The organism is Leucobacter chinensis (assembly GCF_019049105.1).
GTDB lineage: Bacteria > Actinomycetota > Actinomycetes > Actinomycetales > Microbacteriaceae > Leucobacter_A > Leucobacter_A chinensis.
This window is the reverse complement of record NZ_JAHQZR010000006.1, coordinates 1-57,671: the sequence shown is the minus strand read 5'-3', so window position 1 is coordinate 57,671 and position 57,671 is coordinate 1. Positions and strand designations below refer to the sequence as shown.

The 57,671-nt window shown below is 61.1% G+C and carries 48 protein-coding genes (1 of these 48 running past the window's edge); 22 read left to right on the top strand and 26 right to left on the bottom strand.

The annotated features are described in order from the left end of the window. The 8 genes from KTJ78_RS07430 to KTJ78_RS07395 form a co-directional block, all read right to left on the bottom strand. A protein-coding gene (locus KTJ78_RS07430; protein ID WP_217134141.1) for a hypothetical protein crosses the window boundary here: on the bottom strand, positions 1 to 503 show its 5' portion. Its footprint begins 337 nt before the window's first position; the window shows 503 of its 840 coding nt (coding positions 1–503); its start codon is at positions 501 to 503; its stop codon lies off the left edge, out of view. Positions 504 to 749: 246 nt separating this feature from the next. After that, positions 750 to 1,199: a hypothetical protein gene (locus KTJ78_RS07425; RefSeq protein WP_217134140.1), complete on the bottom strand. Its 450-nt coding sequence runs from the start codon at positions 1,197 to 1,199 to the stop codon at positions 750 to 752. Continuing rightward, positions 1,192 to 1,953, bottom strand: a complete 762-nt coding sequence (locus KTJ78_RS07420; protein WP_369808023.1) for a DUF2637 domain-containing protein — start codon at positions 1,951 to 1,953, stop codon at positions 1,192 to 1,194. Before KTJ78_RS07420 ends, KTJ78_RS07425 begins: the two co-directional genes overlap by 8 nt. A 2-nt stretch (positions 1,954 to 1,955) precedes the next feature. Then, a complete protein-coding gene (locus KTJ78_RS07415; protein ID WP_217134139.1) occupies positions 1,956 to 2,837 on the bottom strand; it encodes a bifunctional DNA primase/polymerase in 882 nt (293 codons plus the stop codon). 267 nt (positions 2,838 to 3,104) lie between these two features. Next, on the bottom strand, positions 3,105 to 4,295 hold the full coding sequence (locus tag KTJ78_RS07410) for a hypothetical protein (RefSeq protein ID WP_217134138.1): 1,191 nt from the start codon (positions 4,293 to 4,295) through the stop codon (positions 3,105 to 3,107). A 183-nt stretch (positions 4,296 to 4,478) separates the two neighbouring features. Next, positions 4,479 to 4,778, bottom strand: coding sequence for a hypothetical protein (locus KTJ78_RS07405; RefSeq protein WP_217134137.1), 300 nt, complete (start codon positions 4,776 to 4,778; stop codon positions 4,479 to 4,481). A gap of 231 nt (positions 4,779 to 5,009) precedes the next feature. After that, positions 5,010 to 6,086: a DNA-methyltransferase gene (locus KTJ78_RS07400; RefSeq protein WP_217134136.1), complete on the bottom strand. Its 1,077-nt coding sequence runs from the start codon at positions 6,084 to 6,086 to the stop codon at positions 5,010 to 5,012. A gap of 531 nt (positions 6,087 to 6,617) precedes the next feature. Next, positions 6,618 to 7,247 (bottom strand): TetR/AcrR family transcriptional regulator C-terminal domain-containing protein, encoded by a 630-nt coding sequence (locus KTJ78_RS07395; RefSeq protein ID WP_217134134.1) that lies wholly within the window; start codon positions 7,245 to 7,247, stop codon positions 6,618 to 6,620. Between the two features lie 120 nt (positions 7,248 to 7,367). Here KTJ78_RS07395 and KTJ78_RS07390 point away from each other — a divergent pair, with 120 nt between their 5' ends. The 7 genes from KTJ78_RS07390 to KTJ78_RS07360 all read left to right on the top strand — a co-directional run bounded on the left by KTJ78_RS07390 (position 7,368) and on the right by KTJ78_RS07360 (position 19,079). Further along, positions 7,368 to 8,189, top strand: coding sequence for a siderophore-interacting protein (locus KTJ78_RS07390; protein ID WP_217134133.1), 822 nt, complete (start codon positions 7,368 to 7,370; stop codon positions 8,187 to 8,189). A gap of 136 nt (positions 8,190 to 8,325) precedes the next feature. Continuing rightward, complete coding sequence (locus KTJ78_RS07385; RefSeq protein ID WP_217134125.1) at positions 8,326 to 9,594, top strand: MFS transporter; 1,269 nt, start codon at positions 8,326 to 8,328, stop codon at positions 9,592 to 9,594. 40 nt (positions 9,595 to 9,634) lie between these two features. Then, positions 9,635 to 10,588, top strand: a complete 954-nt coding sequence (locus KTJ78_RS07380) for a helix-turn-helix domain-containing protein (protein WP_217134123.1) — start codon at positions 9,635 to 9,637, stop codon at positions 10,586 to 10,588. A 45-nt stretch (positions 10,589 to 10,633) separates the two neighbouring features. Then, positions 10,634 to 14,146, top strand: coding sequence for a MobF family relaxase (gene mobF, locus KTJ78_RS07375; protein WP_217134121.1), 3,513 nt, complete (start codon positions 10,634 to 10,636; stop codon positions 14,144 to 14,146). Positions 14,147 to 14,346: 200 nt separating this feature from the next. Further along, positions 14,347 to 14,682 carry a hypothetical protein gene (locus KTJ78_RS07370; RefSeq protein ID WP_217134119.1) on the top strand — a complete coding sequence of 112 codons (336 nt, stop codon included), beginning with the start codon at positions 14,347 to 14,349 and terminating at the stop codon, positions 14,680 to 14,682. 194 nt (positions 14,683 to 14,876) lie between these two features. Beyond that, positions 14,877 to 17,222: an AAA family ATPase gene (locus tag KTJ78_RS07365; protein WP_217134117.1), complete on the top strand. Its 2,346-nt coding sequence runs from the start codon at positions 14,877 to 14,879 to the stop codon at positions 17,220 to 17,222. Positions 17,223 to 17,306: 84 nt separating this feature from the next. Beyond that, positions 17,307 to 19,079, top strand: coding sequence for an SIR2 family protein (locus KTJ78_RS07360; protein WP_217134115.1), 1,773 nt, complete (start codon positions 17,307 to 17,309; stop codon positions 19,077 to 19,079). Positions 19,080 to 19,156: 77 nt separating this feature from the next. Here the strand turns inward: KTJ78_RS07360 and KTJ78_RS13920 are convergent, their stop codons facing one another. The 9 genes from KTJ78_RS13920 to KTJ78_RS07315 all read right to left on the bottom strand — a co-directional run bounded on the left by KTJ78_RS13920 (position 19,157) and on the right by KTJ78_RS07315 (position 29,318). Next, positions 19,157 to 19,462 (bottom strand): helix-turn-helix domain-containing protein, encoded by a 306-nt coding sequence (locus KTJ78_RS13920; protein WP_369808050.1) that lies wholly within the window; start codon positions 19,460 to 19,462, stop codon positions 19,157 to 19,159. 354 nt (positions 19,463 to 19,816) lie between these two features. Next, the gene (locus KTJ78_RS07350) at positions 19,817 to 21,913 is read right to left on the bottom strand and encodes an FAD/NAD(P)-binding protein (RefSeq protein ID WP_217134112.1); all 2,097 of its coding nucleotides are present in this window, start codon (positions 21,911 to 21,913) and stop codon (positions 19,817 to 19,819) included. Beyond that, complete coding sequence (locus KTJ78_RS07345; protein WP_217134109.1) at positions 21,910 to 22,893, bottom strand: transporter substrate-binding domain-containing protein; 984 nt, start codon at positions 22,891 to 22,893, stop codon at positions 21,910 to 21,912. Before KTJ78_RS07345 ends, KTJ78_RS07350 begins: the two co-directional genes overlap by 4 nt. Positions 22,894 to 23,048: 155 nt before the next feature. Then, positions 23,049 to 24,068, bottom strand: coding sequence for an ABC transporter substrate-binding protein (locus KTJ78_RS07340; protein WP_217134108.1), 1,020 nt, complete (start codon positions 24,066 to 24,068; stop codon positions 23,049 to 23,051). 73 nt (positions 24,069 to 24,141) lie between these two features. Beyond that, the gene (locus KTJ78_RS07335) at positions 24,142 to 25,002 is read right to left on the bottom strand and encodes an amino acid ABC transporter ATP-binding protein (RefSeq protein WP_217134106.1); all 861 of its coding nucleotides are present in this window, start codon (positions 25,000 to 25,002) and stop codon (positions 24,142 to 24,144) included. A gap of 23 nt (positions 25,003 to 25,025) precedes the next feature. After that, the gene (locus KTJ78_RS07330; protein WP_217134104.1) at positions 25,026 to 26,000 is read right to left on the bottom strand and encodes an amino acid ABC transporter permease; all 975 of its coding nucleotides are present in this window, start codon (positions 25,998 to 26,000) and stop codon (positions 25,026 to 25,028) included. Continuing rightward, the gene (locus tag KTJ78_RS07325; protein WP_217134101.1) at positions 25,997 to 26,584 is read right to left on the bottom strand and encodes a GNAT family N-acetyltransferase; all 588 of its coding nucleotides are present in this window, start codon (positions 26,582 to 26,584) and stop codon (positions 25,997 to 25,999) included. The genes KTJ78_RS07330 and KTJ78_RS07325 overlap by 4 nt, the downstream gene beginning before the upstream one ends. Then, the gene (locus KTJ78_RS07320) at positions 26,581 to 28,008 is read right to left on the bottom strand and encodes an NtaA/DmoA family FMN-dependent monooxygenase (protein WP_217134099.1); all 1,428 of its coding nucleotides are present in this window, start codon (positions 28,006 to 28,008) and stop codon (positions 26,581 to 26,583) included. The genes KTJ78_RS07325 and KTJ78_RS07320 overlap by 4 nt, the downstream gene beginning before the upstream one ends. Further along, entirely contained in the window at positions 28,005 to 29,318 is a 1,314-nt protein-coding gene (locus tag KTJ78_RS07315; protein WP_217134097.1) for an LLM class flavin-dependent oxidoreductase, read from the bottom strand. The genes KTJ78_RS07320 and KTJ78_RS07315 overlap by 4 nt, the downstream gene beginning before the upstream one ends. A gap of 254 nt (positions 29,319 to 29,572) precedes the next feature. On the opposite strand from KTJ78_RS07315, the gene KTJ78_RS07310 reads away from it, so the two are divergent. Both KTJ78_RS07310 and KTJ78_RS07305 read left to right on the top strand, forming a co-directional pair. After that, positions 29,573 to 30,115 (top strand): NADPH-dependent FMN reductase, encoded by a 543-nt coding sequence (locus tag KTJ78_RS07310; RefSeq protein ID WP_217134089.1) that lies wholly within the window; start codon positions 29,573 to 29,575, stop codon positions 30,113 to 30,115. Continuing rightward, positions 30,112 to 30,612: a flavin reductase family protein gene (locus KTJ78_RS07305; protein WP_217134084.1), complete on the top strand. Its 501-nt coding sequence runs from the start codon at positions 30,112 to 30,114 to the stop codon at positions 30,610 to 30,612. The genes KTJ78_RS07310 and KTJ78_RS07305 overlap by 4 nt, the downstream gene beginning before the upstream one ends. Positions 30,613 to 30,623: 11 nt before the next feature. Here the strand turns inward: KTJ78_RS07305 and KTJ78_RS07300 are convergent, their stop codons facing one another. Continuing rightward, positions 30,624 to 32,252 carry a PucR family transcriptional regulator gene (locus KTJ78_RS07300; RefSeq protein WP_217134083.1) on the bottom strand — a complete coding sequence of 543 codons (1,629 nt, stop codon included), beginning with the start codon at positions 32,250 to 32,252 and terminating at the stop codon, positions 30,624 to 30,626. Between the two features lie 125 nt (positions 32,253 to 32,377). Here KTJ78_RS07300 and lysA point away from each other — a divergent pair, with 125 nt between their 5' ends. The 5 genes from lysA (at position 32,378) to KTJ78_RS07275 (ending at position 40,980) form a co-directional block, all read left to right on the top strand. Then, entirely contained in the window at positions 32,378 to 33,718 is a 1,341-nt protein-coding gene (gene lysA / locus KTJ78_RS07295) for a diaminopimelate decarboxylase (RefSeq protein WP_217134082.1), read from the top strand. A 119-nt stretch (positions 33,719 to 33,837) separates the two neighbouring features. After that, entirely contained in the window at positions 33,838 to 34,812 is a 975-nt protein-coding gene (locus KTJ78_RS07290) for an ABC transporter substrate-binding protein (protein ID WP_217134081.1), read from the top strand. An 11-nt stretch (positions 34,813 to 34,823) separates the two neighbouring features. Beyond that, positions 34,824 to 35,789: an amino acid ABC transporter permease gene (locus KTJ78_RS07285; RefSeq protein ID WP_217134080.1), complete on the top strand. Its 966-nt coding sequence runs from the start codon at positions 34,824 to 34,826 to the stop codon at positions 35,787 to 35,789. Beyond that, a complete protein-coding gene (locus KTJ78_RS07280; RefSeq protein ID WP_217134079.1) occupies positions 35,782 to 36,564 on the top strand; it encodes an amino acid ABC transporter ATP-binding protein in 783 nt (260 codons plus the stop codon). Before KTJ78_RS07285 ends, KTJ78_RS07280 begins: the two co-directional genes overlap by 8 nt. Positions 36,565 to 37,275: 711 nt before the next feature. Further along, positions 37,276 to 40,980 (top strand): Calx-beta domain-containing protein, encoded by a 3,705-nt coding sequence (locus KTJ78_RS07275; protein WP_217134078.1) that lies wholly within the window; start codon positions 37,276 to 37,278, stop codon positions 40,978 to 40,980. Positions 40,981 to 41,043: 63 nt separating this feature from the next. Here KTJ78_RS07275 and KTJ78_RS07270 read toward each other — a convergent pair whose 3' ends face one another. Genes KTJ78_RS07270 through KTJ78_RS13915 form a run of 5 tightly spaced genes read right to left on the bottom strand, consistent with a single transcriptional unit; the run spans position 41,044 to position 46,536 of the window. Continuing rightward, positions 41,044 to 42,507: an MFS transporter gene (locus KTJ78_RS07270; RefSeq protein WP_217134076.1), complete on the bottom strand. Its 1,464-nt coding sequence runs from the start codon at positions 42,505 to 42,507 to the stop codon at positions 41,044 to 41,046. A 29-nt stretch (positions 42,508 to 42,536) separates the two neighbouring features. Next, a complete protein-coding gene (locus tag KTJ78_RS07265; protein ID WP_217134074.1) occupies positions 42,537 to 43,391 on the bottom strand; it encodes a cytochrome c biogenesis CcdA family protein in 855 nt (284 codons plus the stop codon). 3 nt (positions 43,392 to 43,394) lie between these two features. Then, on the bottom strand, positions 43,395 to 44,165 hold the full coding sequence (locus KTJ78_RS07260; protein WP_217134072.1) for a DsbA family protein: 771 nt from the start codon (positions 44,163 to 44,165) through the stop codon (positions 43,395 to 43,397). Between the two features lie 55 nt (positions 44,166 to 44,220). Then, a complete protein-coding gene (locus KTJ78_RS07255; protein ID WP_217134071.1) occupies positions 44,221 to 45,549 on the bottom strand; it encodes a M50 family metallopeptidase in 1,329 nt (442 codons plus the stop codon). 9 nt (positions 45,550 to 45,558) lie between these two features. Further along, a complete protein-coding gene (locus KTJ78_RS13915) occupies positions 45,559 to 46,536 on the bottom strand; it encodes an FKBP-type peptidyl-prolyl cis-trans isomerase (RefSeq protein ID WP_217134069.1) in 978 nt (325 codons plus the stop codon). Between the two features lie 115 nt (positions 46,537 to 46,651). Here KTJ78_RS13915 and KTJ78_RS07245 point away from each other — a divergent pair, with 115 nt between their 5' ends. After that, positions 46,652 to 47,323 carry a lysophospholipid acyltransferase family protein gene (locus KTJ78_RS07245; protein ID WP_217134067.1) on the top strand — a complete coding sequence of 224 codons (672 nt, stop codon included), beginning with the start codon at positions 46,652 to 46,654 and terminating at the stop codon, positions 47,321 to 47,323. On the opposite strand, the gene KTJ78_RS07240 is transcribed toward KTJ78_RS07245, so the two are convergent. After that, positions 47,320 to 47,829 carry a hypothetical protein gene (locus KTJ78_RS07240; RefSeq protein WP_217134065.1) on the bottom strand — a complete coding sequence of 170 codons (510 nt, stop codon included), beginning with the start codon at positions 47,827 to 47,829 and terminating at the stop codon, positions 47,320 to 47,322. The genes KTJ78_RS07245 and KTJ78_RS07240 overlap by 4 nt on opposite strands. Before the next feature lie 2 nt (positions 47,830 to 47,831). Further along, the gene (gene rsmI, locus KTJ78_RS07235; RefSeq protein ID WP_217134062.1) at positions 47,832 to 48,650 is read right to left on the bottom strand and encodes a 16S rRNA (cytidine(1402)-2'-O)-methyltransferase; all 819 of its coding nucleotides are present in this window, start codon (positions 48,648 to 48,650) and stop codon (positions 47,832 to 47,834) included. 102 nt (positions 48,651 to 48,752) lie between these two features. Between rsmI and KTJ78_RS07230 the strand changes: the two genes are divergently transcribed. The 6 genes from KTJ78_RS07230 (at position 48,753) to purQ (ending at position 53,732) form a co-directional block, all read left to right on the top strand. Next, the gene (locus tag KTJ78_RS07230; RefSeq protein WP_217134060.1) at positions 48,753 to 50,006 is read left to right on the top strand and encodes an MFS transporter; all 1,254 of its coding nucleotides are present in this window, start codon (positions 48,753 to 48,755) and stop codon (positions 50,004 to 50,006) included. A 17-nt stretch (positions 50,007 to 50,023) separates the two neighbouring features. Then, positions 50,024 to 51,325: an aminotransferase class V-fold PLP-dependent enzyme gene (locus KTJ78_RS07225; RefSeq protein WP_217134055.1), complete on the top strand. Its 1,302-nt coding sequence runs from the start codon at positions 50,024 to 50,026 to the stop codon at positions 51,323 to 51,325. Positions 51,326 to 51,331: 6 nt separating this feature from the next. After that, on the top strand, positions 51,332 to 51,814 hold the full coding sequence (gene sufU, locus KTJ78_RS07220; protein WP_217134053.1) for a Fe-S cluster assembly sulfur transfer protein SufU: 483 nt from the start codon (positions 51,332 to 51,334) through the stop codon (positions 51,812 to 51,814). A 4-nt stretch (positions 51,815 to 51,818) separates the two neighbouring features. Continuing rightward, the gene (locus tag KTJ78_RS07215) at positions 51,819 to 52,709 is read left to right on the top strand and encodes a phosphoribosylaminoimidazolesuccinocarboxamide synthase (RefSeq protein ID WP_217134051.1); all 891 of its coding nucleotides are present in this window, start codon (positions 51,819 to 51,821) and stop codon (positions 52,707 to 52,709) included. Positions 52,710 to 52,785: 76 nt separating this feature from the next. After that, the gene (locus KTJ78_RS07210; protein ID WP_217134049.1) at positions 52,786 to 53,040 is read left to right on the top strand and encodes a phosphoribosylformylglycinamidine synthase subunit PurS; all 255 of its coding nucleotides are present in this window, start codon (positions 52,786 to 52,788) and stop codon (positions 53,038 to 53,040) included. After that, positions 53,040 to 53,732, top strand: coding sequence for a phosphoribosylformylglycinamidine synthase subunit PurQ (gene purQ, locus KTJ78_RS07205; protein ID WP_217134048.1), 693 nt, complete (start codon positions 53,040 to 53,042; stop codon positions 53,730 to 53,732). Before KTJ78_RS07210 ends, purQ begins: the two co-directional genes overlap by 1 nt. An 87-nt stretch (positions 53,733 to 53,819) precedes the next feature. Here purQ and KTJ78_RS07200 read toward each other — a convergent pair whose 3' ends face one another. After that, on the bottom strand, positions 53,820 to 54,773 hold the full coding sequence (locus tag KTJ78_RS07200; RefSeq protein ID WP_217134045.1) for a CorA family divalent cation transporter: 954 nt from the start codon (positions 54,771 to 54,773) through the stop codon (positions 53,820 to 53,822). 135 nt (positions 54,774 to 54,908) lie between these two features. Here KTJ78_RS07200 and purL point away from each other — a divergent pair, with 135 nt between their 5' ends. After that, positions 54,909 to 57,224 carry a phosphoribosylformylglycinamidine synthase subunit PurL gene (gene purL / locus KTJ78_RS07195; RefSeq protein ID WP_217134043.1) on the top strand — a complete coding sequence of 772 codons (2,316 nt, stop codon included), beginning with the start codon at positions 54,909 to 54,911 and terminating at the stop codon, positions 57,222 to 57,224. Positions 57,225 to 57,671: the final 447 nt, after the last annotated feature.

Sequence of the window (57,671 nt, the reverse complement as noted above, 5' to 3'; positions counted from 1 at the left end):
AGGACGAGGAACACGCTCGTGGCGCGGATCACCCGATCCACCGAATGATCCTCACCCTCATGGCTTCGCGCGTAGAGGGAGTGCGCGTGGGGATGCACGTCGTAGAAGAACTCCTCGTAGTGACCCGCCCGCATCGGTTCCTCAGCGGGGCGTTTTGAGGGGCGGCGTGCCTTGTCTTGGCTGGTCATGTTCCGGTCCGCGTGCACTTCGGCGGCGATGCCGAGCGCGACGGCACGGGTGATCACCGCCCAGGGGTCGTCGGCGCGGAGCGTGGTGGGTTGCCGCATCGCAAGGAACGCCTCGTATGCGGCATCTTCTGGCGCACGCCGCCACGCTTTCGCGATCGGCGTGTACTTCTGGGTGACGTAGACCATGAGCTCGGCTGCGACTGGGCTCGACGCCCACGCATTGTGCTCATTGAGGTCCGTGATGAGCGCCCGCAGCCCTTCACCGGTGGTGAAGTCCGGGGCAGGATGCTGGTGTTGCGAGAGTTGGGGTGTCATGGTGACTCCTGACATGAGAGAAGATCCGTCGGTAGATAGGTGTGACACCCACCCGACACACGCCCTCATCCCGCCAGCGCCGCGGAGAACACCGCCTGCAACAGGCAAAGGAGTACCGTCAGGCCTACTCGAAGCGGGCAGCCTGTCAGGTGTTCATCCGACGTCAGTTGGACGTCGGCGAGGAGTGTGAGAGTTCGTGGTGGTGGGTGGTGTCCGGTGCTCGGGTAGCGCCGGAGCCGGAATCGCTCATCGGCTCACCCCCGTCCTCCCAAGCCGCAGCTCTTGCGTCTGCGCCGGGACCGTGGTGTCTGGATCGATCTGCTGCTGCCTGCGCGCCAAGCGTTCGGCGATCTGAGCTCGCCCCTCACGGATGCCCTCGAGCGTGGCGTCACGCAGCCGCGTGTTCAGCTCGGCACCTTTACCGACGATCGCGCCACCCGCACGCGCAGCAACATCCGTGGGACGCACCCACTCCACCCCGGCACGCCCGCGCACGGAGGTCTGCCTGATGAGTGTGGGGTCGCCGTGCGTGGCGAACTCCGACGCCCGCTCCGCCTCCCGCGTCACCGTACCGGGCGACGCGTTGGGTGCCTCGGGCAGGTCGTTTGCTGGGAAATGAGGGTCTGGCAGTTCGGCTCGAAGCTGAGCAGCGTTCTCAGCCGCTTCGTGTGGGTTCATGGGTGTCGGGTCAGTCATGGGGTGCTCCGTTCTCTCGACGGTCAGGTGCGTTCAGCCACCGGCCCACCGTTGTCGGATGCACCCCGAGTTCCGTGGCGATCTGCCGCTTCGAGGCGCCTTCAGATGCCAACGCGACCGCCCGCTCACGCCCAGCGGCACCTTTCGTCTTCGCTCGTGTAGGCACCGGGCTAGAAGACCCTGCAGCGGTGTTGCTCGCGATTCTTGGTGTCGGGAGCGCCGGTATCGAGACCGCAGTGGACTTATCCAGAGTCGAAGGTGATCTTCGCTCGATGAGCGCCTGAGGAGGCTCAGGAGTCCGGCCTGGGTCTTGGTTGCGAGTGAGTTTGACAGTCAGGTGCGTCATCGCGAGCAGCACCAAGGGTGGAACTGATGCGACAAGGGCTGCGATTGTCGTGGGCACTCGGGTGTCTGAGGCTACGACGGCGTGGGTGATGTTTGCCGCGACACTCATCCCAGCACCGGAAGCGAGCAGTAGCCAGGCGAAGCGTCGCGCGGCGGGTGCGGAGTTGCGGAGCGCGACGACGGAGATCGTCGCTTCCAAGATCACCCCGTCAACGATCAGCGGCCACACCCACGCCTGCCCTACAGGAATCCCCGACAGTGCTGCGAGGTCCCGCAGGGTGGTGAAGGAGAGCCAGAACGCGCCGAGCGCGAGGAGGATCGTGCCCGTGATCGCGAGGATGATCACGCCGCGTGACACCCCAGACCGCCCCACCTCTGCGGCGCGTACGTGCAGGTCCGGGGCGTTCACCGTTACCGCCTCATCCCGGCAAATGAGCGTCCCAATATCGGATCAGATGCGGCAGCATCCGGGTTCAGCGCGGTGGTGCGATGGGCTGACTGGATGGTTGATGCGATCTCCCGCGCCTCAAGTCCGGTGCGGGTAGCGGCAGCTTCGAGCAGCGCATACGAGTCGCTATGACTGAGCCCTGTCTCGGCGAGACGGCACGCAGCCCAGAACAGGCCCGCATTCCGATTCCCCTCCATGAGCGTCCCCACCCACGCCACGAGCCCCTCCACTGAACCATCACGGCCCGGCCTATCATCGCTCGGCATGGTTCGTGGTGCCGGGGTCGGGGTGAGGAGATCCCGGATCGCTGCCGAGTCGACGGGACGCGGACTCCTGCCGTGAGCGATCACCTCGTAACGCCGCTGCCCGTGTTCAGCGTTGACGATGGAGGGAGGGGCGATGATGTAGCCGCCAGCGCCCCGGAAGTCGACGTGTGCTCGGCCACGCGACCACGACCTCGCCTCACTGTCGGGGCTGCTCGGATAGTAGAGGTGCAGGCCGCCCGAGGGGGAACGAACCGCCAGGCCCCACCCGGCGATGAGGTCCTCCTGCTGCAGTGCTCGAAGGACAGGGAAGCCGGTGCCGGTGGCGTGCACGTCGACATCGATCACGTCGACGCCGTGACCGGTGGCGATACCAATATTCGTCTCCGGATGCTTCCGCCACCACGCACCGACCTGGTCAAGGTCTGTGGTGGCGTCGTGGAACCCGTGCTCGGTGAGGGGGCGTTTGCCGACCGGCACGCACGGGAACACCGCTATCCCGGCTGCGGCATACGCGGCTGCCGCGTCCGGCAGATGCTGTGAAAGCCGGGCGGGAAGGAGCGTGGGCGTGGGGTCGGTCATCGGTCGGGCACCTCCTTTGGTGACACAGCGCGAGCAGTTCTCGATGCTCAGCGTGCGGTGTCATGCGGAAGGTGCGGCGGCACCTGTGCCGCTCACACCTGGGGTGCAGAGTCCACTCTCGAGCATTCCCTAGTCCCATCAACCACTACCCTGCAGAGACCGTGCCGGTCGAGTGTTTTCTGGCAGGATGCGCCGAATCGTCAAGAAAACGCGCCAAATCGTCAAACACGCCCACCCTCACCTCCACCACACAAACAGCAGATGGTGCTACAAATCCCGCCCGACACCCCGTCCGGGATCCGCTTGCTCCGGCCTCTCACGGTTACTGTCCAGCTGCTGTTCACGCTCCGCGAGGAGGTCGCTGAGCAGCACCCCGCGTTCCAGCCGCGACGCGGGCTCCACCCCTCCCACATCGGATGGCAGTGCGCCCGTGCGACCGGTAGCGATGACGTGCGCGTTCACCCGGTGAAGCACCCCGGCGGGAGGTTCGTGTTCGTTGTGGTGTTCGAGGATCCAGGCGATCTGATTCATCGCCGCACTATCGTGCTCTGCTGCAGGGAACGCCGCAGACGCCGTCGCCCCATCCACACCGGGTACACGGCCGACGACGAGCCGGAACTCGCTTTCTCCGTCGATACCGGTCGCCTCGTACACACCCGCGGGCATCCAATCGTGCGCCTCCGACGCGCGACCAGCGAACAACTCACCGCCTAAAGGATCATCGGGATCCAGCACTCGAACATCCGGGTCAGCCGCGTCGACCATCGCCTCCAACTGTTCGCGTTCCTGCCGGCCCAGTGGCACCACCCGCAGCCCGGAGCCGCCGCTATCGACCAGCCCACGGAGGGCATGGATGACGGCGAGATCGGCCGGTGCCCACGTGCGAGAGAACTGCTCCGGCAGATACGAGGTACGCGGCCCGCCCTCCCTGAGCGCGTCGCGGAGAGTGTGGTCACGGCGCAAGGCCGTCGCGATGAAGTCGCTGCGCCACTGCGAGTGATCCCACCGGTACTGCATATCGTTGTACTCGCCCTCATACGCCGGGGCGACCGTAACGAGATAGTCATCCTTGACCGGCTCCACCGGCAGCGGATCCCGCTCCAAAAGATCGATCACCGCATCCCGCACCCGCTCCGCATCCACGACCTGCGCGCGCTGCTGAGGGACTTGTTCGAGTTCTTCCAGCCGCTCCAACAGCTCGGGCAGACGAGCTGCCGCATACGCCAAGTTCAGGCAAGTCTCGCGCCACTGCTCATGCGCATCCTCGAACCCGTAGGCGTCCGGTCCGCCATCAGGCAGCGCGAACGCGTCCTGGCGGGGTTCGGGTGGGAACATGCGCGCGACGATCTCCGGAACCCCGGACCCCTCGAACGCCTCCCACCCGGCACCCGGAACGTGTTCTGGATGCTCGCCCGGTCGCTCGGGTCCGGTTGACGGGAATGATTGATCTTCGGACATGACAGCAGACTCCTTCACGAATGAGTAGACAAGTAGCGAAATGAATATGAACAGCGGCAGTGCCGCGTTCTAGCAGTGCCGCGTTCTATTGGTAGGCATACGAACCGGTGAAGAGCCCCCGGTTATGGCAGGCATGCGTGGTGAGGTCAAGAACACGCGCGAAAACGACAACCCGACACCGAGTCACCGCTCGAGCGGCATCATGGCTGGCCCTTCACTGGTTCGAGTGGAGGGTCCTTCTGCGAGTGCCTGCTCGCGTTCACGGAGCGCCTGCTCGAGGTAGCGGTTCACGAAGCCATGGTTCGTTCCATCCGCCCCACCAGCAATGGGGACCCGGTAGAACGAGAACGATGGGTGCGGCGTCGCCTCACGCAGCGCCTCCAACCAGTCGTCCACATCACGGGGCTCCACCCAGTCCTGAGGCGGTGGGTTCGACTGCAAGAACTCCGTCGCCCCCGCATACGCGTCGGAGTCCTCAAGCATCTCCTGGATCGTCACCGCCATCGTCCGCGCCAACGTCACGGGACTCCGATCCGCGATCACAGTCGGCTCCACATCCGGGTCGCCTGACCATACGGTCACCCCCAGCCACAAGAAACGCGGAGCAAGGGATTGGTTTCTCCCAGCGGGTTCGATAGCCATGATCGAGTCCTTCCGTGCAATGTCTCACGCCTCATACGAGAGGCTTGCCGAATAGGTATGCAGAGTCTTGGCCTACTTCTCTAGCCGCGAGCGAATGAGCGGAATGAAGCTCGGATCCTTCTCAACACCGACCACCCTGCAATGGGTTTCGATGGCCGCCTGCAGCGTTGTCCCAGAGCCCGAGAACGGCTCTAGCACCAGGCCCTGCCGTGGGGTCACGAGCGTGACGAGCCAGCGCATCAGTCCCAGCGGCTTCACCGTCGAGTGCGACACCCCGAACGCGCGAGGCCGTTCTGCAGCACCGGGTTTGTGGTCGAAACGGAAGATGGGGAACTTCCGTGACAGCGACTCGCCCTGCCAGGTGCCCGTGAGCATGTCGAGCGCGTCGGCCTGTCGCTGATCGAAGGCGATGTTGGTCGGCCACCGGTCATCTGCGAACCTTGCTCCGTCGATGTTGATCCCGCCGACACCGTGCTCGAGGACGTTACGGACGACGGTTCCTTCGAGCGGTTTCCGGGCGATGATGATCGGTTCGAATGCGGGCCGCAACGCGGTACCCCATCCGTCCCATCGCTGCGCGTCATCGGTGACGGGCGTGCCTCTGGAAAGGACGGTGCGGGTTGCACCGAGCACCCCGTCATGGTCGGCGGTCTGCACGATCCGATCGGCGCGGTGCGCGCCGTGGTGCTTGTCGATAGCGTGCGCGAGATCCATGCTCTTGGGCATCCCGGTGGTGTGCAGCCACGCAATCTGGTCGCGGATCTCAAAGCCTGCATTCTCGATCCCGCGCACCATGCGATGCCACGTGCGTGCACCACCGAACGCTGCAACATACGCACCCGGCTTCAGCGCGTGCAATGCTCCCGCAGCCCACGCCGTGCACCACGTTTCGAACACTTCTGGTGCACTCATTGCAGACGTGTCGATGTGCGGGAGAGATTCACGGAACCCCGATGCGTCGTCCCAGGAATGGCCGTTGAAGCTCAACCCGTAGGGCGGGTCGGTCACCAGAGCGTCGATGCTCGACTCTGGGAGAAGCAGGAGGAGTTCGACGGCATCGCCGAGGTACACGGTGGCCCGCTCCTCCGAGATGACGGGAGCGGGCAGTTCGGTGAGCCGCGTCGGGCTCGGCGGAGTGGGGTCTGGCATGGCGGGTGGCTCCCTGCTGTTCGGGCCTGTCCGCCTTCGTGTGCGACGAACAGGATCACCCAGCAGGTACGGGCCACGCCGACGGTTCCACCGCGACACAGATTCAAACCACCCGCGCTCGCCTCACTCGAACCAGCCACCAGGAGTCGGTCTGGCTTCGTCGATTCCCAGTGCTCTCATTCCTCCACACACGATCGGCAATCAACGAAGGAAGGCCCCCTATAGATGGAAAAGCGACAGTCTGCGCTGTTGCCGAGGAGTCTTTTCGCGGATAGCCGTCGTCGGATACCAGTAGTGAAGTCCATGCCGCAGTTTCCAGCCTGGGAGTGCGTTGCTTCTCCTCGGCAGCTCAACTGCATGGGTTCCATTAGCGATCCTGGCTCTAAACGAAAAGTGCCTGCGATAGGCGTGTGAGGCATAGCTGACGTCATGCCTTCGAACGATCCGTCCTGATCAGGCGACATCGACTCATCGCTGGAAAGGAACTGCTGCATGTGGCGAGCTCGGATTCGTGTGATCGTGCTGAGACGTTCAGTTGTCCATTGGTTGTTCTCGCGCCATGGCGCTTTGGCGGAGCCGGGCGAGGATGGCTCCAACTCCGAAGTCGTAGCGTGCGTCGAAGTCTTCGGCGAACAGTTGTGGGTGGAGGCGGTGCAGAGTCGGGTGGGTGTCAGCGGGCGGGGCTTCTTCTGAAGTGGCAGCTGCTTGCGAGGCCTGTTGCTCTTGGGTGATGCCGAGCAGGAAGTAGAACAGCGCCCACATGCCGTGCGCGCTTTCGTTGTCGGGGACGCCCGCGCTGATAAGGGCGGTCACAAGCTTCTCGGTGAAGTCCCGTGTGTGCTCCTCGATCGGTGCGTTGCCTGCGGTGAGGCGTGCGCCGTCACGGTGCGTCAGCAGGGTGTGTCGGTACCGGCGGACGATCTCCTCCGCCCGCTGGAATCCGTCCTCAGGCAAGTCATCCAGGGAGAGGTGTGCCAGTACCGCGTCTGACATCAGTCCGAGCAGGCGGGCTTTGGTCCCAACTTGGAAAGACACGGTGTTCACGTTGACCCGCATACGTCTGGCGACTTCACGGATGGTGACAGCTTCTAGGCCGCGTTCGTTCAGCAGATCTAGCGCGGCGTCGACTACGTCCTGCCGGGTGTGTCTTCGCGGCGGCATCCTGGCTCTCCTTCGCTCGGCGTGCACTCGTGTTCTTATATAGGGTACCCTAATCAAGTAGTAGTTAGGGTGTCCTAATCAAGTGGCGACATGTGTCACTAGTCGAGAAAGGTGAAATCTATGTCTTCACTCCGTGGCGGCGAGGGCCGTCACTCTGCGCCAGGGGATACGCGCCTCCTCATCAGCCGCAAGTGCGAGTTGACGCTCGTAGAGCGTCGTCTTGTCAGGGAAAGGGTGATCCGTGTGACATTGGCCGGGTTCGGCCTTGAGGGATTTCGCTACCAGGGTGGGGATCAGCGCTGCACACTGCTGATCCCTTGGCCTGAGGAAGAGGCGTGGCGCTACATGGTGCCGATGATCACGGATCCATGGAGCGCAGCGTCGCAGTGGGGGTTCGCCGCAGCGCTTACCCGTCCGCTCCGTCGGCGTCTCACGGTCAGCGGTTTCCGTGCGGACGCGCTCGAGATCGATTTCGACATCTTGCTGCATGGTGAGAGTCCGCTTAGTGCCTGGGCGGAGGGCGCAGCGCTCGGGACGACAGTCGATGTCATCGATAACGGGCGCCGCTACCATGTCGCAGCCGATACCCGGTGGCAGTTGCTCATCGCCGATGAGGCAGGTGCTCCCGCAGCTCTCGCCGTCGCCGCAGAGACCCCGTCAGCGGTACCGACAACGCTGTACGTTCCCAGCACGGTGTCAGCGGCCGGAGCGAATGGATTTGCCGACCACGTCACGGTCGTCTCTGTGCCAACCCGTGGCGAACAAAGCGCCTCAGGGACGGCATTCGCGGCAAGGGTGCTCGCAGACAGACTCCCGCGGATTCCCGACCTGGTCGGCATCGCGGGGGAGCGATCTTTCACTCACACGCTCGTCCGACGCCTGCGACAAGCCGGCGTGTCCCGCAATGCCATCCACGCGGGGAACTACTGGAAACGGCAGTGACGGAGCGGACTCCCTCCTCCACTTTGGATCTACGCCACCTGACCTGAGGTCACGAACCTCATCATCGCTGCAAGCCCCTGCACAACTGCCGACGAAGGTCGAATGATCTGCGGATCCCGCTTTCAAGAAAGACAGCATGCTTCACACTGACACCCTGCCCGTATCAGCCCGATCGCGACGGGTACGTACCCACCCGTCGGCACTACTGGTTCTTATCGGAATACTTCTTGTCGCGGGCAACCTGCGTGCAGCTATCACCACGGTGGGCCCGGTGCTGCCTGAAATCGCACGCTCCACGCAAATCAGCGCGTTGCTCTCGTCAGCGCTCATCAGCCTGCCGCTCGTGGCGTTCGCGCTTGTGTCACCCATTGCCCCGCGCATCGCTCACCGCCTCGGGCTTGAACGCACGATCGGGATCAGCCTGCTCCTCCTCATCGTAGGTCTCGTGACCCGCTCCACTCCGCCACTGGCCTTGCTATGGGTCGGGACCGCGCTCATTGGCGTATCTATCGCGATCCTCAACGTCGTCCTCCCGGCACTCATCAAACGCGACTTCCCGAACAAGATCGCGCAAGTCACCGGCGGGTACTCCGCCTTGCAGTCGACATTCGCGGCGGTGGCAGCGGGAATTGCCGCCCCGCTCGCCGGGGCGACCGCGCTCGGATGGCGACTCCCACTGGGGATGTGGGCCGGGCTTGCGCTCATCAGCCTCGGTGTCTTTGCGCCGCAGCTGCGCAGGCGAACCGTGCTCACCGCTTCCGAGGAAGACATCGCACTTGAGCTCCCGAAGGCGCATCATGCGACGTGGCGCTCGCCATGGGCGAGCCTGCTCGGCTGGCAGGTGACTCTCTTCATGGGACTGCAATCCCTGGTCTTCTATAGTCTGATCACCTGGCTGCCCTCCATCGAGGTCGCTGCCGGGATCCGCGCCTCCGAGATCAACATTCACCAGTTTGTCCTCAACGCGCTCGGGGTGCTCGCGAGTCTCGTCTGCGCCGTCATGATCCCCCGAATGCGGGATCAGCGATTCCTCGCGGTCACGGGTCCGCTCCTCATCGCCGCCGGGCTCGCGGGAATCTACTTCGCACCGCAATTCGCACTGGCCTGGATCTGCGTACTGGGGTTCGCTGCTGGAATAAACGTCGTTCTCGCTTTGTCGTTCTTCGGTCTGCGCACGACGCACCACAGTCAAGCCGCGAGCTTGTCGGGCATGGCCCAGACCCTCGGTTATCTCGTCGCTGCCGCAGGCCCGCTCGTTTTCGGCGCTCTCCACGACGCCACAGGAGACTGGACACTGATACTGGCCGGATTGGTCGTCATAAGCATCATCCTCGCTGCCCTCGGATACTTCAGCGGAAGGAACCGGGTCATCGGGGACACACGCATTCGGAAGCTCGGTCTTTGAACTAGCTTCAACTGACACGGTCTGCCTGTGGTTCTCTGGCATGCTTGGTCACGAAGCAAAGCGTCGGCTGCAGGAACACGAGAAGCTGCTGACGGGTGGCATGTGTCGCTTGCCTTCGAGCGCCATCGTTCTGCGGTTGGGCCACCTCGAATCGCGTGCTATCGCGGAAACGCCCGAGCGCCGTGAACGAGATGCCCAGACCTGTTCCGAGCCCGATCACGTAAGAGGGATGGTTCAGCTCGTCGGCGACATTCTTTACAGTCTCAGAGCACGATGCCGGACCGGTACGAACCTGCTAGAAATCGACAAGTGGACGCGAGCTATGACCTTCGAGGCGGGGGTGGCGGTTTGCGATACCGACCACGCATGCCCGTCCGGGCGTTGCATCGGCATGGCAGCCGCCGGTGAGGCTCTGCGCAGCGCGCCGTTGAACTATCGACTCGCGGAAGGTGACCATTTGACGCTCTTTCTCGCCATGGAGCAAGACGGCATCGTGGCAGACTCTGCGATCAGCTTCATCGTTGGCGACGAGCTCACCAAGTTCTCAATGACCGTAGAGGTGTTCCGCGCTAGGGGCGGAGCTGTGAGGAATACTTCGGGATCAGGAATCTCTACCACAGCAGCCAGGTCGACACCGCTAAGCCGTCAGGTCGCTCGCGCCGTGGCCCTTCTTGATAGCGAGATTTCCCGTACCTGGCGCGTAGAACAACTCGCTGCCGCAGTCGCCCTATCCTCTTCTCAGCTTGCTCGGCGGTTCCGCGCCGAACTTGGGACCTCGCCCGCAGCGTACCTCCGCCAACTACGGGCCGATCGGATGGCTGAACTCCTCGCGTCGACCCACATACCTGTGAATGAGGCTGCGCGCGCCGTCGGATGGTCCAGCGCTACGATCGCGGCCCGTGCGTTCAAGGTGCGGTACGGGACCACTCCCCGTGGCTTCACCGCCCACGCGCGGCAGATCCCGGGCAAAGGCATCCCCCAACCGAAACGGTAGCCAAAGAATACGAGCTCGGCAACGAGTGTGCCGCACCTGCCCTGCATGACGGTATCGATCAGGGTGATGACAGCCGATGCGGGGTATCGATACTTACTCAACTCGGTAGTAGTCGGTGACGGAGACCGTGACGCAGCGTCTGCGTTGACTCGCTATTACCTGGAATCTGGGACCCCTCCCGGCAGATGGATGGGGTCGGGCTTTTCCGGGCTCTCCGGCGATCTCATTAACGGGATTTCGGTGTCTGAGGAGCAGTTGCGGAGACTCATGGGTTACGGGCAGGATCCGAACACCGGCGAACAGTTAGGTCGCCCATACCGGAACTTCGCCACCACCTCGGAGCGGGTGCAGCGTCGCGTCGAGAAGCTCCCTGAGACTCTCTCCGTTGGCGAGCGTGCGACCCAGGTCGGGTTGATTGAGGCTGAGGAAGCGGCGAAGCCGACTGGTGCGCCAGTGGCGGGGTTCGATCTCACCTTCTCCGTCCCGAAGTCCGTCTCAACCCTGTGGGCGGTCGCCGACGGAGGGATTCAGGCACTGATCGTACAGGCGCACCATGCCGCGATCCAGGACGTGATCGAGTTGCTGGAGCGGGATGTTGCTGCAACGAGGGTGGGTGCGAAAGGTCCGCGGGGCGCGGTCGCGCAAGTACCGGTGAGGGGTGTGATCGCGGCGGCGTATGACCATTATGATTCGCGGGCGTCTGATCCGCAGTTGCATACGCATGTGGTGGTCGCGAACCGGGTGCAGGCGGTGCGGGATGGGATGTGGCGCACCCTTGATTCCCGTGCACTCCACGCAGCAGTGACGGGGCTGTCGGAGCATTACAACGCGGTCCTCGCCGACAGGATCACCCAGGTGCTCGGTGTCGGTTGGGAGGCGCGAGAGCGCGGTGTGGGCCGGTCGACGGCGTGGGAGATCACCGAGGTCTCGCAGGGCTTGATGGATGAGTTCTCGTCGCGTACCCGCGATATCGAGCAGGTTAAAGACCGCCTCGTCACCGAGTACACCGCCAAGCATGGGAGACAGCCGTCCCCGAAACTGCTGTGGCAGTTCCGGCAACAGGCGACCCTCGAGACCCGGCCACCGAAGCAACAGCACTCCCTGAGTGACCTCACCGCACAGTGGCGTGAACGAGCCACCCAGGTACTCGGAGAGGACGCACCGACCTGGGCTGCAGCACTCCTCGCAAATAGCGCAGCCGATCCCTTGCTGCGAGCTGACGATATCCCGCTCGATGATCTCGACGCGGTGGCCGCGGTCGTGGTGGAGCGGGTGGGTGATCGGCGGGCGACGTGGAAGCGATGGAACCTCCATGCCGAAGCTGTCCGTCAAACGATGGGGCTGCGGTTCGCCACCGCCCAGGACCGCGACGCCATCACACGCCAGATCGTAGATGCCGCTGAACACGCCTCACTCCGGCTGACGCCGCCCGAGCTGGCGTCAAGCCCACCCCTGTTCCAGCAGGCTGATGGCACGAGTGTGTTCCGTCCGAAAGCCTCCACCGTGTACTCCTCCGAACGGGTCCTCGCAGCCGAAGACCGACTCCTTGCCGCGGCACAGAATCGGACTGCACCAACGGTGCCGTTTGCATGGATTGAGCAGGCCGCCCTTACAGAGAATAAGGACGGGTACACGTTGTCGCCCGATCAGGAGCAGGCGATCGCGAAGATCGGTATCTCCGGCCGCACCCTGGATGTGCTCGTCGGCCCCGCAGGGACCGGGAAAACCACCACCATGCAAGCCCTCCACACAGCATGGGAACGACGCCACGGCAAAGGCTCAGTCATCGGACTCGCACCGTCGGCTGCGGCAGCCGAAGTCCTGGCGGGTGATTTGGGGGTGGCGACGGAGAACACGGCGAAGTGGCTCCACGAACACCGCCACGGCAACTGGAACCTCACCGCCGGTCAGCTCGTCATCATCGACGAAGCATCCCTCGCAGGAACCCTCGCCCTCGACACCATCACCGCCCATGCGAAGGCAGCGGGTGCGAAGGTGCTGCTGGTCGGTGACTGGGCGCAACTCGCCGCCGTCGATGCGGGTGGGGCGTTTGGGATGCTGGTGCGTGAACGGGACGATGCGCCGGAGCTGTTGGATGTGCGCAGGTTCCGAAACAACTGGGAAAAACACGCCTCCCTCGGAGTCCGGATCGGCGACACCGACGTCATCGACACGTACCTCGCCCACGACCGCGTCACCCCCGGCGGGTACGAGGAGATCCTCGAGCAGGCCTACCAAGCCTGGCAACACGATCAAGCCTCAGGGAAGACATCGGTGTTGATCGCTGAGACCCTTGACACTGTCTCTCAGCTCAACACCCGCGCCCGTACCGATCGCATCCTCGCAGGCGAAGTCGCCCTCGATGGAGCCCGGCTCCATGACGGCAACGAGGCATCCCGCGGTGACCTGGTCATCACGCGTAAGAACGACCGGCGGTTGTCGCTCGGACGGGGGTGGGTGAAGAACGGCGACCGCTGGACCGTGACCCGAGCACACGATGACGGAGCCCTCACGGTCCGCCGAGCACACTCGAAATGGCGCACCACGATCACCCTGCCCGCCGCATATGTCGCCGAGAACGTGGAACTCGGGTACGCGATCACCGCACACCGTGCGCAAGGCTCGACCGTAACGACCGCGCACGCGATCGTCTCATCACCGGAAATGACGCGCGAATCGTTCTACGTCGCCATGACCCGTGGTAGGGAATCCAACCGCGCCTACATCGCCACCGACCAACACCACCTCGAAGAACACCAGCACCGCGACGACCTGCACATGACCGCCCGGAGCATCCTCTACGGGATCCTGCAACACGTCGGAGCTGAATCATCCGCGCGCGACACCATTACCGCTGAGCAAGAAACGTGGGGATCGCTGGCGCAGCTTGCGGCGGAGTACGAGACCATCGCCCAAGAAGCCCAGCAGCACCGCTGGACCACGCTCCTCGAACAAGGCGGGCTCACCTCCGAGGCGGTTGATGAACTCGTTGAGTCAGAGTCGTTTGGGATCCTCACCACCGAGCTGCGTCGCCTGGAATCGGCAGGCCATGACATCGAGCAGTTGCTCCCGCGGGTCGTGCAGGCAGGGAACCTCGACGGAGTCGATGATCTCGGGTCGCTGCTGCGGTACCGGATCCAGAAGATCACCAGCACCTACCCGCCCAGTCCGCGACGTGCGGCCAGGCTTATCGCAGGCCTCGTGCCCCGAGCCACGGGAGTCACCGACCCCGCCATGCGCATAGCGCTCGACGAGCGGGAGAAACTCATGGGCGAACGTCTCGATGCGCTCACCCAGGCCGCGATCGAGCAGCCTGCACCGTGGCTGGCCATGCTCGGAGACCTCGACCACGAGGCCCGGAAGCAGATGGTTCGCGCGGTTGCCGCGTACCGTGATCGGTGGGGCATCACCTCAACAAGCGCTCTCGGGCCGGTGCCCGCCGATGACGCGCAATGCCTCGACTACGAACGCACCCGCGACACACTCACACGCTTGAACCAAGTTCCAGACGACCAGATACGAGAGGTCGCGCCGCGACGGGATGAGCGCAGGCTGTAGACACCGCGACGTAGAAGCGCCTCGGTCTCGTGGTCTTCCTTCTTGCTGGAGCGGTGGGTATCCTGATGGTGGCAGGAGCAACCACGCGCCGATCCCCGCACGCGGGGTGAGGCAGACCGTTCGAGAAGTATCTCGGGCACTCAACCACTCAGGACCAGCCACACCGCGATAGTCCTGCGTGCGAAAGTGAGGCCCACATCATGCTCCTGAACCGACTCTGGAACGCCAGCATCCACGCCCGCATGTTCCTGCGCCGCTGGATGCCCACCAACATCCTCCTCGACAAGCTGCGCACCCGACGCGGCCTCAAATGGGGAATCCCCGCGATGCTCCTCGGCGTCATCTACCTGCTGATTGCAGCCACCTGCACCGGGCTCATCGAGCACGGTTGGAGCAAATGGCTCTACCTGGCCTTCTTCTGGGCACTGTGGAACGGGCTGAAGTTCCTCGTCTTCGGTCCTTGGAGCCTCGTGCTCTTGGTCAGGATCAAGCTCTTTGAAGCGAGAAACGCGGCTCGACTCAACAAGATCGAGTGAGTACGCCGGGACATCCAGCGTGTCGCCTGGTGACTCTTCAACGCTTCGGGCACTGTGGAGTCATCATGTTGATTCATTGAATGTGGACGGCCAACCATAGGTTCCCGTCAGATAGGAACCTCGATGCCCCCAATCCGCTCATACCGCAGTCCAGTTAACTCCTATACGCCCCTGTTGAAGGTGATGGAGTTCTGATGCGGAAAATCACAAAAGTTCAGGGCTCTCAGCACGCGGGCATCCTTCAGGGATGGTCGATGCCTAACGGCGTCGAGGATCTCGCGCGGGTCAACGTAATCTATGGCGGAAACGGCAGCGGCAAGAGCACACTGGCCCGCGTCTTTTCTGAGATGACGACCACCGAACCAAGCGATACCGTCCTGCATGTCGATGTGCACGATGCTGCCGCAACAAGACGACAGGTCACAGATCGCTCGGATCCCTTCTGGTCGCGTCTTAGGGTCTTCGACAAGCAGTTCGTACGCAAAAACCTACTCTTCGACGTCAACAATCGTAGTGACGCACTCCCTCTTCTCGTACTCGGGGAACCAAACGTTCAACGCGATCAACAAATCACTGAGATCGACGCCCGACTTGAAGAACTATCTTCCGATCTTCCTAAGGCACGTAACGCTGCGGATGTCGCCAATAAAGCAGCGAGAAAACTGGCTACCGACACTGCGCGGACCATCGGTCAAGAACTTCAAGCAGCAGGTGGCCGCTACTCCTCACGAGGCTATGATGCCCGCCGGGTCGCCGAAGCGTTATTGAGCATTGATGAGGCCACCCATCAGCGCTCTGATGAGGAGATGACAGCAGACCTTAGCATCGTGCAAGGTCAAAGGCTAGAACCGGTCTCGTTGGTTCAAAATACTGAGCAGAACTTCCGCGCGTTGGAGGACGACGTCGCTACGGCACTCGGCCAGACAATCACAAATGCTGCTCTCGAGTCGCTAGCCGGAAACCCGGTCAACGAGTCTTGGGTGCAGCAAGGGCTTCGTCTCCATGAGCATCGCGATGAGTGCTTGTTCTGCGCAAACCCGATTACCAATGATCGTCGAAGCAAATTGGAAAGCCATTTCGACGAGAGCTTCCGGAATCTCCAGGACCAGCTCCAGAGCCTTGACCAGAGACTTCAGCAAGAGGAAGGATCGCTCCAATCGACGCTCTCAGCTGCCCGGGAGCCTGGGTACCTCTACAACGACCTGCAAGAACAACACCATTCGCGCATGCAGAATTTGAGCACAGTAGCTGAACAGTACAATGAGCGAATCGTAGCCTTACGTGCAAAGGTCGCACAGAAGCTCGCATCACCATTTAGCAGCATCGACATTGGTCAACTTCCTGGTGTGAACGCCATCAGCTTTGAATCAGTCAATGAGGTCCTCGAGCAGCACAACGCCAGATCTTCCTCCTACCAAGAGGAGGTCAATGCTGCCGCGCGCAGAGTGGAGCAGTCTCGTCTCGCGTCGATCGTCACCGTACATCGTGAGCACACCCAGACTGCCAAAGAGCAATCCGAGCTCGCAGACGAACTCCAGAGGGAGCAAGAAACGATCAAGGCTGAACGCGGTCGCCTCAATGTGGCTGATCTCGATGCCTCACCCCTGGCAGAAGAACTGACCCGAGATGTAGCGAGCCTCCTTGGACGCGATGAACTCGTGTTCTCTAGGCAAGATGATCGATACTCCATTCAACGCAACGGGAAGCCCGCGACGGCTCTGAGCGAAGGAGAACAAACCGCTATCTCGCTGCTCTACTTCCTATGTAGCCTGCGCGATGAAAAAACTCGCGGCGTCATCGCAACTGTGGTCATTGATGACCCTGTCTCAAGCCTCGATCAGGAAATCCTTGTGGGTGCTTCCAGTCATCTCTGGAGTGCACTCGTGGGAAATGGGTCCAAGCATCAGGTCATCCTACTCACGCATAGCTTTGAACTCTTCCGTATGTGGAGTAACCAGCTAGATCGCATTCGAGGCATCATGAAGAAACAAGGGGGCTACTCGATCTACGAGCTCAGGGCCCGCTACGAGACGCTCCCGGACGGAAGCGCGCACCGTCGCCCAGCAATGATCTCATGGACCGATGAGAATCTCAGAAAGAAGCTGCGATCTCAGTACCACTACCACTTCTGGCGTGTCGCGGATGTTCTCCAAGTTAACGCGGTAGAAGGAAACATCCCCACTGAGCTAGAGGCCAGCGTGATCATTCCGAACGCAGCCCGGCAAATGCTCGAGGCCTTCCTTGCTTTCAAGTACCCAAGCAAGATCGGCGACTTCGAAGGTTCGATGCGTAGAGCCTTCGAAGTTAAGGCTGTCGACGACCCTTTGCGGCAACGCGTCACACGATTCGTCCACCGCCAGTCACACAACGAAGAAGCAGACATCAGCAAGCCTGTGAGGATCGGGGAAGCAATCATAGTCCTACGAGCCGCATTTGAATTCATCAACGCAGTTGACCCTGAACACTTCACTGAAATGTGCTCAGCCCTGGATATAGATTCCCAGAAGATCCTCAATAATTCCGCTTCTCTCGGAGGTTGATATGTCCCCGGATGCAACGAAAGAAGTCTGCATCACTTTTGATCCCTCGGTTGTCTCACCAGCTTTGTGTAAGGAAATAAAGGCATGACTTCTCTATCACCTTTAACCACGTTAACGACGGGGATGCACGCCCAGCCAGGCGTTTATGCGGTTCTGCTCGGTTCCGGAGTCTCGACCGCAGCAGGCATCCCCACAGGTTGGGGTGTTGTGCGCGACCTTGTTCGACGAGTTGCTGCTACGGCAAACAAGAGTGACGATGACGCCGCGCAATCTGCTTGGGATGATCCGGAAGGCTGGTGGAAAGAGCACGGGGAGGGTCCGCTCGGCTATGCGACACTCCTTCAGGCGCTAGCTCCGACACCAGCTGCGCGACAGGGGCTTCTCGCTGACTTCTTTGAACCGAACGAAGAAGAGCAGCAGGAAGGGCTAAAACAGCCGACCCGGGCGCATCTAGCGATCGCAGACCTAGTCAAACGTGGATACGTCCGGGTAATCATCACTACGAACTTTGACCGGCTTATGGAACGTGCGCTAGAAGCTGTGGGTGTTTCGCCCCAGATCGTTGCCCGCGCCGAAGCTGTCAACGGTATGGCCCCCTTGGCACATTCGCCAGCTACCCTCATCAAGCTGCATGGAGATTACAAGGATCTTGGAAGTCGCAACACCCCCGACGAACTCGATGCCTATCCGGAAGAGTGGAAGCGGCTTCTAGCTCAAGTATTTGATGAATATGGTCTTGTTGTCTCGGGCTGGTCTGGTGACTGGGATACCGCTCTCGTCGCGTCACTAGAATCAACACCGAGTCGTCGGTACCCCTTATACTGGGACAGCCGAAGCAGTCGAGGAGAGACGGCAAAGCGTGTTATCGGGAATCGAGCCGGTCTTCAGATCCCTGCTGCTAGCGCGGATGACCTTTTCGCTGAGCTATCCGAGAGCCTTGAGGCGCTTGAGCGTCTAGCGCACCCTCCTCTCTCTACCGCGATGGCGGTGGCCAGACTGAAGCGATATCTTCCCGATCCGGTGCGGCGTATCGATCTGCACGATTTGATCATGCACGCTACGGATGATGTCGTCGCCGCTATGAAGGATCATCCGATAAGCACGGATGGTCAGGTGACTTATGAGGTACTGCAGTCGACTTACGAGTCGTATTTCCGCTCAATGGATCAACTTGCCACGTTGCTTATCACCGGCGTATGGCACGATGACCAATGCATCCACGCCCAGCTGTGGGCGGATGTTTTGCAGCGTCTAATAGAGGCGGCACTCGTCGTGCCAACTGGAACGTTTAACCAGGGCCTACTCATGGCGCTTCGCTTCCCCGCCTTCATCGCACTCGCTGTAATGGGTGTCACGGCAGTGCGTCGTGGACGTGATGACCTCTTGATCATGTTAGCTACACAGGTCGAAGGACGCGACCCTATCGGGGCAAACGAACATCTCCCCGCCGCACAGTTGCTCCACTATAGACGCCTCGCCGAACCCGACTGGGTCAACGGCCTGCCTCGCTGGCCGAACAAATGGCTCTATCCAACTAGCCACCTCTTCGCCACCGACTTACGAGACTACTTCTCCAAACTCATTCCCTCTGACAAAGAATTTCAACAAACTTACCGAGGATTCGAATTCCGCTTGGGGCTTATCCAAGAGCGAACCCGCGGGTACCGGGCCATCGACGGTGAATACGTTGGTGAGTGGGCTTGGGATGGAGATGTACCGCACGTAGAAAATGAACTACGCAGACACATCGAACGGATGGGCTCTTCCGCCTGGCCCGATTTCTTCGGTGGCCCCGAAGAAATCGATAGAGTTCTGACTGACCACAGGGAAATCCTTGCGCGCTACCAACGCTGGTAGAGCGCAACACATGAGTTAATAAGGCAGACGATACTCCTGCGGTGGGTAGCAAGATAGGTTCAGAGTGAGAGCGCACTTTAGGTTTGCCTAGAAATTCTAGTGTGGCGAGACGTTGAGTCTGAATTTGCTCGCATCTTCACTCCCTCGCGCTTCAAAGCCCGCCATACCATCGAGTGTCCTACACCCAACTCGCGGGCAATATCGCGATTAGTGAACCCCTCCTCATACCTGCGAACAGCGTGCGTCACCTGGTCATCGTCGAGACCCTGACGACGGATCCGAACACCGGCATCCGCCAAAGTATCTCTCACCGTTTCCTTGCCTAGCAGGTGCTCACGAGCAATCGAGATCAACGAAGCCCCCGATTCGTACGCCGAAACCATCCCCTCGATCATTTCCGGCGTGGCTGGGGTTACAGTAGTCTCAATCGGCGTCACCACCGGACCACGAACATCGCTCCGAGGTTCAGGTTGACTGGAACCTTCAGTAGCGAGCCTTTCGCTAGATCCGCGAGGAATCAACGATTTCAGCGCCGTGAACGCTGTTACAGTTTTCTCCATGTTGGGGCACGCATATACAGCGGTGGCGCGGCTCGGTTCTCTTCTTGTGAGAACCGAGCCGCACCACCGCTTTTCTTTCTTGTTGAGCGTTCGCCCAAAGTTCACCGAGCAACGCGCGAGTCCTTACCTTCACTCTGCTGTCACCAGCACCAAAGGCCGTTCATGAAGGCCTTGCGCCTACGCAGCCCCGACTCCGGTGCTCGTCACAAGCTCCTGAATAGCGCCGTTGTCTTCGTCGTATACCGCGGTCGCTGCTGCAAGCACCGCACGAGAGCAACGGTCATGAACCCGAAACGGGAGCGAGTTGAGCCCAGGGCGGGTAAACGCGCCACCGGTAAGCCCAGCTACGAAGGGCCCGAGCGCAAACTGACGGTATGACCCCGGCAGGCTCCCATCTGATCTCGCTTCGATCTGGCCCGTAGTCGCAAGAGCTCCCGTTCGCTCGTCGACTACCGTCAATTCATGAACCGTTCGCTGCGCGACCAGTCTCCTCAGTAGCGTGTTATCGCTCACGGCAGCCTGAGCTTCAGGAAGCCACGCATCAATGAGCGTTCGGGCGTTCACCTCTGCACGCTGCTGTTCTGACGTCACGGCATAACCTTCAGCACGAAAGACGCCGAGGGTTTCGTCGGCCTCAAGCACCACATCGCCACCAAGAAAGCGCACCACACCGGCGTCGGCAAGAGCGACCAACTCTTCGAGTCGATGGCCAGGAGGGCCGCTCGCAAGGTAACTGAAAGTGTTTGCCCAACGGCGTGGCAACGAATGTGTACGACTCAGCGCATTCCATTGTTCTGGTTTCACCTCAGCAATCGAAAGAAAAGCGTAGAGTCCGGTGAGAAAGAGGGCCTGTGTTGCACTGTTCTCGGGCTGGGTTCGTAGCCGTAAGTCTTCGACGATGTGAGCGCGCACCCGCTCGTGTACTGTGCGAGCAGACCCTCCGCTCCCCTCGGCGCTTACCCCGGTCGAGACTGCACAATTTGGTTTTGCCTCACCATGCGCCGCGAAACGAAGTGGATACTCGAAAGATGCAAGATCGAAGCGGTCGCGCGGATCAGGAACCGATTCCTGCACAAGACTCGCGAGAGCTTCCTCACCTCTATCACCGCGCGCCAGGATCTCGCGTAAGCGAGGCCCAAAGCTATCCCAGTCGCCCAGCACCCGATCTGGGTGACCGGTGAACAGCTCGCGATAGTAGCCGGTGACGAGATCCGCAGCAATAAGCGGCCACACGTCACGGTCGAAGTCGAGGGGCTCGGTCCGGGAGGCGATGGCCTCGTGAAACTGCGCGCCGAGGTACTCGAGTTGCACCTTGGCACCGACAACCTGACTCGTAATCTTCGACCGGTACGGCACGCCTCGCCGCGAGGCGAAGTGCAGCACCGGTTCGTTGCCACTCGGTTCGTAACTGAGCGAACCGTCGGTTGCCCTGGTGAAGACACCGCCGCGACCCTCAGCGAGCAGTACCGCAAGGTCAATCGCGGCGAGCCCCATGCCACGCACAATAACATCGGCCCCGGCATCAATCAGAGAAAAATCGACATCAGCGGTGAACGCCGGAGCAACGTACGTAAGCCCGTGGCGGCGAGCAAAACTTGTGAGCGAGGCTGAATCGGCCGACAGGTCAGCCCCATTATGTCCGAGGGCATACACGACGACATCTGCCGCAAGGGTGCTCCCAGATTCCAAGTGCACGAGGTGCTGCCCGAGGCTACCGCGTGACTCATCAACCGCCACGACGGTGTCGGCAACCCAGCTCGCGCGCAGGCTGTGCTCAGCGCGATCAAGCGACTCGGTGAGCGCCCACCCGAGATAGGCATTGTTGAGGCGACGGGTAGGAAACTCGTCGTCGGCGATGAGTGCAATCTCGCGAAGCAACAGCTCGTCAGCCCCGTCGGGAATCGGTATCTCGCCCTCACGTACGCCCTGTACCCACTCAGCGAGCGATGGCCCCGGGGCAACTGGCCCCTCAATGTGGCACGATGCATCGGTAAAAAAGGCAACATCACGCAGCATCGAGTTGAGCTTGAGTAGTGGTGATTGCGAACGACGCCAAATTCGGCCGCCGCCCGGAGGGTACGGGTCGACAAGCCTGATGCGAAGAGGCAGCTCGGGCGTATCGCGCGCGTGACTCGCAACGATGCGCTCCAGTAACATCGCTGCAGCGGGGCCCGCCCCGACGCACACCACATCAACAGGTGGGTTCAGATCCCAGTCTTCTGGCTCGATAGTTGGCGGGTTACCGAGCGCTACCTCGCGTTGAACGGGCCTCATGGCTTCGGCAGCCCGGGTGGGTTGATGAGCGACTCAGTGAGGGCCTCTTCATCCTGGCCCCATCGCCCGAGCACCTCATCGTAAACGCCAGAGTCGATGAGAGACTGCACGACGATGCGCACGGGTTCGATGAGCCCGTTCCCTTTCGCTGTGACGGCGCCTACCTCACCATTGACCGGGTAAGCACTGTTGAAACTGCCGACGACGCGAATTTCACCGAGTGTGGCTTCTCGAAACGTTGCAAGAGCGTGCGGATCAATACTCACATCGGCACGCCCCGAACCCAGCGCGAGCGCACCTGCCGCAGAGTCTTCGTAATAGACCGCCTCACCCGGTTCGATACCAGCCGCCTCATTCTGCGCAAACCAATCAAGCAAGAACTTCTCTTGATTCGTGCCGCTCCCGACAATGACGCGAAGCCCAGAGACGTCTTTAGGCTCAGAAATTTCAGTAATGTCAGAACTCGCTGTGACCGAAAACGCCATTACTGCATCACGATACGTGGCGAAATCAAAGAGTTCCTTTCGTTCTTCAGTCACGCCAATATTGGTGAGCGCCAAATCGTACTTGCCCGACTCAATGCCGAGCGGCCAGTCGGCCCACGCCACATTTTCTGGGGTGTAAGTAAGCCCGAGCCCTTCGGCGATAAGCGAGGCAAAGTCAGCATCGCTGCCGATGATGGTTTGCGCGTCGTCTTCAGCGAAGAATGACGTGGGTGGTGACCCCGCACCGCCCAGTGCTACCGTGAGTTTGCCAGCCTGTATTGGCGAAAAGCCGCTTTCAGCGAGCGCCTCAACCGCTTCTGGAACCGGGTCGATATGCGGGCGGGTGTCGAGATTGCCCGTTGTGAGATCGAATATGGCTTCTGCACCGCTGCCCTCCGCCGCCCCTGGCGCTGCGGGGGCTGCTGGAGCTGCGGCAGAGCTGCATCCGACAAGGCTTGCAAGAGCAACAGCCGAAGCAACTGACACCGTGGTCATTCGTCGTTGCGTTGTGCGCTTTTTGGATTTCGTCGGTGTTCTCGGTTTTGTCAACCGTGTGTGCAACCGATCATTCGTTGCTGCGTTGTGCGATGAGAAAAGCATTCAGATTCTTCTTTCAAGTGAAGCGGCTCCTGGCCGCAAGAGCGTTCAGATTACGGGCGTGGCAAGCCAGGAGGGTTTATGAGCGACTCACTGACCGCCTCATCACCCAGATCCCAACGTTCTAGGGCCTGTGTGTAGGCACCGTCTTCAATAATCGTGTTCAGCACGATAGCGACGGGCTCAATGAGACCGTTTCCCTTAGCCGTCGTGACCCCGATCTGCGCGTTCTCGGGAAAGCCGCCGTTCAGTGTGCCAACAATCTTCGACTCCCCGCCCACCGCTGCGGCAAACGCAGCCGTTGGGTTAGGCCCGAAGAGCGCGTCAACTCTGCCCGAAGTCAGAGCCAATTGTGCCGCCGCATTGTCGTCAAAGTAGACCGGTTCGCCTGGGTGAAGCCCTTTTTGTTCGTTCTCGGCAAACCAATCGAGCAAGATCTTCTCCTGGTTCGTGCCGCTACCCACGACGACTTTGAGCCCCGCGACATCTTTGGCCTCGGTAATCGAATCAATCTCAGAGTCAGCCCGAACCGAGAACGCCAGCACATCAGTTCGATGCGTCGCAAAGTCGAAAAGATCCTTCCGTTCTTCGGTCACCGTCACGTTCGAAACAACGACGTCATATTTGCCCGATTCAACACCCAGAGGCCAATCTGCCCAGGCGACGTTCTCAGGGGTGTACTCGAGTCCAAGCCCATCGGCAACGAGCTGAGCGATATCTGGTTCGACCCCGATCAGGGTTCGGTTATCGTCTTCGGCGAGGAAACCGAGCGGTGGCACGTTCGCCGAGTGCGCCACAGTGAGTTTTCCCTCCTGTATCGGAGTAAAGCCGCTCGCTTTGAGCGCCGCTACGGCCTCAGGAACGGCGTCGATGCGAGGCCGCTCACTGGCATTGGTGCTCGTCAGGTCAAACGGTGTTTCGGCTGCTGCAGGGGCGCCCGTCGCGACATCACTCTCATCGCCGTCTTTGGCATCATCAGAAACAACTGCGCTGCACGATGTCAATCCGGTGAGCACAATAGCGGTGAGCGCGATGAGAAGAGCGCCGGGTTTTGAGCGCGAGGTGGTGAACATATGATCTCTTTCGGGGTGATGGGTTGTTACGGAGCAACCGTGAATGTTGCAACGGCTTGGGTAGCGACGGGGATTAAATCACCCAATCGAGAAACTCTTGCGTGCGCGCCTGCTCAGGCGAACGCAGTACCTTCGCGGGTGGGCCTTCTTCGACCACACGCCCGGCATCAAGAAACACAACGTAGTCAGCGATCTCTGAAGCGAAGCCAATCTCGTGGGTCACGATGATGAGGGTGGTTCCTCCATTTGCAAGGTCTTTGATCACACTGAGCACTTCGCCAACAAGCTCTGGATCGAGAGCACTCGTCGGTTCGTCAAAGAGCAGAACATCGGGTTCTAGCGCGAGCGCTCGTGCAATGGCTACGCGCTGCTGTTGCCCGCCAGAAAGCTGCCTAGGGTAGTGTTCTTCCCGCTCAGAAAGCCCGACGCGCTTGAGCAGCACTCTGGCCTTGGCAACGGCCTCAGCCTTCGTGGCTCGTTTCAGAGCGATAGGAGCCTCAATGATGTTCTCGAGAGCTGTGAGATGCGGAAAGAGATTGAAGTTTTGAAACACCATGCCAACGCGAGTGCGTCGCTCAAGAACCTCTTTTTCGCGCAGCTCATAGAGTTGGTCACCGCGACGCTCGTAACCGATGTACTCGCCATCGATCGTGATCGACCCTGAATCAATCGTTTCAAGGTGGTTGATCGCGCGTAAAAGAGTCGACTTGCCTGACCCTGAGGGGCCGAGCAGCGTAATCACCTGACCTGGCTCAATGCGCAACGTGATGCCGTGCAGCACTTCGTCAGCGCCGTAAGACTTATGTACGTTGGTTATCTCAACGAGCCCGGAACGCGGGGCCTGCCCAGAGTCAGCGGATTGTTCAGAGCGAGGGGATTGTTCAGGGTGGCTCGGTGCATCGATGGTGGGCTCTCGTGTCGTTTGCGTCGACATGGTGGGCTCCTTACTGTGAGTGGTTATGACGATTCATTCGCGCTTTGAGTGAGCGCTCCGCGGCGAGAGCCGAAAGCCCTGCGAAGCCGTTGCAACGGGGTTGGTGGGAGCTCGCGCACACTCCCCTGGGCAAAGCGGCGTTCGATGTAGTACTGCGCGATACTGAGCACCGTCGTAAAAATCGTGTACCAGACCGCAGCCACGAGCAGCAGCGGAACGACCTGCTGGTTTCGGTTGTAAATCACCTGCACCGTGTAAAAAAGTTCGGGCAGGGCGACGATAAAGACAACCGAGGTGCCTTTCAGAAGCCCTATGACCTCGTTGAAGGCGTTGGGCAAGATCGCCCGCGCAGCCTGAGGCAGCACAATGCGAAAGAAGCGACGACGGCGCGGGATTCCGAGCGCTTTTGCCGCTTCAAGTTGCCCTTGATCGACAGAAAGCAGCCCGCCACGAATAATCTCTGCCGAATACGCTGCCTGATGCAGCGAGAGACCTAAAATCGCGGCTACGGTTGACGAGAGCAGGCGAACGGTATCAAACTCGACCAGCCAGAAGTCATACGTGAACGGCCACCCGATGCCAAGCGTCGGAAAAAGATACCCCAGGTTAAACCAGATGACCAGTTGCACGACCAGTGGAACCGACCGAAAGAACCAAATAAACCCCCAGGCAAACGAGTTCAGTAGCGCTGAGCCTGAGAGCCTTGCGAGTGCCAGCACTCCACCGAGGGTGAAACCAATGACCGCCGATACGGCAGTAAGCCACAGCGTGAGCCAGAGCCCCCGAAGTACCGCTTCGTTAAAGAAATACTCGGCAAACACCGGCCAGCGCCATTGGGGGTTCGAGAAGAAGGTCCACACCAATTGAGCGAGCAAAAACACCGCGATCGCGCTGAAAGCCCACCGCCACCAGTGCCGCAAGGGTACAACGTGCTCGGCGCCCTGAACCGTCGTTTGGTTCACCGCCTCAATGCTCGGTGTTTCAACACTCGCGGTCATAGTGCCTTCTCCTTCGTAAGAACGGGCGCACCATCTCGATCGAAGGTGCGACCAGGGTCTCCTGTGCGCCGATGAACGGGCACGAGATGTTTCGTGAATGCGTGCAAGCCAACCTCAGCGGCAGGGCGTGCGGTATCAAACTGGGGTTCGTAGCCAGTGCCGAGGTACAGCGCGACCGCTTCTGGTTGGCGCGGTCCAGTCGTGAGATACACCCGCTCGTATCCGAGGGCCGAGGCTTCGTTTTCAAGAGCAGCAAGCACGCGCTTGGCAAGCCCCCGGCCCCGCACATCGGCACGGGTCCAGATGCGCTTGAACTCTGCAGTGCGTTCGTCGTAGCGTTTGAAAGCCCCTCCCGAGAGCACCTCGCCACCGGCAAGCAGCACGAGAAACGTGCCGTTCGGAGCAACAAACGCTTCGTTCGGGTAGCGGTTTAACTCGGCAGCTGCGGGCTCCCCCAACACCTCAATGCCATACCGTGCGTCATATTCTCGCTCAAGATCAGCAAGCAGCGGAGCAGCGAGTGAATCGCTCGGGTGCACGATACGCACCACCAGTTCGTCGAGTGCGGAGTGTTCCTCGTTCATGCGATTGCCTCTTCTTCACGATGTCGCGCACCGGTCCAGGCCACGTTGGGCGGCTTTGGCAGTCCTAAGGTCTGGCGCAGCGTCGGGCTCGCACCGGTCTCTGGGTCAACGTCGTAGCTTGTACGAAACACCCCACGCTCCTGCAGGAGCGGCACGACGCGGTCGACGAACTCGTCGAGCCCGCCCGGGGTAAGGTGCGGTACGAGGACAAAACCGTCTGAGGCTCGCTCCTGAACCGCACGGTCGATGTCGGCGGCAACGGTTTCTGGTGACCCTACAAAGGTGTGTTTCGCTGTCTCAGCGGCAACGAGCTCACGCAACGTGAGGCCCTCCCGAGAGGCACGGTCTCGCAACTGAGCGGCTCGCGCGACACGGTCGGCGACGCGGGTCGAAACCTGCCCCTGGCGCTGCGTACCATCGCTCGGTTCGCTCGTGGGCAGTGCTCCGTCAGGGTCAAGACCCGGAAGCTCATGACCCCAGATCGCTTCGACCCAAGCAACCGCCGTTTGCGGGCTTGTTTGTGCAAGCGCTATTTCTCGCGAACGCTCCCGCGCCTCAGCATCGGTGTCGCCCAGAGCGAAGCTTGCACCGGGCAGAATGAGCAGCGAATCTTCACCACGGCCGACACCTGGAAGCCTGCCCTTCACATCGCGATAAAATGCTTGGCTCTCGGCAAAGCTCGTATGCCTCGAAAAAATGATCTCAGCGTTTGCGGCAGCAAAATCTCGCCCAGCTGGCGAGTCACCAGCCTGCACAATAACGGGAAACCCTTGTGGGCTGCGCGGCACGGTGCTCACAGCCTGAACGGTGAACTGCGGGCCCCGGTGATCGACGCGACGCACGCGTTCAGGGTCAACAAAAATGCCGCTCGTGCGATCCGCGACAATCGCGTCTGGCTCCCACGAGTTCCAGAGCTGCTTCGCGAGCGCAACGAACTCTTCGGCCCGCGTGTATCGTTCTTCGTAGGGCAAGAAGCCACCGCGCCGAAAGTTCCCCCCGTGAAACGCATCGGGTGAGGTCACGACGTTCCACCCCACTCGCCCACGGGAAAGATGATCGATCGTTGCAAGCTGCCTGGCAAGCTCATAAGGCTCGTTGAAAGTGCTCGTGAGGGTCCCGACGACGCCAATGTTGCTCGTGACCGACGCCATAGCTGACAAGACCGCGAGCGTCGCCGGCCTACCAGCAACGTCGAGGTCATGAATGTTTCCCCCGTGCTCGCGTAGACGCAGCCCCTCGGCAAGAAACACGTAGTCGAAAAGCCCTCGCTCAGCCGACTGGGCAAAGTGCCGAAAAGACTCGAAATCAATCTGGCTGCCCGCTTCTGGGTCGCTCCACACCGTGGCGCTATTAACCCCGGGAAAGTGGGCAACGAGGTGTATTTGGCGGGGCGAAGAGTTTACTGAAGACGGTGCGATGCTCATGCTAAGGCCTCCTCAAGGCTCGGCTTTTCTGATGATTTCGAGACCTTGCGCAACCGCAAGGGAGCCGGCGCGAGACCAAAACGCTCACGCAGGGGCTTCGGCGACGGGTCAAGCGTTGCAATGCCTCGCTCACGCAGCAGCGGCACCAGTGTCTCGGTGATAGCACGCAGGTCACCCGGTAGCGCGAGCGGGCGCAACCGCACCCCGTCGACTCCCGCGTCACGCCACCGCTCAATCGTGTCGGCTATTTCTGCGGCACTGCCCGTGACGAGGAGCGCATCACTCTCAAAAACTTCTCCGTCGATGTTATTGAGCCGCTCGACACGTGCGGCCGCCGTCTCTTCGTCGGTATCAAATGCAACGACGAGGTCAGCAACGACGCGCAGTTGTTCGCCAAGCTTCTCAGCTCGATTCACGATCTGTTCGGCTTCGCGCACCTGGGCAATGATCTCTGCGACGGAGAGCCCGCGAGACGCTCCTGCGCGCAGCGAGGGGTTCTCCGGGGTAATGAAGATGACGTCTGCGTTCTCGGCTGCGAGTCGGTGCACCCGAGGAGAGTGCGAGAGTACGGTGATCGGCAGTTGGCCCTGGGGCGAGCGCGGCACAATTGAAGGCCCGGCGATCGAAAAGCGCTCACTCGAGAAGTTGATGTGGCGCACACGATCACGATCGAGAAAGCGGCCGGTTTCAGTATCGCGAATAATCGCGTCAGCATCCCAGCTTCCCCAGAGCAGTCGTGCGACCTGGGCAACATCGCCGGCCTCATCAATGAGTTCGTCGAGGGCTTCGTCGGGCCTGCCCGCAAGAACCTCAGCGAGGTTGACATTCGGGGCGCCACGCCTACCAAAAGCAGCAGCTGACTGTGGGTCACCCGAGATGCGCAGCTGCCAGCCACCTCGGCCCTGAGAAATATGATCGAGCGTCTGCAACGCGGTTGCCACGTGGAAAGGCTCGGTGTGAGTTGTCGTGACGGTAGCGATGAGGCCAATACCCTGCGTGTGTGGCGCAACCCAGCTTGCCGTGAGCAGCGAGTCAAGGCGTCCGGTAACTCGATCGGCTCGTAGCTCGGGTGATTCAGCGGCACCCCCACCTCTTTCGAGGGCGGTGGCTTGTTGCACACTCAGTGCATCGTCGATCGAGGCATAGTCGACACCAGCGGCGTCGGCCAGCGTAAGCAATTCTGTCCAGTAATCGGCGGCAAAGAGAGCGTTGGGTTTGGCGTCAGGCTCGCGCCACGCAGCAGGGTGAGACCCCGCTCCGTCAAGGGCTACCGCAATCGTAAACGGTGTTGATATTGTTATGTGAGACATACCGAAAGATTATGAATGAGTTTTGAACCTGTCCACTATGTGACGAAAAATGACAGATGGTTACGTCGTGTTGCGCCGGGGCTGCCGCAGCCCAAAGAACCCGACCTACACTGGCCCCAGTTGCGCGAGATGAGATCTCGCGGCCACTCCGCGACACCACACCGTGGATCATGACCCATTTGCTCTGAAACCCGAGCGTCACCCACACCCGAGCGTCGCGCACGCACTGCGCGGGGCTCTAGAAAGGCATACCCATGTCCACTGTTTCTGTTGTTGTCGGGAACCCCAAAGCACGTTCCCGCACGTACCAGCTCGCCGAGCAACTTGCAGAACGCGTTGCCAACCACACCGGCGCCACAGTTCACCCCACGATCGATCTCATCGACCACGCCGACTCACTCTTCACCTGGCCATCTCCCCCACTCGATCAATTACTCGATCAGCTCCGCGACTCAACCTATGCAATCATCGCCACGCCAACGTACAAGGCGAGCTACACAGGACTCCTCAAAGCTTTTCTCGATCGTTACCCGGCGCAAGGGCTTGCTGGGGTCTCTGCCATTCCGCTCTTCACGATTGCCTCTGACGAGCACACCCTCGCTGTCGAATTCACGCTCCGCCCTCTGCTGGTCGAGCTCGGTGCGAGCGTGCCCACCCGCGGCCTCGCGTTTCCCACACCCAAGTTTGATCGCCGCACCGAGCTCCTTGACGAGTGGGCCGACTCGCAACTGCCGCGCCTCCCCCTTCCAAAGCCCGCTACACAGCAGGCTGCTATCGCAAGCGAGGTTTCTGCATGACCGCATCACCCCAGCCATTTGATGAGCGCAGCTACCGCGATGTCATGGGAAGCTTTGCTTCAGGAGTGACCGTAATCACCACGCACGGCGTCGACGGGCCGGTTGGCTTCACCTGCCAGTCGTTCTACAGCGTGTCGATCGATCCACCTCTCATCTCGTTTTCGATCTCGCGCGCCTCTCGCAGTCTTAGCTCGGTGCGAGCGCATCGCCGAGTGGTGGTGAATTTCTTGAGCGCCGAGCAACAGCATTTGAGCGGCCAGTTTGCACGCTCGGGCACTGACAAATGGAAGGGCGTCGAGTGGAGCCCCTCACCCAGCAACGGTGCACCGATTCTCGACGGCGGTACGGGCTGGGTTGCCGGTGAGATCGAACAAGAAATTGAGGCGGGTGATCATCTGATTTTTCTCGTCAGGGTGAGCGGCATCTCTACCGACCCAGAGCGAGCGCCGCTCCTCTTCTATCGCGGCAGCTATCGAGAACTCGAGTACATGATTTGATCCAATGCCTCTCAGCGCCCTGAACGCAACTGCGCCCAGAGCGCGAGCAGGTAGTCGGGGTCGGCATCTTCGATCGGCAAAAGCTCACGCAGCCGCCGCAAACGATAGCGCACGGTCTGTTCGTGCACCCGTAACTGCTCAGCGGCTCGGCCCACGTTTCCCGCCGCAGCAAGCCACTCGATGAAGGTCTCGACGAGTTGCTGCCGCCCTTCTCCGGCGTCGAGCAGCTCTCGCACCTCGGGGAGCATCAGCCGGTCGTCAAGCTCCAGCTGAGCCCGGCAGGCAGCTAGAAACAGCTGTGTTCGCACCCCCGCAACTGTTCCGACCGGTTCTGCAACGGCGCGCGAGTGTTTCGCGACATCGCGCGCTTCGTTCACCGCGAAGGGCAGCCTTGTCGTAATGGTGTGCGGATCACTCACGCCGACTCGTAGGCCGCTCGCGGTATCGGCAGAGAGGTCGGCGAGCGCCTCAAGCGCCCAACCTCGCACCTCATCGACGCGCTCGGTGGGGCACAGGGCGATGATCTCGTTGGCTTCTGCCGAAACAACAACGTTCGGTATATACATTGCAAGGTGCCTCGCAAAAACGCCCCTCGCCTCGGCGATACGCCCCGCCGAGCGCGGGCCGGCTGCGACCTCGGCGACAAGAATCACCCCTGCCGCTTCACCCGTCGGATCGAGCGCTTCACGATCTCCTTGCTGAGCAGCGGCAATGAGCACCCGGCGTAGCGCCGACTCCCTGCGAGACGTTGATCGGTTCGTGGCTTTCCACGCCTCGAGCAGTGTTCCCGCGGCCATCGTAGCCGCCTGTTCGAGCACCTGAGCTTTCGCTTCGGCGAGCGCTGCGCCCTCGACCTCAGCGTCTGCTTGCGGATCGAGGGCCCAGATCGACCCGAGCGGAATGGTACCCGCCCGAACCGCGATCGCCACCCGTGGCAGATAGTCTCCGTATCGAATGAACCGCACGGGACCCTCGGCTTCGAACACTCTGCGGTAGCGATCCTCATTCACGGGTGCATCGCCCGCGCGACGAAACAAGATGCCCGTCGTACGCAACTCGTCGATAGCTTGGCCAGAGACCGAGGAGTGCGCGAGAATGCTGCGCTGGTGGTCTTCGATCGCGACCGATCCGCCGAACACCCGAGCCACGGTGTTCGCGAGGGCAAAGAGCTTGTCGCCAACCGATGGGGCGAGAGTGAGCGACTGTGCGTGTTCGCCAAGCGTGGTCGTGAGGAGCCCGTCAAACTCACGCCAGCCGACATCGGGGTGCAACGCCACCGAGGCAAGGCCCGCGTCAAGAATTTTCGCTTCAATTTCGCTGCGCGCTCTCTCGTCAGAGAGCTTCGTCACGACCGCTGCGCACTCGCTCGCGACCGCGAAGTCGAGGGCACGTTGCACCTCTCGCTCGCGCATTGCCTCGGCCGAAACGAGGCAGAGCAGCATCCCGCCCCCACCTTGATCGCTCGACTGCGCAGAAGTCGAAGCGTCGTAAAGATCGAGTGAGCGAACGAGAGGGCTCTGAGCTCCCGGGGGCAGCTCGACCTTCATCACGTCACTGCCAAGACGCTCCTCGACCGTGAGTAGCGCGAGCCCGGCTTCTTTGCCGTCGGCACGTAAGATTATCGGTTTCAACACTGACATGACAAAACCCTATCGAAACCGATAAGAATCGCACACCCTCACTCATCTAGCGTTGAAGAAGTGGGGCCAGCAAAGCGGCCCTCCAGATACCGCGATACCCGACAATGAAGCCGAGGTTTGATTCGATGAGCGACACTTCTCTACCCCCATCCCTTGCCCGCCTGTTACCTACGACAGCGGGGGTCGACGACACGGGCGCACTCACCATTGGAGGGTGCTCGGTGACCGACCTCGCCGGTCGCTTCGGTACCCCGCTCTTCGTGTACGACGAACGGCACCTGCGCGAAACGATGCAGCGTTACCGCGATGGATTGCGCAGCCGCTGGCCCAAGTCACGGGTGTGTTTCGCCTCCAAGTCACTGCCCTGCATCGCCGCCTACGCCATCGCAGAAGCCGAGGGCCTCTCGGTCGATGTCGCGGGCGAGGGAGAATTGCGCATGGCGCTCGCAGCCGGGGTGAACGCAGCGAACATTGTGCTGCACGGCAACGCAAAGAGCAGTGCAGAAATCAGCCTTGCGACCAAGATAGGCGTCGGCCTCATCGTCGTTGACAATGACCACGATGTCGCCCTCATCGAAGAGCACGCGACGACTCCACAAGACGTACTCATTCGGGTTCTTCCCGGTGTCGAAGCCGACACCCACCCCTCCATTCAGACCGGCGGAGCCCACTCGAAGTTTGGCATGCCCATCGAGTCAGCTCTCGCGCTCATCGAGCGGATCGAAGGGAGCGAACGAGTACGGGTGCGCGGCGTGCACGTGCACATCGGTTCGCAGATTCTCGACGTCGAGCCTTTTCTCGAGGCGCTTCGGGTCATCGCGAACGTCGGCAACTTCGACGTTTACAACCTTGGCGGTGGGCTCGGGGTGAACTATTCAGAGGCCGACGACGCTCCTGAAATCGAGGAGTACCTCGATGGGCTCTGCGGGCTCGCGGCTACGGTGCTGCCTGACGACGTCGAGCTCATCATCGAACCGGGGCGCTCGCTCGTCGCTCGGAGCGGCATCACGGCCTATACCGTGCGCACGGTGAAACGCTCGCTCGAAACATTTGTCGCCGTCGACGGCGGCATGTCAGAGCTCATGAATATCGCGCTCACCGACGACCGGTTCACCGCGGTCGTGGCCGACCGCGTCACCGAGGCTCCCGACTCCATCGTGCAGCTCGTTGGCAGGCAGTGCGAGTCGGGTGACCTTCTTGTTGACCGAGCACCGCTTCACGCGCCAGCTCCCGGCGACACCGTCATCATTGCGGCAACCGGCGCTTACGGCTATACCTTCGCTAATAATTACAACGGCGCTCTGCACCCGGCTGTCGTGTTCTGCCGTGACGAAGAAGCGACGCTCGCGGTCAGGAGGCAAACGTACGAGGGTTATCTCGAAGCCCACGAACCCGCCCTGAAGCACGATTGGGCGCGATTGCCTCGTCACACCACCTCGCGCCGAGAGCATCTCTTACCCCAATGACCTTATGCCCCGACGATCTTATGTCCCGACGATCTCATGTCCCGACCACCTCATGTCCCGACGATCTTATGTCCCGACCACCAGAGAAACAATGCCGTTTCAGTTTGAAAGGAACACCCATGTTACGAAACACCAGAACGCTCATGCCCCTCGCCGTCGCAGCAACCGCCTTGCTCGCGCTCAGTGCTTGTAGCGCTGAGACCTCCGGTGAAAAATACGAAGGAGCCACAGCCGACGGTGGGGCCAACCAAGGGACACTCTCACTGCAGCAAACCACCGACTTCAACGTTGAGGCCGATGATGCCGCTTCTGCCCTCCTGCCCGAAGAGATCACCGAACGGGGTACCGTTCGAGTCGCGATGGGAGTGCCATACCCACCATTTATCGAGGTCAACGACGACAACGACCTCATCGGCGTTGACGCTGATATGTCTATCGCGCTCGGCGCTAAACTCGGCGTCGAGTTCACGGTCGAGCACCAACCCTTTGAGTCAGTGATTCCCTCGCTGCAGTCTGACCGCCACGACATCATCATGATGGGCATGAATGATTCAAAAGAGCGCCAACAGACGCTCAACTTCATTGAAGAGATTCAGGCTGGTTTCGCAATCGTCGTAGCCAAGGGAAACCCAGAAAACATCGAAACCCTCACCGATCTTTGTGGGCACAGCGCCTCAACGCAAAAGTCAACGCTTCAGGCCGAACTGCTCGCAGAGCTCTCAGAAGAGTGCATCGCGAGTGGCAAAGAGGGCATCGATGTGCAGGCGCTTCCCGTCGCCCAGGATTCGCAAACCGCGCTCCGTGCGGGCAGGGCCCAGGCCTACATCGTTGACGCTCCCGTCGCGGCCTATACCGCCCGAACGGCAGGAGACGGCGAGTACTTTGAGCTCGTCGAAGACCCCGAGAACCCCCAGGGCTTCAACCCCGTATACACGGGATTCGGTCTTCTCAACGATCGCACCGAGTTGACCGATGCGCTCCAAGCGGCCATGCAGTCGCTCATTGACGATGGCACCTACCAGGCCATTCTCGATGAGCACGGTATGGGGTCACTCGCGCTCGACTCAGCACTCGTGAACGCAGCAAGCGAGTAAGGCGAACGCTCATGACGAAGGCAGCAACGCCGCAGGCCCCGAGCAGGGAGTTCGACAACGTCGTTCACTCGCTGCGCCGCCCCTGGCGCTGGGTCAGTACCGTCGTGATTGTGTTTTTGTTGGTGGCGTTTGTGCAGGCAATCGCCACCAACAAAAACATTGATTTCGCGACCATTGGTGAATTCATGTTTCACCCGCGCATTCTCTCCGGAGTGCGCCTCACCCTCATCATCACCATCATCGCCATGTTCGCCGCCGCTCTTCTCGCGGTACTCATCGCGGCAATGCGCATGTCTGGCAATCCCGTACTCGTGGCAGTTGCGGCGGTGTACGTTTGGGCATTCAGAGGAACTCCGCTGCTCGTGCAAATCGTGATTTGGGGCTACTTTGGCCTCATCTTCGAGAAGATCACCATCGGTATTCCATTCACCGACATCGTGTTTTGGCAAGAAGATACAAACAAGCTCCTCACCGCGCTTGTCGCTGGCATCATCGCGCTGACGCTGAACGAGGCCGCTTACTCCTCTGAAATCGTACGCTCGGGCATGCTCTCGGTCGACGAGGGCCAGCAGGAAGCCGCCGCGTCGCTCGGCATGAGCCCGAGCTATTGCTTCAGGCGTATCCTCCTACCCCAGGCGATGCGAGTCATCATTCCGCCCATGGGCAACCAACTCATCTCGATGATTAAAAACACCTCATTGCTCTCGCTCATTGCCGTTCTTGAGCTCTACACGCAAGCCACACAAATTTCAGCCCAGAACCTGCGGCAGGTCGAACTGCTTATCGTGGTGAGCATTTGGTACCTCGCCATCGTCTCGGTCCTGTCGGTGCCACAGCACTACCTTGAGCGGCATTTTGGCCGTGGCAGTAGCCGAAACCAACCACAGTCGCTCATGGCAAAGGCGAAAGAATATACCGGCTCAATCCAGGTCCAGAGAGCACGCAAGAAGCAGCGTAAGGAGCAGCGCAATGCCTGATCAAGTACTCGATGAAACCGCACTCGTGCGCCTCAGAGGTGTGCGCAAACGCTTCGCTTCACTCGAGGTACTCAAGGGAATCGACATGGACGTGCGCGAGGGTGAAGTAACCTGCCTACTCGGGCCCTCTGGCTCAGGAAAGTCGACGCTCCTACGTTGCATCAACCACCTTGAAACCATCAATGGTGGCAAGATCTTCGTCGACGACGAACTCGTTGGATACCGTGAGAAAAATGGTGAACTCTACGAGCTACATCCTCGTGCAGTCGCCAAACAACGCCGCAAGATCGGAATGGTGTTTCAGCGCTTCAACCTGTTCCCGCATAAAACAGCTCTCGACAACATCATGGAGGCTCCGGTTGGGGTCGCCCACCGGCCCCGGTCTGAGGTTCGTCAAGAAGCAATGCACCTGCTCGACAAGGTAGGGCTCGTCGAGTGGGCCCAGCATTACCCAGCCCAGCTCTCGGGCGGTCAGCAACAACGCGTGGCGATTGCCCGAGCTCTCGCGATGAAACCAAAGATCATGCTGTTCGATGAGCCGACGAGCGCGCTTGACCCGGAACTCGTTGGCGATGTTCTCGAGGTCATGCGTGACCTCGCCCAGGCAGGCACAACGATGGTCGTCGTGACCCACGAAATCGGCTTTGCGAGAAGTGCCGCCGACACGGTGGTGTTCATGGACGATGGCGTCGTCGTCGAGTCCGGTAACCCGAACGAGGTATTCGACAACCCGCAGAGCGACCGAACCAAGAGCTTTCTCGCGAGCGTACTGTAGGTTGGCCGGGGTACTTCGAGCTCATTGCTCTCTCTGGACCGGGCTCTTCAATCCGGGCGCCTTCACTCGCCCGCGTTCTGTGTTGGGCCGGCCCGCGTTTGCCGGCCCTACGTTGGCTCGGCCCCCGCTAGCCCGGCCTTACGCTGACCCGACCCGTCGATTGCGGCCTTCACCCGTCTACTTGACGAAAAGCAGGGTGTGAGCGTTCAAACACCCTGCTTTTCGTCAAATGGGCGGCAAAACCACGCTCAAGACCCACGCGAGCCACCGTACGAGGCCTTGCACGCCAATACAGCCGCCAGCGGCCAATAAGTCAGCACTACAACAACCAACAGAGGCCAACAGCAGCAAGCAGCAGCACCAACAGCCAACAGCCAACAGCCAACAGCAAGCAGCAGCAGCCCACAGCCCACAGCCCACAGCCCACAGCCCACAGCCCACAGCCCACAGCCCACAGCCCACGGCCCACAGCCCACGGCCAGCAGCCAACCCCGCGACAACCGCCGGCCGTTCGCCTGCAACGGCCGGCGGCAGCAGACGAAACCCGCCCCTCAGACGCGCGACTACAGCGAGAAGTGGGCCGATCCGCAGCCTGGACAGCGAGACGCAAGCCTCGATAGGCTTGCGTGTGACCTAGGGGTCATCGTACAGATGAAAGAGTCAAGTCGCGCGACTCTCAGCATTCGCGTTGACACATACACAGGGGGAACGATGGGGAACGTTCGAGGTGTCACACTTCGACCACGGTTCGCACGGGCTGCACTCGCGATCGGAACGGCTTTTACGCTGGCTTTCGGAGCGCAAGTAGCGCTTGCGCCGCATGCAGCAGCCGACGAATCAGACGAGGCGATCGTGTTCGCTGATGACCAGCTCACGGCATGCATCAACAAGGGGATCGGTTCGGGGCGAGCACCTGACGAGACCATCACCGAGGCCGATCTGAAGAAGTTCTTTTCGCTCAACTGTAATGACTCGTTCGCGGTGAAGAGCCTCGAGGGTATCGAACAGGCCAGCGAAATTCGGAACGTGACGTTTATTGGCGCAGATCACACGTTCAGAAGCGCCGACTCGCTGAAGCCGCTCTCGGGCCTCACGAAGATGACGTCGCTCATGCTGACGAGAACCGACCTCACCAACGAGGCGTTTGCCGGGCTCGAACTGCCCAAAGCACTCAGCACCTTCAAAGTGACGTACAGCCCCGAGCTTTCAGACATCACTGCGATGAAAGAGATGACCGGTCTCAGGACCGTTGACATCTCTTTCAACTCGCCGCAACTCACTGACCTCTCGCCGCTCTCCGGGTTGACGAAGATCACCTCGCTCAGCGCAGCGGCGCTCTCTGACCTCGAAGACCTCGAACCGCTCGCAACCCTCGAGTCGCTGCAGTACCTCAACGTTCAGAAGTCGAAGGTGTCTGATCTGAGCCCGCTCGCCGAGCTCACCTCGATCTCAACGCTGACCGCTTCTTCGACCCTCGTTGAAGATTTACGCCCGCTCGCGGGACTCATCAACATGAAAAACCTCGACCTTGACTACGCGAAACTGAAAAGCCTCGAGGGCGTTGAAGCGATGCACAAGATGACCGATCTTCACATCATGAACAACATCGATATCGCGGGTAACCTCGACCCGATTCGTGACAACCCGACGCTCTCGCGCATTCACATGAACGCGACCGGGGTCACTTCGATTGACGCGCTCTCAAACCTGCCAAGCCTCAAAAACATCCAGGCGCTCTCGAACCACGTAACCTCGCTCGTGGGGTTGCCAGCGGCACCCGAGGCCGTGTCAGTGGGCACCTTTGCGATCACCGCCCAAAACATTCAATACAATAACAAACCACAGTACGTGCCGAACGGCGCGAAGCGCTTCATGTACGACACGACCGGCGACCTTGAACTGCGCGAGCAAGGCCAGTTTCCAGATTTCGGGGGCAACCTCGAGCCGCTCGAAACCGATAACATGCCGATCGTGACGATCGAGGTACGCAAGGCGTGGCCAGAGCTTGAGTACTCGTTCTCACAGAACCCGAAAGGCAACGACCGTTTCGCAGGAACCGTCAAAATGCCCATCGTGTGGAGCTCAATCACGAGCGAAGATAGCGCGACCGTAAGCCTCGGCGAGCACTTCGAACAGCAGATCGAGACCACCGCGGGTTTTCCCGCAGCCACCTACATCATCAAACCAATGGACGACGACGCTGCGATGCCCGAGTGGATCACGCTCGACGAGTCGACCGGCGTTCTCACGATTGAGCCCGACGGGCAAGACGCCGTCGACTATTGGCCGTTCACCGTGCAGGTTGCTGACGCCCTCGGCAACACCATTACCGATCGATTCGATCTCACGGTTCCGGAGCCAGGAAACACCGTCTTTGAGATTGGCGAAGATCAACAGGTCAACGCAGGCGAAGACCTCGTCTTCACCGTGACCCGCGCCGATGCAGACAACAACCCCTACACGGGAAAGGCGAGCGTCGATTACCGCACGGTTGATGGAAGTGCTATGAGCGGCGTGCACTACACAGACACCGCCGGAACTCTCACCTGGGACGCAGGAGATACCAGAGACAAGACGGTCACCGTGCCAACGCTCACCGACGAGAACGCGGCGGGCTCACCCGACGTCGCTATGACACTTGAGCTCAGCGATCCTCAGCCCGAGAGCTTTTCAGAGCTCGGCGGCGGTTTCTCGAGTGATGGCTTCATGAGCTTTCCCACTCCAGAGCTCTCGTCTTTCACGATTGACGAAGCCTACGATGTCGAGGCAAGCACGGTCGACAAGCAAACAGTGACGCTCACGGTTTCACGCAATAAGGCAGCAAAGAACCATTGGAATGGCGACGCTAGTGTGCATGTCATGACACAGGACGGCTTTGCGCAAGCGGGAACTCACTACGAGCCATTGCATACGCTACTCGAGTGGGGCCCTGGCGATTTCGATGATAAAGAGATCGAGATCACCATACTTCCCGGTGCCGCCGGAACCCCTGAACTTGACTTCGGAGTCGAGCTCGTGGACCCGAGCACGCACATGGAGCTCGGGGTTCCAGAGACAACGCTCATGACCATCTCGTACCCCGTCCCTGAACCGTCAGTTCTATCACTCGGCGAAGATCAGACCGTAGAAGCGGGCGCAGAAACGGTCAGCTTTACTGTGAGCCGAACCGAAGCCGAACGCAACCCCTGGCTTGGCGAAGCAAGCGTTCGTTTCACCACCCATGACGGAACCGCCAAGGCAGGCGAACACTACGAAGCCTTCGATAATGTTCTCACCTGGGCAGCAGGCGAAACTGACGACATTATCGTCGAGGTGCCCCTGAAAGCAGGTGCAGCAGGTGACCCCGAACGAAACTTCAGCGTCGAACTCACCGACCCTAGCGAGTACACAATCGTTGGTGCACGAGCAACCGCCTCAGCGGCGATTCCCTACCCCGTTCCGTACCCAACGACGCTGAATATCGCTGGCGAACCAACCGTGAAGGCCGGCGAACCGCTCGTCTTCACGGTCACTCCAGAACAGCTCAGCGAACCAGCTTGGGCAGGCGAACTCAGCGTGCGCGTGCTCACGAGCGATCATGAGGCAGAAGCGGGAACACACTATGAGGCGGTCGACGAGGTCGTCACTTGGAAGCCCGGTGAGCGTGACCCAATCGAGGTTACAGTCAAGACCATGCCCGGTTTCAAAGGCAGCGACCCGCGCACCTTCAGCATCGAGCTGGCCGATCCGAGTGAGTACGCCGAGCTAGGCGAAAGCGTGAACTCTGTTGGCACGATCGCTTATGAACCAGACGATTCGACCCCGCCCAACCCGGGTGACGGAGATGAAGATGGTGACGGTGACGGTGACGGTGACGACGGAGATACCGACGGTGAAGACAGCGATATCGACGGTGACGCTGACGGCGACGGCGGTGATACTGACGGCGACATTGATGGTGACGGCGGTGATACTGACGGCGACACTGACGCTGAAGACGGAGACGTTGACGGTGAAGACGGCGATAACGACGGTCAGGACGGCGACGCTGACGGCGCCGACGACAACGACAACGGCACTGACGATGGCGACAATGACAACGGTAACGACGACGGCAACAACACCGACGACGACAACACCGACGGCGGTAATACTGACACCAATAGCGATGACGGCGCCGACGACAACGACGACGCAACCGATGGCGGCGCAACCGATGGCGGCTCGAGTGACGACGGATCAACCGGTGGCGACAGTGCTGGCGGCGGGAGCGGATCCGCACTAGTCGACGAGGGTAAGAACGTCGAAGCGCAAGTACTCGCGACGACGGGCTCGAGATGGGCATTCGGGGCCGCAATTGGAGGGGCGGCTGCCCTGGCGCTCCTCGCCGGCGCGACGCTCCTCGTGGCGTGGAACAGGAGGGGCCTGCGCGACTAACACGCGACAGATTGCATGACCGGTTTGCGCGGGCTCAAGGGCTCGCACAAACCGGTTTTTGCGTTAGGCCGAGGCCACTGCCTCTTCTTTGGGCCGGGGCGCAAACCAGAGAGTTACGATGGCGCCGATAATGATGGCCAGGGTCGGCAAGAGCATCGACTGGGCCATTGCCTCGGCGTATCCGTTTCTAAATGGCTCTGCGAGCTGCCCCACCGTTTCGGTGCCAATGCCCGCGTCTTCACCGAGTTTGGAGCTCAGGCGTGCCGACATGAGCATGGCCATGGCTGCCGAGCCGAGCACCGCGCCAAGCTGGCGGCTCGTGTTGTAGACACCAGATGCGGCGCCAGCGTGAACCGGGTTGACGCTGTACATCGTGATCGAGGCGAGCGGCCCCCACATCATCGAGTTTGCGACGCCGAGAATCGTGCTCGGGATGAGCAGCAGCGCGATGTGGCCTTCGCCCAGCATGAGCGGAACATAGCTCGCGATACCGATGCCCTGCAGCGTGAGGCCGAGGGTGTTGACGCGGCGGCTGTCGCGACGGTCGACGAGCTTGCCGATGGGCCTCGCGAGAATGATTGAGAGCACCGCCTGCGGCAGGAGCATGAGCGCCGACTGCGCTGGAGTAAGCCCTCGAACGAGTTGCAGGTAGAACATGAGCGGCAGTGCGAGTGCAGTCGTGGTCAGGCCAACGAGCATGATGGCGATGCTGCCAACCGAGAAGTTTCGGTCGGCGAACATGGTGAGCGGCATGAGCGGTTCACCACGCTGCACCTTTTGCCACACGACGAAGAGCGCGAGCACGATAACGCCGGTGATGATGAGGCCCCAGATACTCACCGGGCCCCACATCGTGCCCCAGTCGAAGGTTTCACCCTCCTGAATACCAAAGACCACGAGGAAGGTGCCGAGGGCGCTCAACACCACGCCCAGAATGTCGAAGCGGTGCGCGTTGGTAGGCAACACCGGCACGTTGCGCATGGTCAGCCAAAAGGCAACGATGCCGACGGGCACATTGATGAAGAAGATCCACTCCCAGCCCACCGCACCAAGCAAGAAGCCACCAAGAATAGGCCCGACGAGCATTGCAACGCCAGCGGTCACGCCCCAGATCGCCATCGCGCTCCCGCGCTGGTTGGGCGGGAAGATACGGGTAATGACCGACATCGTCTGCGGGGTCATACATGAAGCGCCAATGCCCTGCAGCGCGCGAGCAGCAACAAGGGTCTCGATGTTCGGCGCGAGGCCGCACATGAGCGAGGCAATCGTGAAGGTCGCGAGGCCGACGAGGTACACACGACGCGGGCCGAAGCGATCGCCAAGACGACCGGTAATGAGCAGCGGCACCGCGTATGCGAGCAGGTATGCGCTCGTGGCCCAGAGAGTAGCCGTCATCGTGGTATCGAGGCCACGCATGATGGTGGGATTTGCTACCGACACGATCGTCGTGTCGACGAGAATCATGAAGAATCCGAGCACCAGGGTCCATAGGGCCGCCCACGGTCTAATGGTCGTATTCTGCTTCATGGATCCCTCTCTTCGTGAACCCTCAGAGTCTACTCCAGCGCTGTTCGGCTCTCCTGAGCCTCGGCCACCCTTTTCGCCTTGACTTTTCGTGGTCGATACCAGACGGTAAACCACACGGTCGCGAGAATCGCGAGCGCAACGAGCGCCGAGATTGCTGGCGGAATAGTAGCGGCAAAGCGCATGACCGACGATTCAAGCGTGAACTGTTGCTCGACCGTAAAGACGCTGCCGAGGCTCGCCGTTCCATTCGTGATCACGAGCAGCACCCCGACAATCACCGTGAGCGCTCCCCCAATGATCTGGGTCCACGTATTGCTCCAGCGCCCGACGTGGACGGTTCTTGGCCGAACGAGGGTGCGGATCGCGGGAGTCTTTTCCCACAACAGCGCGAGCACGAGCAACGGAATCACCATGCCGGTCGCAAACGCGAACATGATGAGCCCGCCGTACAGCGGGTTCGCCCCTGCGCCAGCGACGGTGAGCACCGCACCAAGCAGGGGGCCCGCACACACTCCAGCGACACCGTAGATTGTGCCGAGCGCAAAGACCGATGCCACCGAGGTCGACTCTGCACTCCGTTGTCGCGTCAGACCGGGAATGGGCAAGCCGAGCAGCATTGCCGCCCCAAGAAGAATCACGAGCACCGCTGCGACGAGCACAATGGTTTCGCGGTACTGCTGAATCCACAGCCCCAGTGAGCCCGCAAGCAAACCGAGCGGAACAAGCGTCACCGAGAGCCCCGCGAAGAAAATGCCGGTGCGGGCGATGATGGCGCCCGGGTTAGTAAAGGCGTAAGCGAAGAAGGCGGGCAGAAGCATCACAGAGCATGGGCTCAGGAGCGTCAGCATACCGGCGAGCAGCGCCCCAAGAAGACCGATCGACACGAGTTACCGACCCGCGCTCTCCAGCTGCTGGTCAATGACCTGCCTGAAGGTGTCGATCTCTTGAGCACCGTTAAGCTGCTGCGAGTCTGTGAGCGTGCCTGAGGTTGCAACAACGAAGAATGGCACCCCACTGATGCCCATCTGCTGGGCCTGCTGGGTGCTGGCCTGCACCTCCTGACGCAAGCCCTCGCTAGCGAAATCTTTCGCGAAGGCGTCGAGATCGAGGTCGAGCTCGGCAGCGAGGTCGGTCAGCTGCTTCTCGTCGAGGTTCGGCTTAGCCCCGTCAGCGCTCAGCCCGTACACCTTGAAGAGGTAGTCAAAGTAGCGGTCCTGCAGACCGGCTGCCCTCGCAGCAACAGCCGCGTCTTCGGCTTGTTCACCGATGAAGGTCACATCGTGAACTTCGAGACGCACCTTGCCGCTGTCGATGTACTCCTTCACGATCGTCGGGAGCGTATCGCGGTGGTAGAGGCCACAGTATGGGCACGTGTAGTCGGTCCACTCATAGATCGTGACGGGGGCGTCTGCCTTGCCAAGCACCATATAGGGTTCTGCGCTCAAATCGGGCTCCGTAGCAGCCTGCTCGCCACCATCGGCGACCTGCGCGGTGTCACCCTGCGCAGGATTTGCGTCGTTCTGCGTCTGGTTCCACAGGAGCGTATAGGCGCCCCCAACAAATACGAGTGCAATCGCAAGAATGAGACTCAGAATACGCTGCTGGCGCAGCTTCTTTGTGAGCTGGGCAACGGTCTGTTCAGAGTGTGTCACGTTCATGGCCCTTTAAGCCTATAAGACGCTTGTGCTTTTGACCTGAACGGGCTTCGTCCTTCTAGCTCAGCGACATCGGCTTCACGATGTCGGCATAGATAAGCAGGAGTGTCATGCCGAGCAGGAGCGTCGCGACGACGAGAGTCACGGGAACCATCTTGGCGGTGTCGACCGGGCCTGGATCACCCTTACCGAAAAGCTTCCAGAGCCGGCGTTTTGCCCCCTCATATAGAGCCCCGGCAATATGCCCTCCGTCGAGTGGCGTGAGGGGAATGAGGTTAAACACGAAGAGCGCAACGTTCAGCGATGCGAGAAGACCGACCATGGCTTGTGCTTTGTCGACGACCGGTGTCGTGTCGTTGCTCACGAGGTCACCGGCGATACGGCCGACACCGACAACGCTGACCGGGCCGTTCAGCGCGCGCTCTTCGCTCCCAAAAGCTGCCTGCCATACATCGACGAGGCGCTGCGGCATATGAATGATCACGTCGCCCACGGCCCGAATGTTGTCAAAAACAAGGGCGGGTGCAGCGGTCACAGGCTGGCGTTCGAGTTCCATAGTGGGTACGACACCCATCATGCCGACCGATTCGACCTCGACTTCACCGTCTGGGCCAACAATCTTCGCTCCAGAAGCATCGGCACGGGCCCGTTCGTTGACTGCGGGGGTCAACTGCAATATCTGCGTTTTCCCCTCGCGCTCAATCTCAAAGTTCAACGGTTGCCCAGGGCTCGCTGCGACGATCTCGCGAACACGATCCCACTCGGTCATCGCTTCGCCGTCGATCGCGACAACCTTGTCGCCAGGTAGGAGCCCAGCGGCCGCGGCCGGAGCTTCCGGCATGTCGCTCGTGCACTCCGTCGCCTGCGCGTTCGCAGAGACGAGGCACTCATTGACCTGCCCCACCGTGGTCGTTGCTTGAGGCACGCCAAACCCGGCAACGAGAATCGCGTAGAAGATGATCGCGAGCACAAGGTTCATGAGCGGGCCACCGAGCATGATGATGACCTTTTTCCACTCGGCAAGCCGGTAGAACGCACGATCATCGTCACCAGCAGTGATCGTTTCAGCGCTCGCTTTTCGGGCTTCACCGACCACTTCTTGGAAGAAGCCAGTGGTCGATTCGCGCGAGACCTCGCCCGGATGTTTCGGCGGATACATGCCGATCATCGAAACGTAGCCGCCGAGCGGGATGAGTTTGAACCCGTACTCGGTTTCACCTTTCTTTCGAGACCACAGGGTCTTGCCAAAGCCCACCATGAACTGAGTGACTTTGACCCGAAAGAGCTTTGCGGGCAACAGGTGCCCCACCTCATGCAGGGCAATCGAGAGCGCGAGGCCCACGAAAATAATGAGCACCCCGAAGAGGTAGAGCAGCGCGTCTTGCACGATCGAGGGCTACTGCACGGTAGCGGGCATTGAGCCCAGGATGTCGAGCACGAAGACCATCACGTCATCTTCTTCGTGGCCCATGCTCTTCAGTCGCTCGCCACCATAACCGCCGTCTTCAGCGGGCACGATTGACATCACGCGTGAGCCAACGGTTTGCCCCACGAGCGCATCACGAAAACCTCGAATGACGGGTAGCTTCGCGCCGACCTCGGCTGCTTCTTCATCGGTTGCAGCATTGAAGTGGCTGAATTCGCCACGTGACCAGCTTGAGTCGAACTCTTCTCCGGTGCGCATGATCACGCCACGGTAGTGCACGAAGACTGTGTCGCCAGGCTTAATCTCGTCGCCCTTGCCCTTCACCATCGTCTCGACCGTAAGCGTTTCGGGTGCCTTCGCAGAGTCAGGAATCGTGATGGTCGGCTCACCATTCTTGGCGATTGATACCTCGGGCAGGTCAGCAGGAAGTTTCACGTCTTCGCCCTCGGCTTTTTCGAGCTCTGGAACGTACAGGTCAGAGACGATGACGAGCGTCTCGTCAGCCGTCGCCTTGTCTTTGCCCACGACGTCTTGCTTCGGGGTCACGATGACGACGCGCTCGCCCCCCTTGGCGCAGTTGAGCGTCTGCTTCACCCAGGGCGAGTAGCTGCCCGTCGCGGTGAGCATCGTCTGAGTGAACTCGGTCACGCTGCCGTCAGCGCCATCAAACACGGTGAGGCTCGTAAAGACGTTCTCGTCTTCGCCAATATCGTCGCTCTTGCCCCGCTGGTCGGTTTCGAGCACGGTGCGCTCGACCTTGTCAGCTTTGATGGGCTTATCGAGGTCAAGCTTCAGCTGCTCACCGAAACCGCCCTCGACCTTTACCGAGTCGCTCAGCGAGCCTGGCTCGACACAGCCATCGGCAACGGGCTTCTCATCACCCGTGCACGAGGTGAGCGTGCCCGCGAGCAGCAAGACGGCAGGAATAAGGGCGAGCGTACGTTTCACGAGACTCCATCCAGGGGTTCAGCGGCGCCACTTGGGCGAAGATCATTCGTATCGAGTATTGCGCGTGAAGCTCTCGAAAAGCTGAAGATTCACGGTGTCTACTATTCTGTTGAATATGCCTTCTCACGTTGCGACTCGCCCGGGGTGGCTCTACTTTGTCGGCAGAAGCGTTTTGCGCCCTCTGCTCTGGGTGCGCTACCACCCGCGCGTCATCGGTTCTGAATCAGTACCACACAACGGGCCGGTGCTGCTCGTCAGTAATCATCTCTCAGGCCTCGACACCATTCTCATTCCGTGCTTCTCACCGCGGCAGGTTCGCTTTCTCGCGAAAGCATCACTCTTTGCGACTCCGTTCAAGAACTGGGTCATGCGCGGCGTTGGTGCCGTTCCCGTGCAACGAGAGGCAAGCAATGAAGCTCAGCAAGCGCTCGAAACCGGTCGTGACCTTCTTCTCTCAGGCAGCGTGTTTGCCGTTTTTCCCGAGGGCTCACGTTCAACCACGGGTCTCTTAAACAAGGGCCGAAGCGGAGCCGCCTGGCTCGCCCTCGAAACGGGTGCGACCGTCGTGCCCATAGGCCTCCAGGGCACGGGCCACCATTCCCACCAGAGCCACGGGAAACAGCCCGTCGTCATTCGTTTTGGCGCGCCGCTCGAACTCGATGATCTCAGCGATCTCCCGCGAGGCCGTGCCCGCCGAGAGGCAACAGAGCGCATCATGCGCGCGATTCAGGAGCTCAGCGGTCAAGCGTTCTCTGGCGAATACGCCGAGGGAGGCAGGGGCGCCTAGCCCGCCGAGGGCTCACTCTTCGAGGGCGTAGGGCCGCCCATTCGGGCAAGAATGCGACCGGACTGCCGAACGACAAAAATGACGAGGAGCGCTAACAGCACCAGGTCGAGCGCAATATAGATGTAGTGCCACGGTGACTGCCCCGGATCGGCTCCCGCCAGCACCTCGTTCGTTCGGGCATTGAGTGGCGGCCGAACGACAGAGACCTTGAGCACGAGCACGATGACGATGCTCAGCAGCAACCCCTTGAGCCCCGCGGCGAGCGCTGTCACACGCGGCCAAAAGCTCACCACGATAAGGGCGAGGGCCAGCAACAGCTCAACGGCGTTGAGCGCGGTGAACACGAGGCGCCCGATGCCGAGCCCCAGCGGAATCGTGATGCCGGGTGCCTGGAACTTGAGGGGCGCCTCAATGAACGAGATGGCGAAAACGACGCCGATCCACAGCACCGGCAATACCAACTGCCAGATCATTGCACGCGGTTGCCGCACCTGTTGCTCAGCCATCGTTATCCCTTCTCAGCGAGCGCTTGCTCGTACAGTTCTCTCGCGACGAGGCCCGTTTCTTGAGCGACCTGCTTGGTCGCGTCTTTGAGGCGAACACCGGCCGCGACCCGGTCGCGCACGAGCCCGAGCCCGTCGCTCAGCGAAACCACCGCAGGCTCGCCACCAGCGACAACGATCACGACTTCGCCGCGTACACCCTCGGCTGCCCAGTCGGCGAGCTCAGCGAGCGTTCCTCGCTGCACTTCTTCATACAGTTTCGTCAGCTCACGGCACACCGCCGCGCGACGCTCTGCCCCCATCGCTTCGGCCATCGCACGCAGCGTCGCTTCGACCCTCTGCGGCGCCTCAAAGAACACCATCGTGCGCCGTTCTTCGGCGAGCGCCGAGTATGTACGCACCCGCTCTTCGTGCTTGCGTGGCGCGAAACCCTCGAAGCTAAAGCGGTCGGTCGGCAGGCCCGAAAGCGCAAGGGCGGTCGTCACCGCCGACGGCCCAGGAATCACCGTCACCTCGACCCCCTGCTGCACTGCCTCTTGCACAAGCCGGTAGCCAGGGTCAGAGACCGTCGGCATACCCGCATCACTCACAACGACAAGGTCTTCATGCCTGGCGCGCTCGACGAGCCCCGCTGCTCGCTCACGCTCGTTGTGGTCGTGGAGCGCGAGTAGTTCGGGCCGGTTTTCAATCTCGAGCAGACGAAGCAGGTTTGCCGTGTGCCGCGTGTCTTCGCAGGCGACCACCGTCGCACCCTCGAACACCTCGCGCAGTCTCGCCGAGGCGTCGCCGAGGTTACCGATGGGCGTTGCGGCGAGAATAATCATGGTGCCATCGTACCGTTCAGGGGCGCGTCGGGCTTTTTCATACACAGGCACTAGACTTCGTACGTTCAGCAGTGAGTGAAGTATACGAAGAGAGGGCGAATCATGAACGGCATCAAGCAGGTTCTCTCTCATACCGGCAAAAGCTATTTTCCTATTGCGTTCGTAGCCCGCCTGCCCTACGCGATGATGGTCGTGGGCGTGCTCACCCTCGTCGTTTCAGGGCGTGGCTCGATGCAACTCGGCGGCCTCAACTCGGCCGCGGTCGGGCTCGGCGCCGCGATCTTCGGGCCGCTCATCGGTGCTGCAGCCGACCGCTTCGGCCAGCGGGCAACCCTGCTCGTGACCGCGTCGATTAACGCGGCTGCTCTCGGAGCCCTCGCGTGGATCGTCTACAGCCCCCTACCCAACTGGGTCATGCTGCTCGGCTCGTTCGTTGTGGGAGCCTCTGCCCCGCAGACCTCACCCATGTCCCGTTCACGCGTGGTCACGATCGTCAAGACGAAGGTGCCCGCCTCTGGCCGCGACCGCGTGCTCGGCGGAGCGATGGCCTACGAGTCAACGGCCGACGAACTCGTTTTCGTCTTCGGCCCCTTCATCGTGGGCGTACTCGCGGTCGCTTTCGGTGCAGGCGCACCGATCATTGGCGCGGCGATTCTCACCATCTTTTTCGTGGGTGCCTTTGCACTGCATCACACGGCAGCCCCGTCGCAGTCGGCCGAAGAGCGAGCCGCAACGCTTGCCCCTGCGAAAGAGCTATTCGCGCCGCGGCTCATCATCATCGTTGCCGGCATTCTTGGCGTCGGGCTCTTTTTCGGTTCGATGCTCACGGCCCTCACGGCATACATGCAGAGCTTCGGAACCTCAGAGCGCGCAGGCATTCTCTACGGCATCATGGGCATCGGTTCTGCCGTCTTCGCCCTCTCGGTCGCGTTCTTCTCACCACGCTTCACGAAGCGGTCACGCTGGCTCGTGTTCTCACTCGTGATGCTCATAGGCGCTATCTTCTTGCAGTTTGCGACAAGCCAGGCAATGATCATTGTCGCTCTCGCGTTCATCGGTTGCGGCATCGGCCCCGTGCTCGTCACGCAGTACAGCTTCGCCGCTGACCGCAGCCCCGAGGGCCGTAGTGCAACGGTCATGACGATGCTCGGCTCGGCGATCATCGTCGGCCAGTCGACCACCTCGGCAATTACCGGGTGGATCGCAGAGGCTCACGGCCCAGACGCCGCATTCCTGGTGCCACTTGGTGCCACGATCGTGGTTGTCGTCACGGGCATCGCAAACTTCTTCATGACCCCCAGCGGTTTTACGCCGTCAACGCACACAGGCCAACTCCCTGTGCAACCATCAGCATGAAGTGGAACAATGGAGGAATGGCTACGGTTCTCTCTCCACAAGAAGTTCAGCACCACCGTCAAGGCTTTCCCTTCTTTGCCAATCCACCGGTGGTGAACGGCAAACCACTTGCCTATCTCGATTCGGGGGCTACGTCGCAACGCCCGGCGCGCGTGCTCGACGCCGAGCGCGACTTTCTTGAACGGGCCAACGCATCGGTGCACCGCGGCGCAAGCGTCGCAACCGGCTCTGCCACCGAGGCGTTTGAGGGTGCCCGTCAGGCCGTCGCTGGCCTCGTGGGCGCGCAGACCGACGAGATCGTGTGGGCTATGAACGCGACTGACGCGCTCAACGTACTTGCCCAGGGCATTGCCGAGGCAAGCGGCCCCCTCGCGGGCGTCGGGCTCGGCGGGGCAACGAGCGAACGTTTTGCACTTTCGACGGGCGACGAGATTCTCGTCACCGAGGCAGAGCACCACGCGAACCTCATCCCGTGGCAGCGCCTCGCGCTTCGCACCGGAGCAACACTGAAGTGGATCCCCGTGAACGAGCACGGCACGTGGTCACTCGACGATATACGCGAGGCCATCACCGAGCGAACCAAGATCGTGGCGTTCGCCCACGTTTCGAACGTGACCGGGTTCGTCGCCCCCGTCGCTGAGGTGGCCAAAATCGCCCGCGAGCGTGGCGCGTTCACCGTGCTCGACGCATGCCAGTCGGTCCCTCACATTTCTGTGAACCTCGCCGAACTAGGCGTTGATTTCGCCGTGTTCTCTGGCCACAAGATGCTCGGGCCGAACGGCATCGGAGTGCTCTACGGCAAGGCAGAGCATCTCGCCGAGCTGCCCCCAGCACGCACCGGCGGAAGCTCGATCATGCGCGTCACAATGGAAGAAACCACGTTCCTGCCAGCACCCCTCAAATTTGAGGCAGGCACGCAGCCCGTGTCACAGGTCATCGGCCTTGGCGAGGCGGCTCGCTACCTCGCAGAGGTCGGTATGCACCGCATTGAGGCAAGCGAAGCGGCGCTCGTTGAGCAGCTCGTCGACGGGGTGCAAGCCAATAAAGGCCTTCGTTTACTCGGTATGCCAAGCGCTCAAGACCGAGTGGCACTGGCTGCGGTCGAGGTGCTCGGTATTCACGCGCACGACGTGGGCCAGGTGCTCGACGGGCTCGGCGTACAGGTTCGGGTCGGCCACCACTGCGCCCAGCCTCTACACCGCGCGGTCGGCATGACCGCGAGTGTTCGCGCAAGTGTGCACCTCACAACAACCCCCGATGAAATTGACCGTTTTCTTGAAGGCCTGCGCGAGGCGCAGCGCTACTTCGGAGTGGAGTAAACCCCTTTGTCACACGAACTTGACGACCTCTACCAGCAGCTCATTCTCGAACACTCGCGTCGCCCCATGGGCAAGGGCGAGCTCGATGCTCCTGAGGGGTCGATAACCGCGTCGCACCACGAATACAACCCGAGCTGCGGTGACGAGCTCACCCTCTCGATTGCTGCCAACCCCGAGACAGGCGAGCTCACCGACCTCAAATGGGAGGGCCAGGGTTGCTCCATCTCGATGGCCTCGGCGTCGATCCTCTCCCAGCTTTTCAAAGAAGAGGGCGGTTTCACCCTCGAAGAGGCTGAAACCCGCATCGCAGCGTTCCGCGAGATGATTCAGTCACGCGGCACGATTGAACCAGACGAAGACCTGCTCGGTGACGCGGTTGCCTTGCGCGGGGTTTCGCAGTTTGTCATGCGCGTCAAATGCGCCATGCTGGGCTGGGTCGCCCTTGAAGCCGATCTGCGTCACGTGCGCGCCGCACTCGTGCGAGAATAGAGCAGTGACGAATACGCAAACCCCCGCGCAATACGCCGACTGGAGCCACCTGTACTCGGGCAAGGTTCGAGATCTCTACGAACCAGCCGACGGTTCACGCGAGCATCTACTCGTCGTCACGAGTAACCGGGTGAGCGCATTCGACTTCATGCTTGAGCCCCCGATTCCCGAGAAGGGTGCCGTGCTCACGGCGCTGTCTCGCTGGTGGTTTGCCGAACTCGGGGTGCCCCACCACCTCGCGACCGAAGGGCCAGAAGCGCCCGCCGAGGTCGCCGACCGGTCGATGGTCACCATGCGCCTCGATATGCTGCCCATCGAGTGCGTCGTGCGCGGCGCGATCACCGGATCGGGCTACGCCGAATACCGTGAGACCGGTGCCGTGTGCGGCATCGAATTGCCACAGGGCCTCTCAGACGGCGATCTGCTCGAGACCCCGATCTTCACGCCCGCGTTCAAGGCAGAGCTCGGCGATCACGACGAGAACATCACGTTCGAGCGCGCTTGCGAAATTGTAGGGCCTGAAACCGCGGCCGAGTTGCGCGAGCTCTCGCTCACAATCTTCACCCGTGCTCGCGACCTCGCGGCCGCCCGCGGCCTTATTCTCGCCGACACCAAGTTTGAGTTTGGCAGGCACCCAGAAACGGGCGAGCTCATTCTCGCCGACGAGGTACTCACGAGCGATTCAAGCCGCTTCTGGGATGCCGACGCCTACGACGCCGGAACCGGGGCCCAGCGCATGCAGAGCTTCGACAAGCAGATCGTGCGAGATTGGCTCAGCGCCAACTGGGACAAGCAAGGTGAGCCGCCCGTGCTGCCCGAAGAAATTGTTGAGCGCACGCGCGCCCGCTACCTCGAACTGTTCACCCGCCTCACCGGCAACGAACATCTCGCCTAAACTGCTGGCCGCTCTTCAGCTATCGACCGTTAAACTACCAATACCCCATCAATACAACGCAGAAACGGAGCCACCCGTGCCCAAAATTGTTGTCGAAGTCATGCCGAAACCGGTACTGCTTGATCCGCAAGGAAAAGCAGTGTCAGGCGCCCTCGAACGCCTCGGCAAGGGAAAGTTTCACAGCGTGCGCGTAGGCAAGCGCTTTGAAATGGTCGTCGACGGCCCCATCACCGAAGAAGTGAAGTCAGAGGCCGCGCAGGTCGCCTCTGTCGTATTCGCTAACTCGGCAATTGAAGACGTCGTCTCGATCACGTTTGAAGAGGCCGAGTAATGCGAGTTGGCGTTCTCTCTTTTCCCGGCTCACTCGATGGCCGTGATGCTGAGCGGGCTATCTCGCTCTCGGGCGGCGAATCCGTCGCCCTGTGGCACGCCGACGCCGATCTCGACTCGGTAGACGCCCTCGTCATTCCCGGCGGCTGGTCATACGGCGACTACATGCGCGCCGGTGCCCTCGCTGCAATGGATCAGCCTATGCGTGCCGTCGCTGCCGCAGCCGAGGCTGGCATGCCCATTATCGGTCTTGGCAACGGCTTCCAGATTCTTGCCGCGGCCGAGATTCTGCCCGGCACCTTCACCTTCAACGATGGCCAGGAGTTTCTGCGCGCCGATCAGAAGGTCAGCATCGAGTCGGTCTCAACGCCGTTCACCAGCGCATTTGAAAAGGGCGAAGAGATCATTCTCCCGCTTCGCGCCAAGAGCGGCCGCTACGTGCTCGACGCCGATACGCTCGCGTCACTCGAAGATCAGGGACGCGTTGTTGCCCGCTACGTCGGCGAGAACCCGAACGGCTCAGTCGGAGCCGTCGCTGCTGTCTCGAACGAGCGCGGCAACGTCGTTGGCATCATGCCCCACCCCGAGTTCGCCGTTGAGGCTGGCTTCGGCCCCGATACCCCTGGCGCAATGCGCTCGGGCATCGACGGCGCACGCTTCTTCGACAGCCTGCTCGCGACCGTGAACGCGTAACCGCTTAGAATAACGAAAGCGGCGGATCCACTCGGGATCCGCCGCTTTTTTCATCTCACGAGATCGACCGCTCGCGCGCTCCTCACGCTAGTCGCGGTTCAGCACCGAGAAATCTGGCTGCCCATCGGCCTTCATCGGGAACGGGGTTCCGTCGGCAAAGGTCGGCCACGGGAGCAGCGGCTGGCCTGCGGCATTGGTGCCGGGGGCGAGCTGCTGCGGCTGAGGCTGCTGCGGCTGCTGAGGTTGGGGCTGCTGCTGAGGCTGAGGCTGCTGCTGCGGGGCCGGCGGGAGCTGCTGTGCGGCAGGCTGGCCCTGGTAGGCAGCGGGAACCTGGAGGTGCTGCGACGATGCATACGGCGGCTGGCTCATCGGGTAGTGCGGCGCCTGCTGGAGCGTCTGCTCTGCGGCTGCTGCGCGCTCCTGCGACTTGAAGTACCAGGTGAGCAAGAGCGTCACCGCGATACCGAGGCCAGCGAGAATGAGCGTTGCGACCGAGAACTTCCAGTAAAGCTCAGGAACCCAAACGCGGAACGCGTCGAACGCCAGAGGAGCAGTGAAGAGCACCAGGGCGAGCGATGAAAGGACCGCGGTAATTTGCGCGGTTTGCGCAAGCGCTGGCTCAGCGTGCCGTGCACGTTTGAACAAGAACTCGGCGCACAGCACGAGCAGCCGCGTGAGAACGATCACGTAGACCGACTGCCAGAAGATCGTGAAGCTGAGCGAGAAGCTCGAGTACGGCGTGACCCAGATCACAATGAGGAGCAAGCCCAACAGGTACGTGTTTGCCATGATGGCAAACGGAGCGTACCAGTCGTTGCCTCTCTCACGCTTCGTATCAATCATGGTGAGCACCACGAACACCGCAAACAGGGTGAGCGTTGAAAACACGCGCTCTGAACGGCCTTGGAAGTCGCCAATGAACAGCAGCGCGATCGCGAGCACGGTCACGAGCGAGAGCACCGCAATGCTCATCTTCATAAAGGCAGACAGTTTCGAGTGCGGACGGTTCGGCGCACCAACCGTTTCTTCGTTTTCAGTCATGGCACCAGTATGTCGCATAGGGGCGTTTTCGTGCTGAATACACAGTTTTCTCGAACCTCCCACGGCGAATGTATATCTTGCAGACCGATAGAATGATCTTGTTCCAGCTTCCCTTCCACCCATGGAGTATTACGCGTGAACATTTCACCCTCACAGCAGCCCGACACCGTTGCCAACGCACAGGCAACGCCCGAACTCGAACAGCCCTATGCGGCGCTCGGTCTCGCAGACGACGAGTACCAGCAGATTCGTGACATTCTCGGCCGCCGCCCAACCTCGGGCGAGCTTTCGATGTACTCCGTCATGTGGTCTGAGCACTGCTCATACAAATCGTCGAAGGTTCACCTGCGCCAGTTCGGCCAGAAGACCAACGAAAAGATGCAAGAAAACCTCATCGTCGGCATCGGCGAGAACGCCGGCGTTGTAGATATCGGTGAAGGCTGGGCCATCACGTTCAAGGGTGAGAGCCACAATAGCCCCTCGTTCATCGAGCCGTTCCAGGGCGCCGCAACCGGCGTTGGCGGCATCATTCGCGACATCATCTCAATGGGCGCTCGGCCTGTCGCGATCATGGACCAGCTGCGCGTAGGCGACATCGACCACCCCGACACCGCTCGCGTACTGCGCGGCGCCGTTGAGGGCGCAAGCTTCTACGCCGGTGCACTCGGCCTGCCGAACATCGGCGGCGAGACCGTCTTCAACAAGGTTTACCAGGGCAACCCCCTCGTGAACGTGCTGGGCGTTGGCGCGCTGCGTCACGAAGATCTGCACCTCGCGAAGGCCTCGGGTAAGGGCACCAAGGTTGTTATTTTCGGCGCTCGCACCGGTGCCGATGGCATCGGCGGCGCCTCAGTCCTCGCCTCAGCTGACTTCTCAGAAGACGGCCCGACCGACCGCCCAGCGGTTCAGCTCGGCGACCCCTTCCTCGAGAACCTCATCATCGACTGCTGCCTCGAGCTCTTCGCCGAGGGCCTCGTTGAGGGTATTCAGGATCTCGGTGCCGCTGGCATCTCGTGTGCGACGAGCGAGCTCGCAGCAAACGGTGACGGTGGCATGTACATCGAGCTCGACAGCGTCCCCGTGCGTGACGAGGCGATGACCGCCGAAGAGATCCTCATGTCTGAGAGCCAGGAACGCATGATGGCGGTCGTTACCCCCGCCAACCTCGAGCGCTTCCTCGAAATCGCCGACAAGTGGAAGGTCGAAGCAGCCGTGATCGGTGAGGTCACCGACAACGGCCGCCTCATCATCAACTGGCGTGGCGAAGAGATCGTCAACGTCGACCCTTCAACCGTCGCCAACGACGGCCCCGTTTACGAGCGCCCCATGCAGGAGCCCTCATGGCTCGCTGAGTTGCAGGCCGACAGCGCCTCGAAGCTCGCTCGCCCCACCACCGGCGCCGAGCTGCGCGACCAGTTCGTCAGCGTCGTCACGAGCCCGAACCAGGCCTCGAAAGAATGGCTCACGAACCAGCTCGACAGCTACGCGCAGGGCAACACCGCCCTCACCTTCCCTGACTCGGCAGGCATGATTCGCGTCGACGAAGAGAGCGGTCTTGGCATCGCGGTTTCTGCCGATGCCAACAGCCGTTACTGCCAGCTCGATGCTTACCGTGGCACGCAGCTTGCTCTCGCAGAGGCTTTCCGCAACGTCGCCGTCACCGGCGCCGTGCCGATGGCGGTCACCAACTGCCTCAACTTCGGCAGCCCCGAGAACCCTGAGGTCATGTGGCAGTTCGCGAAGGCCGTTGAGGGTCTCGCCGACGGCTGCCTCGAGCTCGAGATTCCCGTCACCGGCGGCAACGTCTCGATGTACAACTCGACAGGCCAGACCCCAATTTACCCGACCCCCGTCGTGGGCGTCGTGGGCGTCATCGACAACGTCGCACGCCGCATCCCGAGCGGCTGGCAGGACGAGGGCGAGAACCTCTACCTGCTCGGCGTGACGCGCGAAGAGCTCGACGGCTCGGCATGGGCTGAGACGCTGCACGACCACCTCGGTGGCGTGCCTCCCCTGCTCGACCTCAAGGCAGAGCAGAATCTCGCAGGCCTTCTCCAGGCCGCGACCATGGGTGGCATCATCTCGGGCGCAACCGACCTCTCAGACGGTGGCCTCGGTCAGGCCGTTGCCGAGGCATCGCTGCGCTTCGGCGTTGGCGCCCGCGTCTGGCTCGACGAGATCATCTCACGCGACGGTGTTGACGCCGCGACCGCGCTTTTCTCAGAGTCGCAGGCACGGGCCCTCGTCTCGGTACCCCGCGAAGAAGACGTGAAGTTCCGTGGCCTCTGCGAGGGCCGTGGCGTTCCCGTACTGCGCGTCGGCGTGACCGACGGCACCGGCGATGCAGCTCAAATCGAGATTCAGGACCAGTTCACCATCTCGGTCGCTGAGCTCGGCGCCGCATGGCGCGAAACCCTGCCGAGCCGCTTCGCGGTCACCCCGGCAGAGTAACCGCCGCCGGCGCTGCGCCTGCTGCGTTCCGCCGCGTCTGCTGCGTCCCGCCGCGTCTCAAGGGGGGCTCCCACCGTCTGTTCGGTGGGAGCCCCCTTTGCGTTGCGCGGCCGCTCTCGTGCATCGCTCCCGTTTTCGACCGCTTGGCATCCGTGTCTTTTGCCCCTCGGCGTCTTCGCCCGTCGGCATGCTGCGCGGTCTGGCCTCCTCCACCGCTCAGGGACTCGGTCGCTCTCCCCACCCCTACACCGGTCTACTTGACGAAAAGCAGGGTGTTTTCGCTTCAACACCCTGCTTTTCGTCAAGTAAACGCAAAAAGATCTCAGCAACCTCCGAAAAGTGCCACAACACGCAGAAATAGTGTCGCCCCCCCTCTTTGCCAGGCTGGTTGTGAGTCACTCACCCATCTATTGAAGAGGAGCCCCTGGTTTGTCTATCGTGCCCGGA

Coding starts and splice junctions, on each gene's coding strand:
- KTJ78_RS07425 (WP_217134140.1), bottom strand. CDS start 1,199: ATGACTGACCCGACACCCATGAACCCACACGAAGCGGCTGAGAACGCT.
- KTJ78_RS07415 (WP_217134139.1), bottom strand. CDS start 2,837: ATGACCGACCCCACGCCCACGCTCCTTCCCGCCCGGCTTTCACAGCAT.
- KTJ78_RS07410 (WP_217134138.1), bottom strand. CDS start 4,295: ATGTCCGAAGATCAATCATTCCCGTCAACCGGACCCGAGCGACCGGGC.
- KTJ78_RS07405 (WP_217134137.1), bottom strand. CDS start 4,778: ATGCTTGAGGACTCCGACGCGTATGCGGGGGCGACGGAGTTCTTGCAG.
- KTJ78_RS07400 (WP_217134136.1), bottom strand. CDS start 6,086: ATGCCAGACCCCACTCCGCCGAGCCCGACGCGGCTCACCGAACTGCCC.
- KTJ78_RS07395 (WP_217134134.1), bottom strand. CDS start 7,247: ATGCCGCCGCGAAGACACACCCGGCAGGACGTAGTCGACGCCGCGCTA.
- KTJ78_RS07390 (WP_217134133.1), top strand. CDS start 7,368: ATGTCTTCACTCCGTGGCGGCGAGGGCCGTCACTCTGCGCCAGGGGAT.
- KTJ78_RS07385 (WP_217134125.1), top strand. CDS start 8,326: ATGCTTCACACTGACACCCTGCCCGTATCAGCCCGATCGCGACGGGTA.
- KTJ78_RS07380 (WP_217134123.1), top strand. CDS start 9,635: ATGCTTGGTCACGAAGCAAAGCGTCGGCTGCAGGAACACGAGAAGCTG.
- mobF (WP_217134121.1), top strand. CDS start 10,634: ATGACGGTATCGATCAGGGTGATGACAGCCGATGCGGGGTATCGATAC.
- KTJ78_RS07370 (WP_217134119.1), top strand. CDS start 14,347: ATGCTCCTGAACCGACTCTGGAACGCCAGCATCCACGCCCGCATGTTC.
- KTJ78_RS07365 (WP_217134117.1), top strand. CDS start 14,877: ATGCGGAAAATCACAAAAGTTCAGGGCTCTCAGCACGCGGGCATCCTT.
- KTJ78_RS07360 (WP_217134115.1), top strand. CDS start 17,307: ATGACTTCTCTATCACCTTTAACCACGTTAACGACGGGGATGCACGCC.
- KTJ78_RS13920 (WP_369808050.1), bottom strand. CDS start 19,462: ATGGTTTCGGCGTACGAATCGGGGGCTTCGTTGATCTCGATTGCTCGT.
- KTJ78_RS07350 (WP_217134112.1), bottom strand. CDS start 21,913: ATGAGGCCCGTTCAACGCGAGGTAGCGCTCGGTAACCCGCCAACTATC.
- KTJ78_RS07345 (WP_217134109.1), bottom strand. CDS start 22,893: ATGACCACGGTGTCAGTTGCTTCGGCTGTTGCTCTTGCAAGCCTTGTC.
- KTJ78_RS07340 (WP_217134108.1), bottom strand. CDS start 24,068: ATGTTCACCACCTCGCGCTCAAAACCCGGCGCTCTTCTCATCGCGCTC.
- KTJ78_RS07335 (WP_217134106.1), bottom strand. CDS start 25,002: ATGTCGACGCAAACGACACGAGAGCCCACCATCGATGCACCGAGCCAC.
- KTJ78_RS07330 (WP_217134104.1), bottom strand. CDS start 26,000: ATGACCGCGAGTGTTGAAACACCGAGCATTGAGGCGGTGAACCAAACG.
- KTJ78_RS07325 (WP_217134101.1), bottom strand. CDS start 26,584: ATGAACGAGGAACACTCCGCACTCGACGAACTGGTGGTGCGTATCGTG.
- KTJ78_RS07320 (WP_217134099.1), bottom strand. CDS start 28,008: ATGAGCATCGCACCGTCTTCAGTAAACTCTTCGCCCCGCCAAATACAC.
- KTJ78_RS07315 (WP_217134097.1), bottom strand. CDS start 29,318: ATGTCTCACATAACAATATCAACACCGTTTACGATTGCGGTAGCCCTT.
- KTJ78_RS07310 (WP_217134089.1), top strand. CDS start 29,573: ATGTCCACTGTTTCTGTTGTTGTCGGGAACCCCAAAGCACGTTCCCGC.
- KTJ78_RS07305 (WP_217134084.1), top strand. CDS start 30,112: ATGACCGCATCACCCCAGCCATTTGATGAGCGCAGCTACCGCGATGTC.
- KTJ78_RS07300 (WP_217134083.1), bottom strand. CDS start 32,252: ATGTCAGTGTTGAAACCGATAATCTTACGTGCCGACGGCAAAGAAGCC.
- lysA (WP_217134082.1), top strand. CDS start 32,378: ATGAGCGACACTTCTCTACCCCCATCCCTTGCCCGCCTGTTACCTACG.
- KTJ78_RS07290 (WP_217134081.1), top strand. CDS start 33,838: ATGTTACGAAACACCAGAACGCTCATGCCCCTCGCCGTCGCAGCAACC.
- KTJ78_RS07285 (WP_217134080.1), top strand. CDS start 34,824: ATGACGAAGGCAGCAACGCCGCAGGCCCCGAGCAGGGAGTTCGACAAC.
- KTJ78_RS07280 (WP_217134079.1), top strand. CDS start 35,782: ATGCCTGATCAAGTACTCGATGAAACCGCACTCGTGCGCCTCAGAGGT.
- KTJ78_RS07275 (WP_217134078.1), top strand. CDS start 37,276: ATGGGGAACGTTCGAGGTGTCACACTTCGACCACGGTTCGCACGGGCT.
- KTJ78_RS07270 (WP_217134076.1), bottom strand. CDS start 42,507: ATGAAGCAGAATACGACCATTAGACCGTGGGCGGCCCTATGGACCCTG.
- KTJ78_RS07260 (WP_217134072.1), bottom strand. CDS start 44,165: ATGAACGTGACACACTCTGAACAGACCGTTGCCCAGCTCACAAAGAAG.
- KTJ78_RS07245 (WP_217134067.1), top strand. CDS start 46,652: ATGCCTTCTCACGTTGCGACTCGCCCGGGGTGGCTCTACTTTGTCGGC.
- KTJ78_RS07240 (WP_217134065.1), bottom strand. CDS start 47,829: ATGGCTGAGCAACAGGTGCGGCAACCGCGTGCAATGATCTGGCAGTTG.
- rsmI (WP_217134062.1), bottom strand. CDS start 48,650: ATGATTATTCTCGCCGCAACGCCCATCGGTAACCTCGGCGACGCCTCG.
- KTJ78_RS07230 (WP_217134060.1), top strand. CDS start 48,753: ATGAACGGCATCAAGCAGGTTCTCTCTCATACCGGCAAAAGCTATTTT.
- KTJ78_RS07225 (WP_217134055.1), top strand. CDS start 50,024: ATGGCTACGGTTCTCTCTCCACAAGAAGTTCAGCACCACCGTCAAGGC.
- purQ (WP_217134048.1), top strand. CDS start 53,040: ATGCGAGTTGGCGTTCTCTCTTTTCCCGGCTCACTCGATGGCCGTGAT.
- KTJ78_RS07200 (WP_217134045.1), bottom strand. CDS start 54,773: ATGACTGAAAACGAAGAAACGGTTGGTGCGCCGAACCGTCCGCACTCG.